The sequence below is a fragment of the Streptomyces sp. NPDC058691 genome (assembly GCF_042714775.1).
GTDB lineage: Bacteria > Actinomycetota > Actinomycetes > Streptomycetales > Streptomycetaceae > Actinacidiphila.
This window is the reverse complement of the sequence record NZ_JBHXSO010000011.1, coordinates 111,321-161,340: the sequence shown is the minus strand read 5'-3', so window position 1 is coordinate 161,340 and position 50,020 is coordinate 111,321. Positions and strand designations below refer to the sequence as shown.

Here is a 50,020-nt window from a genome sequence, read left to right as displayed (position 1 = left end):
GGGTATGACTGCGATCAGTGGATGATGCCGGTACGCAGCGCTACCGCGACCATGCCCGCACGGTCGCCCGTGCCGAGTTTGCGGGCGATGCGTGCCAGGTGGCTCTTCACCGTGAGCGCGGACAGGCCCATCGAGACGCCGATCGCCTTGTTCGACTGGCCCTCCGCGACCAGCCGGAGGACCTCGACCTCGCGGCCCGACAGTTCCCGGTAACCACCGCCGTGGCCGGGGGCGCCGGGGGGCCGGCGCTGCAGGCGCTGCCCCGCAGCGCCGATGGGGGCGCCGCCGGGGCGCCCGGGGATGCCGAGATTGGTACGCGTACCGGTGACGACGTAGCCCTTGACGCCGCCGGCGAGGGCGTTGCGCACCGCGCCGATGTCGTCGGCGGCGGAGAGGGCAAGGCCGTTGGGCCAGCCTGCGGCGCGGGTCTCTGCGAGCAGGGTCAGCCCGGAGCCGTCGGGGAGGTGAACGTCGGCGACGCAGATGTCTCGGGGGGTGCCGACCCGCGGCCTGGCCTCAGCGACGGAGGACGCCTCGATCACGTCGCGCACCCCGAGCGCCCACAGATGGCGGGTCACGGTGGAGCGAACGCGGGGGTCGGCGACAACCACCATTGCGGTCGGCTTGTTCGGGCGGTAGGCGACCAGGCTTGTGGGGTGCTCGAGAAGAACCGACACCGGGCCTCCTGGGACGTGGCTGGAAGGGTCACAGGTTCCTTCGGCAGCAACTTCGCCCGGCTTTAGAGAAAGATCACGGTTTGTTTAGTAACAATTCCGGCAATTCGGACGCCCTGTCGATCGTTGTCGATCGAAGGTGTGAAGATCGCGTACATCGCGTGTGAGCCCGTGTTGACGGCGGTAAAGCGCGAGGTCGGACGCCGGGGCGCGCCGGATCCCGTCAGCGGGCCTGCTGCGGACCGCGACGCTTCGGCAGCGGCACGACGGACTGCGCCCCGCCCAGCGGCGGGCGCGGCTCGGCCGGCGTCGGGGGCAGCCCGGCGCTCGTGCACATCAGGTCGCACCAGCCCGCCAGGTGCGCGGCGACGTCCGGCACGCCGCCGGCGAGGGCCACCGGCGTCCACGAGGCGCGGATCTCGATGCGGGTGGAGTCCTCGCGCTCGGCGAGCGCGCCGAAGTGGTGCGAGGAACTGCGCGACACCGTGCCGCCCGCCGCGTCGAAGGCCGCTCCGTGCGCCTCCAGGGCGCCGGTCAGCCACGACCAGCTCACCTCGGGCAGCAGGGGATCGCCCGCCATCTCCGGTTCCAGCTCCGCCCGGACCAGCGTCACCAGGCGGAAGGCGCCCTGCCATCCCTCCTGGCCGTCCGCGTCGTACAGCAGCACCAGGCGGCCGTCCGCCAGTTCCTCGCCCTCCACCACGACGGCCGCCTCCAGGGCGTACGCGTGCGGGGCCAGGCGTTTGGGCGGCGGTACGGGTTCGAGCTCGACCTCGTTCCGTACGCGAGCGCGCCGCAGCGCGTCGACCGCGTGCTGGAACGGGAGAGGGGCGTCGTTCCCGTCCGAGAGGTGCCCATGAGCCGCTGCCATGCCGGGAAGCGTAGGCCGAAGGGCGGCTTCTGTGAGGGACGACACCCGGTCGGGCGGGTCGCCCACTTGGCGCATGCGAAGATTTGGGCGTGAGTGCGCACCAGCAGACCGCTGCTTCCCCCTTCATCCTGGCGTGCCGGCGCCGTCACGTGCCGCACACCCCCGTGTGGTTCATGCGCCAGGCGGGCCGCTCCCTGCCCGAATACCTCAAGCTGCGCGAGGGCATCCCGATGCTCGAGTCCTGCATGCGGCCGGACCTCGTCACCGAGATCACGCTGCAGCCGGTGCGCCGCCACAAGGTCGACGCGGCCATCTATTTCAGCGACATCGTGGTGCCGCTCAAGGCGATCGGTCTCGACCTCGACATCAAGCCCGGCGTCGGCCCCGTCGTCGCCGAACCCATCCGCACGGCCGCCGACCTCGACCGGCTGCGTCCGCTGGAGCCCGACGACGTCAAGTACGTCACCGAGGCGATCGGCATGCTGACCGGCGAACTCGGCGCGACGCCGCTGATCGGCTTCGCCGGCGCGCCCTTCACGCTGGCCAGCTACCTGGTCGAGGGCGGCCCCTCGCGCAACCACGAGCGCACCAAGGCGCTGATGTACGGCGAGCCCGAGCTGTGGGCCCGGCTGCTGGACCGCCTCGCGGACATCACCGCCGCCTTCCTGAAGGTGCAGATCGAGGCCGGCGCGAGCGCGGTGCAGCTCTTCGACTCCTGGGTCGGCGCGCTGGCCCCCGAGGACTACCGGCGCTACGTCATGCCGGCCTCGGTGAAGGTCTTCGACGCCGTCGCCGGGTACGGCGTGCCCCGCATCCACTTCGGCGTCGGCACCGGCGAGCTGCTCGGGCTCATGGGTGAGGCCGGCGCGGACGTCGTCGGCGTCGACTGGCGGGTGCCCCTGGAGGAGGCGGCGCGGCGCGTCGGCCCCGACAAGGCGCTCCAGGGGAACCTGGACCCGGCGGTGCTCTTCGCCCCGACCGCGGCCGTGGAGAAGAAGGCGCGCGAAGTGCTGTACTCGGCCCAGGCCGCACCCGGCCACATCTTCAACCTCGGGCACGGTGTCCTGCCGTCGACGGACCCGGACGCGCTGACGCGGCTCGTGGAGTTCGTCCACCAGGAGACGGCGCGCTGAGGCCTCCGGCCGCTCCCGCTTCTTCCGCTCTTCCGTTCTTCCGCGCACGGTCCGTGCGGCACGGCTCCCGCCCGCCGCACGGACCCTGCGCGCGGTCCGTGCGGCACGGCTCCCGCCCGCCGCACGGACCCTGCGCGCGCCGGGTCAGGGGCGCGGCTGCTCGGGTGCGGTGGCGGGTGCCGTGACCGGTGCGGGTGCCGTGACCGGCGCGGGCGCGGCGGGGCCGCCGCGGCGGCGGCCCAGGAGCCGGAAGATCAGCACGCCGAGCAGGGCGAGGACGGCGAACGGCAGCGCGGCGGCGAGGGCGATCAGCAGCACGCGCAGGGTGACGAGCAGCGCGTGCCAGCCCCCGCCGAGCGCGTCGCCCACGGAGGCCCAGAAGCCGTCGGCCTTCTTCGGCGCCGCGGACGGGTCCGGCTCGGTGAGGACGAGGGTCACCGTCGCCATGCCGGTCCGCTCCTTGAGCGAGGCCTGCTGCGCCTCCAGCGCCTCCAGATCGGCCTGACGGGTGCTGAGTTCGCCCTCCAGCGTGACGACGTCGCTCAGCTTGGTCGCCCGGTCCATCAGCTCCCGCACCCGCACGACACTCGCCCGCTGCGACTTGATGCGGCTCTCCACGTCGACGACCTGGCTCGTCACGTCCTCCGCGTTGACCTTGCGCTCCAGCAGCCGGCCGAGGCCGGCGAGGTCGCCGAGCACCCGGTCGTAGCCCCCCGGAGGCACCCGCAGGGTGACGCGGGAGTGCTCGCGGCCCTCGTCGTCCAGGGATGTGCTCTCGTCGCCGACGTAGCCGCCCGCGGCCTCGACGAGGGTGCGGGACTCGGCGAGCGCGTCGGGGACGTCCTTGGCCTCGACGGTGAGCGTCGCCGTGCGGACGATGAAGGAGCGGTCGAGGACGGGTGTTCCCTTGCTCTTCTCGCCCGACGCACCGGCGGCATCGGAGGGCGCCTCGGCCTTGCCGTCCGCCTGGGCCTGCGCCGGTTCCGCCACGGACTTGTCGTCGGCGCTGCTGAGGCTGCCGCCGTCCGACCCGCTGCAGCCGGTGAGGGCGAGCACACCCGCCAGCGCGAGTGCCGCAAGTGCTCTGCGGGCGGCGGTCGTTGGTGCGTTCATGGGTTCCCCCTGGGTCCGGCGCGGATGTCGCAGGTTCGACGGCGCGGGCGCGACGGGGGTTTCGTGTCCGTGATCCCGAAGAGGTCACGGTTAGGGCTCGTTCCGGCGTCTGAGACAGTGGAGACATGAGCGAAACGCAGCCCCGGGCCGGACACGTGGTGGTCGTCGGCGGCGGGGTCTCCGGACTCTCCGCGGCGCACTTCCTGCTGGAGGGCGGTGCGGCACGCGTGACGGTGCTGGAGTCCTCCGGCCGGCTCGGCGGCAAGCTGTACGCGGACGAGATCGCCGGCGTCCCCGTCGACCTCGGCGCGGAGTCGCTGCTGGCCCGCCGCCCCGAAGCGGTGGACCTGGCCCGCGCCGTCGGCCTCGGCGACGATCTGGAACCGCCCGCGACGACGACCGCCGGACTCTGGACGCGCGGCAGGATGCGCCCCATGCCCAAGGGCGGGGTGATGGGCGTCCCCGGCGACATCGGCTCGCTCGCCGCCTCCGGCGTGCTCTCCGCGGCCGGGCTGGCGCGGCTGCCGCTGGACCACGTGCTGCCCCGCACGAAGGTGGGCGACGACGTCGCCGTCGGCACCTACGTCGCGGCCCGGCTCGGCCACGAGGTCGTCGACCGGCTCGTCGACCCGCTGCTGGGCGGGGTCTACGCGGGCAACGCGTACGAGATCTCGCTGCGCGCCGCCATTCCGCAGCTGTACGAGAGCGCGCGCTCGGGCCGCTCCCTCATCGAGGCCGTCCGCGAGACCCAGCGCCGTGCGTCCGCGGCGGCGGCCGCTGCGGCCGCGGACGTCAAGAAGGAGCCTGCGCCGGTCTTCGCCGGCATCCGCGGCGGCGTGGGACGGCTGCCGGTCGCGGTCGCCGAGGCCTGCCGCGCCGCCGGTGCCCGTATCGAGACCGACGCCCCCGTACGGCAGTTGCGGCGCACCCCCGACGGCTGGCAGGTCGGCTGGGACCACGACGGCGTCCGCGAGGTGCTGGACGCCGACGCGGTCGTACTGGCCGTGCCGGCGCCCGCCGCCGCCAAGCTGCTCGGCTCGGAGTCCCCGGGCGCCGCGGCCGAGCTGGCGGCGGTGGAGTACGCGAGCGTCGCCCTGGTGACGATGGCCTTCCGGCGCCGCGAGATCACGCACGCGCTGCCCGGCAGCGGCTTCCTCGTGCCGCCGGTCGACGGCCGCACCATCAAGGCGTCCACCTTCTCCAGCCAGAAGTGGCACTGGAGCGGGGCCGCCGACTCCGACGTCTACGTGCTGCGCACCTCGGTCGGGCGGTACGGCCAGGAGGCCGACCTCGCCTGGGACGACACCGATCTCGTCCGGCTCTCCCGGGAGGACCTCGGCGAGGCCGTCGGGCTCACCGCGGCGCCCGTCGCGGCCCGCGTCACCCGGTGGGACGGCGGACTCCCGCAGTACCCGGTCGGCCACCTGGCGCGGGTCGCCCGCGTGCGCGAGCAGGTCGCCAAGCTGCCCGGCCTCGCGGTGTGCGGCGCGGTGTACGAGGGCGTGGGCGTCCCCGCCTGCGTGGCGAGCGCGCGCGGTGCCGCCGGGCAGGTCCTCGGCACCCTGCGGCCGTCCGCGGAACCCGGCGCGGGACAATAGCCCCATGAGCGACTCGACTGCTTCCGACACACCGGCCAAGGCCCCCAACGCGGGCAAGAAGGCCAAGGACCTCAACGAGGTCATCCGCTACACCCTCTGGTCGGTGTTCCGGCTCCGCGACGTCCTTCCCGAGGACCGCGCAGGCTGGGCGGAGGAGGTCGAGGAGCTCTTCGAGCAGCTCGCCGCCAAGGACGTGACGGTCCGGGGCACCTACGACGTCTCCGGGCTGCGCGCCGACGCCGACGTCATGATCTGGTGGCACGCGGAGACCGCCGACGCCCTCCAGGACGCCTACAACCGCTTCCGCCGCACCCGCCTCGGCCGTCGTCTGGACCCGGTCTGGTCCAACATGGCCCTGCACCGCCCCGCGGAGTTCAACAAGAGCCACATCCCGGCCTTCCTGGCCGACGAGACGGCTCGTGACTACGTCTCCGTCTACCCCTTCGTCCGCTCCTACGACTGGTATCTGCTGCCGGACGAGGACCGCCGCCGCATGCTCGCCGACCACGGCAAGATGGCGCGGGGTTACCCGGACGTGCGGGCGAACACGGTGGCGTCCTTCTCGCTCGGCGACTACGAGTGGATCCTGGCCTTCGAGGCGGACGAACTGCACCGGATCGTGGACCTGATGCGTCATCTGCGGGCGTCCGAGGCGCGGATGCACGTCCGTGAGGAGGTCCCGTTCTACACGGGCCGCCGCCGCTCGGTGGCGGAACTGGTGGCGGGCCTGGCCTGACGGCGCCGGAGTCCGTGCGCAGGGGCGGCCGGGGCGCCGGCCGCCGCTGCGGCGTGATCAGGCCAGGGCGGCGCGGAGCTCGGGATCGGGGAGCGCCGACGGGCCTCGGACCGCGAGGGCGGTGAGCAGCTGGGCGTCGTCCGGGGCGGGGCTGCGCGGGACCGGGACGGCGCGCAGCAGGTCCTGGCCGGTGGGGGAGGCCCAGCGGGTGTAGGGGTGGATCTCGACGCGGGCGATGCCGAAACAGCCGGCGGTCAGCAGCAGCGGGAGCGCGAACCAGGGCGCGATCGGGGCGGTGCCGCCCGGGTCGCTCGCGGTCGCGGCGGCCAGCATGACGACGATGACCACCACGGCGGCGCGCACCTCGCGCATGCCGGAGGCGACGGACTCACGGGCCGCCGCGGGAACCGCGAGACCCGCCGTGGTGAGGCGGTCGGCCAGGGTGCCGAGGACGTCGGAGGCGGCGTGCGCGGCGCGGGTCGCGGGGATCTGCCGCTGGCCCTCGGGACCGATCGCGGCGATCAGGGCGCGCTCGATGGCGTTTCGCCCCTCGGGGTCGACGACGGTCGCCCAGCCGGTTCCCGCCAGGTGCAGACGCCGCTGGCGGCCCATCGTGACCATTGCCAGATCCGTCACCCGGCGCGGCCCGCCGGAGAGGTAGGCCATCTCGTACAGCCCGAGCCGGCCGTCGCCCTCGGCAGGCGCGCTCGACGGCAGTTGGGCCGCGGCGACCGCCGCCCTGCACAGGTGTGCGCAGGAGACGATCGCCGCGGCCCAGGCCACGCAGAGGAACAGCATCCACATGAGGGAGTTCTAGCCCAACCCCCGTGGGGTCCGCCCGGTGTTTCCCGGATCGGGCGGGCGGACCGGGGGCGTCATCCGCAGGTGCGGTTGCGGTTGATGCAGCTGACGACCTGGTTCATCAGGTTCGCCGGCATGAAGTTGGCGAAGTCCGCGTGGTCGGTCACCGGCTTGTGCTGCTGCTCGGGGAAGCTGTCGACCGCGTAGTTCGGACCCTGCGGCACCTGGTAGGTCAGGCGCATCTGGAGCTGGGGGACCGCCTTGGTGCCGGCCGGGCACTGGCCCGCGCCGTCGGGGAAGACGATGTGCGTGCGGTGGTTGGCGCTGTCGGTGTTCACGCCGTCCCAGCAGCTGGGGAAGTTCAGCGTGCGGACCACCTGGCTGCCCCGCGGGCACAGCGGGTACTTGTCGGTGAGCTGGCGGTTCTCGAAGCCCGTGCAGCTCCACGACGCCTTGGCGTTGGCGACGCCGTTCGTGAAGGACTTGGCGTCACCGGTGATGACCTTCAGGGTGGACGGCATGCCGACCACCTTGGCGGTCGGGTTGCCCTTGAAGGTCAGGCTGACCGACCGGGCCTGGAGGATGGTGCCGGTGTTGCCGTCGGCGTCGGGCGCGTCGTTGGCGGTGCGGGTGCGCAGCACCGGCCAGAAGTACGCCGACTTGTCGCCGCGGGCACAGGTGGTGCCGCCCGCCGCCAGCGTCTCGTTGGTCGAGAAGCCGTCGGTGGTCAGGTTGCCCACGTAGTCGTGGACGTGGTGCGCGCCATTGGAGACGCCGGGGGCCACGATGAAGTTGTCGGGGTTGTTGTGCTTGTTCTCGTTGCGTCCGCAGCGCGCGGTGAAGGCGCCGCGCGAGGCGCTTCGCTGGAAGGCCGCCCGCTGGGCGTTCGGCTGGACGGAGCGGATGTCCGCGAAGTCCGCCGCGACCGGCCCGTTGGTCTGCGTACCGCCGGCGGGGGCCGAGGCCGAGGCCGACGCCGAGGCGGAGGCCGACGGCGCGGCGGTCCCGCCGTTCTGGCCGCCGTTGTTCTGGTTCCCTCCGGTGTTCCCTGTGTCGGCCTTCGTGCTGTTCCACGGGCTGGGCTTCTGCCACCCGTTGGAGTGGCCGGAGGAGGGCCGCCAGTGGGCCGAGGCCGAGCCGGTGACCAGGGCGAAGGTGCCGCCGGAGCCGAGCAGTGCCAGCACGGCTATCAGCACGAGTTGTTTGGTGCTCAACCTGCGCCGGTGGTTCATCTGTTGTCGTGTGGGCATGGATAGCTCATTTCTACTGCGACGGCTGGGGTGAGGACGCCGCGGGAGGGAGGGAGTACGTGGGGGACGGGGTGACGATGAAGGTCGGTTCTCCGGGGGCAGGGGAGACCGGTATCGCGGCCGCGGGGTTGGTCGGGCTCGCGGTGGTGTCGACGGAGATCTGGTCGAAGTTCACCAGCCCGGTCTTCTCCAGGACGGTGATGTGATCGAGCACCGTCGTGTTCGCCTGGTCCGCGAGCTGGCGGACCAGTGAGTTCCGGGTGGTGGCACGAACCTGCGCCACGACCGAGAACACCTGGCCGTGGGCGAGCCTCAGGATGTTCGCGAACTTCTGGTCGAAGTCCTTTCCATTGGCCGCGGACAAAGTGGCCAGAAAGCCCATTTGCTGGGGAGTGGGCTGATTGGGCAGCGTGATGCCCAATTGGGGAGCGACCGTTCGGCACGTCGAGTCCAGGCCCGTGTGCCCGTCGATCAGATGTTGCCCCGCGCGTTTGACGGCGGAGGTCGTCCCCTTCTGCAGGGCCATTTGTCCGGCCGGGAACTCCCACAGGCCGGCCAGTCGCACCTTGGTGACGAAGGTGCGGTCCAGCTGGGTGAGTGGACCGTACTGCGTGGAGACCGTCTGGGCGGCGGCCGCGGTGACGGAGGGGCTGTTCAGCCCCGACATGACCGGGTAGGCCAGCGCGGCCAGGGTGACCACGAAAGCCCCGACCACAAGGCTCAGTCCGGTGGCGTAACGGGTGGATCGCATGGGACCGCACGTTAGTGCGTTTGACGCCGTCCAGGCGAGTTAACATCACGTATTCGCGAATCCCGGGAATCGCCGTGCTGTTCTTGGTACGTTGTCGTGTTTCCCGGTGAACGGCCTCCGCGGGCATTTGCGCCGCAGGTCGGAGGCCTGTTGAAAAAGATTATGGCAGCTTTGAACGGAGCGTGTCCCGCATACGTATGAATACGTGTGAGGGCTGTCGCGTGATCACGGTTCGGTGCCGCAACAGCCGCCGTTGCCAGCCGGTCAAAGGCGCCGGACCCGAGCGTTCCCGCCACCAGATGTGGAGTTGGCGCAGGGCCTCGGAGTCGGGCACGCCGGCCGGGCCGCCGGCCCCGTCGAGCAGATGGGCGGCGAAGTCGAGGGCGTCACGCCGGTAACCCCCGCCGAGCGGGCGGACGGTGGCGTAGCGCAGGAACGCGGGCCGGTAGACCGGGCCGAGGATCTCCGGCAGTTCGGGCGCGACCTTCGCCACGATGCCGGCGCGCTTGGCCGCCAGGGCGCGGCTCTGCACTCCGACCCGGACCCGGTCGAAGCCCTCGGGCACCGGGGTGCCGGCCACGAGCGCGGACAGCAGTGCCGTCTGGCGCAGGGCGAGCCGCTGCCGTGCGGCCGGCGCCGCCGGGGCGACAACCCCCGGCAGGGTGGGGGGTGCACCGGCCGCGGGCCGCGCCCCGGCCTCCACCACGCCCCGGACGGCGGCCAGTTCGGCCGCCAGTTCGTCCCCCGCGGGGAAGTCGTCGTCACGTTCCAGCAGTACGCCCGGCGGGCAGGCCCGCTCGTACAGCGCGGTCAGGATGTCCAGTACGGCCGCGGGCACGGGGTGGGCGTGGCTGTCGTGCCATACGCCGTCCTTCTCGTAGCCGCCCGCGACGTGGACGTAGGCGATGGCCCCGACGGGCAGCGCGTCCAGGGCGGCGATCGGGTCCTCGCCCCGGTTGACGTGGTTCGTGTGCAGGTTGGCCACGTCGATCAGCAGACGTACCCCGGTGCGCGCCACGAGTTCGGCGAGGAACGCGCCCTCGCTCATCTCCTCGTCCGGCCAGGCGACCAGTGCGGCGATGTTCTCCAGCGCGAGCGGCACGGGCAGCGCGTCCTGGGCGATGCGCACGTTCTCGCAGAGCACGTCCAGCGCGTCGCGGGTGCGCGGCACCGGCAGCAGGTGCCCGGCCTCCAGGGCGGCGGAGCCGGTCGGTTCGCCGCCGCCGCGCACGAAGGCGATGTGCTCGGTCACCAGCGGCGCCCCCAGCGCCTCCACGCGCTGCGCGAGCGCGGCCAGCCGTTCCGGGCCGGGCCGCTCGGCGCCCCCGAGGCCGAGCGACACCCCGTGCGGGACGACGGTGACGCCGCGCTCGCGCAGCCGTACCAGGGAGTCGGGGACATGGCCCGGACACACGTTCTCGGCGACCGCCTCGACCCAGTCGACGCGGCCGGCCTCCGCCAGCGCCTCGACGGTGTCCGCGATCTCCGGACGCCAGCCGATCCCCGTGCCCAGCATCGAGTGCTCCACCACCGGTCCCCCTTCCTCCTGCCGGGGTTGTGGCCCCGCGGAAGCGGCACGAACCGTGCCGGCCGGTGGTTCAGAGCTTGATTTGAGCTTCGCGCGCGGCGGCGGCCGCGGTCACCGCAGCGCCGGGTGGTCCGCCACGACCGTGCACGACCCCGGGGCGATCTCGGTGAATCCCGCGTCCCGCACGACGGGCAGCCCGCCGGAGACGAGCGACCGCCACTGCTCCGGCCGCGCGGTGCGCACGGCGAGCGCGAAGCCGGCCTCCCGCCACAGCTCCCGGTCGCCGGCGGACAGCGCGAGCCAGGCGAGCTGCGCGCCGTGCCCGGCCTGCGCCATGGCCTTGCCCGCGGACATCTCCACGTCCGGGTTGAGCCAGAGCACGGGCGTGCCCGGCTCGGGCTCCGCGGGCACCTCGGGGTCCTCCAGCTCGGTCCCGGAGACCTGGAGCCGGGCCAGATCCTTCGGCCAGCCGTCCAGCGGCACCGGCGGGAAGACCCGCACCTCGGCCGACTTGCCCGTCACCGTGATCCCCGGCAGCGCCTCCGCGCGCCGCCACTCGGCGCCGCGGGCCCGCCGCACCACCTTGCGGATGCGGGCGTCCTCCCAGCCGTGCACGGCCTCGGCCCACTCGCCGTCCTCCGCCGTGGCGCGCCCGTCGGAACGCAGGGCCAGGACCGCGCGGGCGGCGGTCTCCAGGGCGTCGGTGCGGGCGGGCGGTGCGTCCCGCTCGATGCGGACGACCAGCGGAAGAACGAACTGGGGACGGCTGTCACGAGGATCGGTGCTCACCGCAACAGTCTGCCATCCGGCCCGGACGGGCTTGGCGGAGGCGATCCTTCCGGGCCAGGATGTGCCCCGTGCGCAGCGACCTCTTTGCGACCGAGAACACGGCGCAGCCGGCCACCGAGCCCGGCATGACCCTGCAGAACGCCAAATCGATCAAGTACGCCGTCAACGGCGAGTGCTTCGCGCGACAGGGCGCGATGATCGCCTTCCGCGGGAACCTGCAGTTCGAGGTGAAGGGGCAGGGCGTCGGCAAGTTCCTCAAGCGCGCCCTCACCGGCGAGGGCCTGCCGTTGATGACGGTGCGCGGCCAGGGCGAGGCCTGGTTCGCGCACGAGGCCGCCAACTGCTTCGTCATCGACATCGACCCGGGCGACAGCCTCACCATCAACGGCCGCAATGTGCTGGTCTTCGACGCGACGCTCGCCTACGAGATAAAGGTCGTCAAGGGCGCGGGCATGGTCGGCGGCGGCCTGTTCAACAGCGTGTTCACCGGCCACGGCCGCCTGGGCGTGATGTGCGAGGGCAACCCGATCGTCATCCCCGTGACCCCGCAGGCGCCGGTCTACGTCGACACCGACGCCGTCGTCGGCTGGAGCGCGCAGCTGCAGACCTCGCTGCACCGCTCGCAGAGCTTCGGCTCGATGCTGCGCGGCGGCTCGGGCGAGGCGGTCCAGCTGATGCTCCAGGGCGAGGGATTCGTGATCGTGCGTCCCAGCGAGTCGCAGCCGCACCAGCCCGGCGCCCACTGACGTGCGGCTGGAGGCGGTCGGCCGCCGCTACGGAGCGCGCGGGCCGTGGGTGCTGAGGGACGTGGACCTGGAGCTGCCCGGACGGCAGCTGCTGCGCGTCGAGGGCGCCAACGGCAGCGGGAAGTCGACCTTCCTGCGCGTCCTGGCCGGCATCGACCGCCCCACCGCCGGGCACGTCACCGGGCGCCCGCGCACCGCGTACGTGCCCGAGCGCTTCCCGCCCGCGCTGCCCTTCGACGCGCGGGGCTACCTCGTCCACCTCGGGCGCGTGCACGGCCTCGGCAGCCGTACCGCGGCCGACCGCGCCGAGCGGTGGCTGGAGCGCTTCGGCATCGCCCAGTACGCCCGTACGCCGCTGCGGGAGCTGTCCAAGGGCACGTGCCAGAAGGTCGCCGTCGCCCAGGCGCTGCTGGCCGAGCCGGAACTGCTCGTCCTGGACGAGGCGTGGACGGGCCTGGACCAGCCGGCGCGCGACGTGCTGGACGACGCCGTGCGCGCCACCGTGGCGGCGGGCGGCACGGCCGTCTTCGTCGACCACGACCTCCGGCGGCTGGCCGGAGACACCACGGCGGCGCACCGCGTGGAGGACGCCCGGCTCGTGCCCGCGCCCGTGCCCCACGACGGGGACGCCGGGCCGCTGGTGGTCGTCGAGGCCTTCGGGGGCGGGGAACCGCCCGCGGGCCTGCACCATGGGACGACCGCCCCCGGCACGCTCCGGCTGACCGTCCCCGCCCGTGAATCCGACGCCGTCCTGCGGCGGTTGCTCGACGCGGACCCGCCCTGGCACATCCGGGCGGTCCGCCCGGCGGGCGGGCCACCGGAGGACTCATGACCGCGCTGCTGCGCTACCAGACCGCCCTGCTGCTGCGTTCGTACCGCTGGCTGCCGCCGCTCCTGCTCTACGCCGCCGTCCTCGCGATCGGCCTCACCGCGGGGCCGCAGCCGCTGCTGGACTCCCTCGGCTGGAGCGCGGCCGCGCTGCTCCCGGCCGCCGCGTGGCTGGTGCGCGTCTGCGTCACCGGCGAGCCTCCGGCGGCCCGCGCGTGCGCGGCTGCGGCCACGGGACCGGCGCGGGCGCATGCGGCGGCGGTGCTGGCCGCGCTGGTGTGCTCGGCAGTGACGGGCTTCGCGGGCACGGGCATCGTGCTGTGGGTCGCCGATCCGCACACCACTGACCACCTCAAGGCCGTCCCGGTGGGGCCGGCCGCGGTCTCGGGTGTGCTGACGGCCTTGGTGTCGGCGCTCCTGGGCACGGCGGTGGGCGCGCTCACCAATCCGCCCGTGCTGCTCCGTCCGGGCTGGGCGGTGCCCGTCACCACGGGCGCCGCGGTCCTGGTCCTCGTCGCCGCCGGTTCGCCCGCCAACGCCGCCGTCCGCGAACTGGTCGCGGCCTCGCACACCGGCCACGTCCCCTACCCGCTGCTCCCGCTCCTGGCCGCCGCGGTCGTCGCCGCGGGCGCCGCGGCGGTGGCGGGCCTGCTCAGCTCCCGCCGCGGATGACGGAGCGTCAGTTCTCCAGGGTCATGCGCACGCTCAGCGCCACCAGCACCCCGCCCGAGACGAATTCGAGCCGGCGGCGGACGGCGGCCCGGCCGAACACGGACCTCAGCCGGTCGACGAACCGGCCGTACGAGCCGTAGTACCCGACCTCGAAGATCGCCCACAGCGCCGCCAGCCCCGCCATCGTGGGCAGTTGGGGCGCTCCCGCGGGCACGAACTGAGGGAGGAAGGACATCGCGAAGACGGCCGCCTTGGGGTTGGCCAGGTTCATGCCGAGCCCGGCCCGGTACGCCGCCCACGGTGTCACGGCGGCGGCCCGCGGCTCCGGTTCCGCCTCGTCGCCCCCACGACCGCGGCGGGCCGCCCGCAGCGCCTGGACACCGGACCAGAGGAGCACCGCCGCGCCCACGATCCGCACGGCGTCGTACGCGGTCTGCGAGGCCGCCAGCAGCGCGGTGAGACCGAGGGCCGCAGAAAGGCCCCACAGGAACACGCCCGTCTCGTTGCCGAGCACGGTCATGAAGCCTGCGCGGCGGCTGCGCAGCGAGTGGCGGATGATCAGTACGGTGCTCGGTCCCGGGGCGGCTGCGATCAGCAGGCAGGCTCCCAGGAGGGGCAGCAGGAAGGTGGGCATCCCCACAGTGTGGGACAGCCGCCCGTGCCGGTACGGGACCTTTTCACGGGGCCGGCGCCGCCCGGGGTCCGGGCGGCGCCTCCTCGGGTCAGCCCTGCGCGGGCTGCATCCGCAGCGAGATCGAGTTGATGCAGTACCGCTGGTCGGTGGGCGTCGGGTACCCCTCGCCCTCGAAGACGTGGCCCAGGTGCGAGCCGCAGCGGGCGCAGCGCACCTCGGTGCGGACCATGCCCATCGAGCGGTCCTCGATCAGCTCCACGGCCTTGCTGTCCCGCGGGTCGTAGAAGGACGGCCAGCCGCAGTGGGACTCGAACTTGGTGTCGGAGGTGAAGAGCTCCGCGCCGCAGGCGCGGCAGGAGTAGACGCCCTCGGCCTTGGTGTCGGTGTACTCACCGGTGAACGCGGGCTCCGTCCCGGCCTTGCGGAGGACGGCGTACTCCTGCGGCGTCAGCTCCTCGCGCCACTGCTCCTCGGACTTGTCGACTTCGTACGCCATGGTGTCCTCTCCCTCGTGTCCCTCGTGCTCAGCTCTCCAGTCGGGCCAGGATCCGCGGACCGAGGTCCGTCACGTCTCCTGCGCCCATGGTGAGAACAAGGTCGCCGGGCCCCGCCATTCCGGCCACCAGCGCGGGCACGGCGTCCTTGTCGTGCTCCCCGGTGACGTCCGCGCCGTGGGCGGTCGCCGCGTCGATGATCAGGGCACTGGTGACGCCGGGGATCGGGTCCTCGCGGGCCGGGTAGATGTCCAGCACCACGGAGGCGTCGGCCAGCCCCAGGGCCTCGCCCATCTCGCGGCCGAGCTCCTGGGTGCGGCTGAACAGATGCGGCTGGAACACCACCAGGATGCGCCGGTCGCCCGCGGCCTCGCGCAGCGCCTCCAGGTCGGCGGTCATCTCCGTGGGGTGGTGCGCGTAGGAGTCGATCACCTGCACGCCGCCCGCGGTGCCCTTCAGCTGCAGGCGGCGCTTGACGCCGGTGTACGTGCCGAGCGCCTTGGCCAGGTCCTCCGCCGGGACGTCCAGCGCGATGCCGGCGGCCAGCGCGGCGACCGCGTTGTGCGCGTAGTGGCGGCCGGGGACGGAGACGGTGAAGGTGTGCTCCCGGCCGCCGAGGCACACGGTGACCTCGCTCGCCATGCCCTGCGGGGTGATCCGGGCGATCCTGAGGTCCGCGTCGGCGTCCTCGCCGACCTTGACCACGGTCAGGCCCTCGCGGCCGGCGACCCGGGCGGCGAGCTCGCGCGCCCCGGAGTGCTCGCCGACGACCAGGGTGCCGCCGGGGACGATCTTGCCGACGAAGGTCTCGAAGGACTCGTGGATCTCGTCCATCGAGGCGTAGTTCGCGTGGTGGTCCAGCTCCACGTTGAGCACGATCGCCACCTCGGGGTCGTACTTCTGGAAGCTGCGGTCGCTCTCGTCCGCCTCCGCCACGAAGATCTCGCCCGTGCCGTGGTGCGCGTTGGAACCCGGGGCGTCCAGGTCGCCGCCGATGGCGTACGAGGGGTCCAGACCCAGCGCCGACAGGCTCACCGCGAGCATGGAGGTGGTGGTGGTCTTGCCGTGCGTGCCGGCCACCGCGATCGGGCGCAGGCCCACCATGAGCGCGGCGAGCGCGTCGGAGCGGTGCACCACCGGGACGCCGCGCTCGCGCGCGGCCGCCAGCTCGGGGTTGTCGTCCCGGATCGCGCTGGAGACGACCACGCAGGTGGCGTCCGGCGCAAGGTGCTCCGCGGCGTGCCCGATGTGCACGGTCGCGCCGAGTGCCCGCAGCGCCTGCGCCGTCTCCGAGTCCCTGGCGTCACTGCCCGCGACGCTCGCGCCGCGCTGGGCCAGGATCTTCGCGATGCCCGACATCCCGGCGCCGCCGATCCCGATGAAGTGCGGTCGGTCCATGGCGGGGGGAAGGGTGGGGCTCATGCGCGCTGCTCCCTGCGTGCTCGGGCGGGTGCCGTGTGGTCGGGCCACCTCCGATTCTTCCATCCGCGCGGGGCGGGGGACGCCCGTCCCCCGCCCCCGCCGCTCAGTCCTCGGCGTTGTGGGCGAACAGCTTCAGGACCGGGACGCCGACCTTGTGGCGGGCCCGTGAGGTCCAGTCGCGGTGGAAGAACTCCTCGACCAGGTGCGGTGCGGTCAGGACGATCACCTCGTCGGCGTGGGTCTGCTCGACGACGGACTTCAGCAGCTCGATCGGGTGGCTCTCGACGACCTCCCCGACCGCCTCCGAGCCGTGGTCGCGCAGCGCCTTCAGGCTGTGGTTCAGCGCGCGTTCGGCAGGCAGCAGGGCGTCCTCGCCCTCGGGCCGGTCGTGCTCGTGGACCGCCTTGTCGAGTTCACCGAGGGCGACGTCGTCGATGGACCGCAGCAGCCGGTCCTGATCTCCGCGGGGTTGCATCAGTACGACGAAGGAGACGGGCTCGTCGCCGTGGAGGGTGGTGACCAGTTCCACGTCGGCGGGGACGAGTGGCTGCTCGATCATGAGTACGGTCGTGAACACGGACGCGTCCTTCTTTCTCGCGGCCCCTCGGGCCGGTGACGGGAACCATCCTGCCCTGTCCGCCTGGGGAGCACGCGGTGAGGTCTCCCCGAGGTCTCCCCGCACGGCGACAAGCCGATGGTGCATGGCGACGGATCGGCGCACGGCCCGCGCCGGATGCCCGGCACGCCGCCGTCCGTCATCCGCGCGTGTAGCGCGTGAACAGGAACCCGTCCTCCTCCAGAATCGACACAGGGGAGAGGCGGACGGGCTCCGCGACGCCGGGGCCGTTCATGATCCGCATCGCGTCCCCGGCGGTCAGCAGGGGGGCGATGGTCAGGCAGAACTCGTCGATCACCCCGGCCGCGGCGAACTGCGCCAGCAGCCGCGGGCCGCCCTCGGTGAGCATCCGCCGCAGTCCGAGCGCGGCGAGCTCCCGCTTGGCGCGGGCCGGTTCCACACCGGCCCCGTCGCCCGCGACGATCACCCGCGCCCCGGCCTTCTCCGCTTCCGCCACCCGGTCGGCAGGGGCATCGGCGCCGGTCAGCACCAGGGTCGGCACCAGCGGCGAGGTGAACAGCGGCAACGAGAAGTCCAGGTCCAGCCGGGCGCTCACCACGGCGATCACCGCGGCCGGCGGCTGCCCGGCAGCCGCGCGCCGGGCAGCGAACACCTCGCGGGCCCGGGCCGGGCGGTAGCCCTCCTGGCGAACCGTTTCCGCGCCGACCACCACCACGTCGGCCAGCGCCCGCAGCACCCCGAAGACGCGCATGTCGGCCTCCGACGACAGCGGCTGCGACCGCCCGTCGTGCCGCGCCGCGCCGTCCAGTGACGCCACCATGTTCGCCCTCAGCCACGGAAGCCCGTCTGCCCCGGCCGGGTACGCGTACGCGTCGGCCAGGGACTCCGGTGTGTCAAGGGCCCCGCCGAGCGGTGCGGCGGCGGTCCGACGGTCCTCGGACGGGGGGAAAAGGCGGCGCATGGCAGCAGTCTTCCACGCGCCCCCGGCGGCGTGGGGTGGACCACACGGGGCCGGGGGACCCCCTGCGAGGCACTACTGTGGAGAGCTGTGTCCTCGCCCTACGCCGCAGCGCCCGAAACCACGCCGATACCCGGTGGTGAACACCCCGTGTCGCTGAGCGGCCGTGAGCCGCAGGTGCCGGCCGGCCGGCTGGTGGCGGAGATGGTCCCGCCCCCCAGGTTCGACTCGGTGCGCTTCGAGAACTACATCCCGGACCCGGGGCAGCCCAGCCAGGCGGAGGCCGTGCGCGTGCTCGCCGGCTTCGCAGCGGCGACGGGCACGCCCGCGGGCCCCGGGCCCAAGCGCTGGTTCCGCCGTGCGGCGGCCCCGGCCGCGCCCGCCGGCCCCGGCGGGGTCTACCTCGACGGCGGCTACGGCGTCGGCAAGACGCATCTGCTCGCCTCGCTCTGGCACGCCACCGACGCGCCGCGCGAGCAGAAGGCCTTCGGCACCTTCGTGGAGCTGACCAACCTCGTCGGCGCCCTCGGTTTCCAGCAGGCCGTCCAGGCGCTCAGCGGGCACCGGCTGGTCTGCATCGACGAGTTCGAGCTCGACGACCCCGGCGACACCGTGCTGGTCTCCACGCTGCTCGGCAAGCTCGCCGACGCCGGCGTGCGACTCGCCGCCACTTCCAACACCCTGCCCGGCAAGCTCGGCGAGGGCCGTTTCGCCGCCGCGGACTTCCTGCGCGAGATCCAGGGCCTGTCGGCCCGCTTCCTGTCCCTGCGCATCGACGGGCAGGACTACCGCCACCGCGGTCTGCCCGAGGCCCCGGCCCCGTTCTCCGACGACGAGGTCACCGCCGCCGCCGGCCGCACCGCCGGTGCCTCGCTCGACGACTTCCCCACCCTGCTGGCGCATCTCGCCCGGGTCCACCCCAGCCGCTACGGCGCCCTCTGCGACGGCGTGGAGGCGGTCTTCCTGCGCGGCGTCGAACCCGTCCAGGACCAGGCGACCGCGCTGCGCCTGGTCGTCCTGGCCGACCGGCTCTACGACCGCGAGGTCTCTGTCATGGCCTCCGGCCGGCCCTTCGACCGCATCTTCAGCGAGGAGATGCTCGCCGGCGGCTATCGCAAGAAGTACTTCCGGGCGATCTCCCGGCTCACCGCCCTGGCCCGCGACGCGGCGCGCCTGGCGGACTGACGGACCTGGCGAACCCCGGTACGGGGAACGGCGCGGCGTCCGGCGGCCTGGATCGGGTGATCTCCGGTACGGGGAAGCGGGCGGCGAGAGCCTCGGGCCCCGTGGGCCGGGTGCCGCTCGGGTATGCGGCACGGCCCGCTTGCGTACCTCGCGCGTCGCCACACCCTGCGGTCCGTTCCGGGCGGCTCTCGTGGCGCATCGCCCCGGCCCGCGACGCCGCGCCCGGCCGGATCGGGTGAGCTCCGGTACGGGAATCCGTGCGAGCGGCGGGCACGGAGAGCGCGTGCGGCCGCCCGGGACGGGGAGAGGCCGATGCCCCCGAGGAGGGGCCGGTTCGGGCTGCCGTCGCCGGGCGGCACGTCATCGCGGCGTTCCGCGGCCGACCGCCGCCGGGCCTGGGTGCCCGGCGCCACGGGCTCCCGAGCGAACGGGCACTGGGCCTTCCGGCGGAGCGCACTTGGGCGCCGGGCCGCGTCCGTTGGCGGGCGTCACGGATCCGTCGGACCATCGGATAAACCATCTGATGCCTGGGAGGGCGCCGTGCCGAATCGACCGGCCGCAGCGAACGGACTGCGCTCGCTGCTCCGGGTCCCTCCGGCCGGCGGGCCCGTCCGGCTCCGCGCGTACGACACCCGCGCCACCCCTGGCGGCCCGGCCGGCAAGAGCCAGGCGCGGGAGGCCGTGCCCTATGCGCGGGACCGCCTGACCGCGTTGCAGGAACGCCTCTTCGCCCAGGCCACGGCGGGCGATCCGCGCTCCGTCCTCGTCGTCCTCCAGGGCAGCGACACCTCCGGCAAGGGCGGTGCCGTCCGCCACCTCGCCGGCCTGCTCAACCCGGCCGGCTGCCGCATCACCGCGTTCAAGGCGCCCACGGCCGAGGAGAAGTCGCACCCCTTCCTCTGGCGGATCAAGCGCGCCCTCCCGCACGCCGGGCAGATCGGCATCTTCGACCGCTCCCACTACGAGGACGTGCTCGCCGCCCGCGTCCGCGGCCTCGTCCCCCGGGAGGTCTGGGAGGAGCGCTTCGAGACCATCAACTCCTTCGAGGCCTCCCTCGCCGACGACGGCGTCAGCGTCGTCAAGATCTTCCTCCACATCGGCTACGCCGAGCAGCGCGCCCGCCTGCTCGCGCGCCTCGACAACCCGTGCAAGCGCTGGAAGTTCACCCCTGCCGACCTCGACGACCGCGCCCTGTGGCCCGCCTACCAGAAGGCGTACGAGGCCGTGCTGCACCGCTGTTCCACCGAGACCGCCCCCTGGTACGTCGTGCCCGCGGACCGCAAGTGGTACCGCGACTGGGCGGTGGGCCGGCTGCTCATGGAGCACCTGGAGCTCATCGACCCCAAGTGCCCGCCCGCGGCCTTCGACGTGGAGTACGCCCGCAAGCGGCTGCTCGGGGACTGAACGGGCGGCGGCCACCGCCCGGTTCAGGCCGGGGGCCGCTGTTCGCGCAGGACCGCGACACCGTGACCCGGCAGGGAGAGGAAGCGGGAGCCGGCGGGGACGGCGCAGGGCTGCCAGGAGGCGAGCACCTCGTAGCCGGGGGCCCCGCCCCGGGCGGCGTCGTGCAGGGGGACCTCGGCGGCCTCGGGGGAGAGGTTCACCGCGATGCGGAACGGGCCGCGCTCCAGGCACAGGGTGTGCTCGCCGGTGACCACCCGCACCGTGTCCAGCGCCGGGTCGGTCAGCGCCGGCTCGGCGTGCCGCAGGGCGATGAGACGGCGGTACCACGACAGCAGGGCGGCGTGCGGGGGACCGTCCGGCTCGGACCAGTCCAGGCAGGAGCGCAGCCGGGTCGCGGGGTCCTGCGGGTCCGGGATGTCCTCGGCGTTCCAGCCGTGCGAGGCGAACTCGCGGCGCCGGCCGCGGGTGATGGCGGCCGCCAGCTCGGGGTCACTGTGGTCGGTGAAGAACTGCCAGGGCGTGCGGGCGCCCCACTCCTCGCCCATGAAGAGCATGGGGGTGTACGGCGAGGTGAACACGAGCGCCGCGGCGGCCGCCAGCAGGCCCGCGGGCACGGTGGCGGCGAGCCGGTCGCCGGTGGCCCGGTTGCCGATCTGGTCGTGGGTCTGGGTGTACGCCAGGAAGCGGTACCCGGGCACGGTCGCGCGGTCGACGGGGCGGCCGTGCCGGCGGCCGCGGAAGCCGGAGTAGGTGCCGTCGTGGAAGAAGACGCCCTCCAGCACCTTGGCGAGGGCGGCGGCCGGCGCGACGGCGAAGTCCGCGTAGTAACCGGCGGATTCCCCGGTGACGGCCGCGTGCAGGCAGTGGTGGAAGTCGTCGTTCCACTGGGCGTGCACACCGAGGCCGCCCGCGTCGCGGGGGGTGGTGGTCAGCGGGTCGTTGCGGTCGGACTCGGCGATCAGGAACAGCGGCCGGCCCAGCGACGCCGACAGCCCGTCGACGGCCGTGGACAGCTCCTCCAGCAGGTGCACGGCGCGGGTGTCGACCAGCGCGTGCACGGCGTCGAGCCGTAGCCCGTCGAGGCGGTAGTCGCGCAGCCAGGACAGGGCGCTGCCGACGAGGAAGTCGCGGACCTCGTCGGAGCCCGGGGCGTCCAGGTTGACGGCGTCGCCCCAGGGGGTGTGGTGCCGGTCGGTGAAGTACGGTCCGAACCGCGGGAGGTAATTGCCGGACGGGCCGAGGTGGTTGTGGACGACGTCCAGCACCACTCCGAGCCCGTGGCCGTGTGCGGCGTCCACGAACCGCTTGAGGCCGTCCGGGCCCCCGTAGGGCTCGTGGACCGCCCACAGCGACACGCCCTCGTAGCCCCAGCCGTGGGTGCCGGGGAACGGGCACACCGGCATCAGCTCGATGTGCGTGATCCCCAACCCGGCCAGGTGCGGGAGGCGTTCGACCGCCGCGTCGAAGGTGCCGGCGGTGGTGAAGGTGCCCACGTGCAGCTCGTACAGGACCGCGCCCGGCAGCGGGCGGCCCGCCCAGTCGTGGGTCCAGTCGAAGACGCCGTGGTCGACGACCGCGCTCGCCCCGTCCGGGCCGTCCGGCTGGCGGCGGGAGCGGGGGTCGGGCAACGGCGGGCCCTCGTCGAGGGCGAACGCGTACCGCGAACCGTGCCCGGCGGGCACCTCGGCGCACCACCAGCCCTCGCGTCCGGGGTCGCGCTCCATGTCGTGAGCCCGTCCGTCGACCCGTACCTCCACCTCACCGGCGTCCGGTGCCCACACGTCGAAGCGCATGGGCACCATGCTGCCCGCCGGCCGGGGGATCACACCAGGTTGACGCGCTCCTGGGTGACCGGATAACCCGCCTTGGCGAAGTGCGCCGCCATCGGCAGGTTGGTCTGGTCGGTGGCGGCGGCTATCCGCTCCGCGCCGTGTCCGACCAGGTCGTGCGTGCACTCCACCAGCAGGTCGAAGGCGTAGCCGTGGCCGCGCTGCTCCGGCAGGACGCCGATGAAGCCGACGCAGAACGCGCCCGGATTGCGCCCGGGCACCTGGATGCCCGCGAGTTCGCCCTCGGGCGTGTACGCCAGCCGCCACCATTCGCGCGGCGACTGCAGCCAGTTGAGGAACTCCAGCTCCTCACGCGCCGCGGCGTCCGCCCCGTGCAGCCGCACGGCGCGGCGGGTGTGCGCGTCGAGGCTGCCGGCCCCGATGCGCTTGAGTACGTCGAGGATCACGGCGTCGTCCGGTTCCGGCCGGTACTCGAGCCGTCCGGTCCGCTCCGGCAGCCCGCACTCGGGCGTCCAGGTGTAGCGGTAGCGCTCGACGACCAGTTCCATGCCGGAGACGATCGCCGCGTCGATACGGGTCTGGGCGGCCTCCCGGACCTCCCGCCGCTCCCGCCAGCCGGGCGGCAGCAGCAGTTCGTACTCGGCCTTGAGCGGTGCCGTCCGCAGCAGTCGCACGGCCGCGTCGGCGTCGGTGAAGTCGAACCAGTCCAGGGCCAGCGGCTTGTCGTCGGTGGGACCGGCCCACCAGGCCGCGCGGGCGACGACCGTGCCGCCGCGCAGGGCCACCCAGGTCCAGTCGGGGCGGTACTCGCCGCCCTCGTCGGCCATGGCGTACGTGTGACCCATCAGGGACCGGCCGACCAGACCGGTGTCCTCGGGAACCAGGGAGTGGAAAAGATGCGTCTCACCCGCGACAAGCGGGCGGATGACCAGGTCGGTCATGACAGGAGAAGTCCTCACAGGAGAGTGGGGCGCTCCCGGTCAGACGGAGATCGCCCTGCGGACATCGGGGCGGGAGCGCTGAGTGGTGAACACGTACATGGCTTCCGCCTCCTTCCTCGGTCAAGGGCGTGCGAGCACCGTAGCCAGACCGACTCCCCGGCGTCCAATGCTTTTTGCGCGCGCGCCCGCCGGGCGCCGCGGCCGTCCTCCCGGTCAACGGCGCGCCGGTGCAGGGCTTCTGGACACTCCGGGGCGTTCGGCCCGACAATCACGCACGTGAGCCACGAGTTCCCGACCTATTCCGCGCCGCCGTCCGCGCCCGCGCCACGGCCCACCGAGGCGGAGCGCGAGCACGCCCTCGAGGTGCTGCGCGGGGGTGCCGTGGACGGACGGCTCTCGCACGACACCTTCCTGCACCGGGTGGAACTCGCCCTCACGGCCGGCCGCTCCGAAGAGCTGGACGCCCTCATCGCCGACCTCCCGCCCGCCGAGGGCCGGATGACGCGGCTGGGCCGGATGCTGGAGCGCGGCGTCGCCAAGATCTCCGCCCTCCAGGTCCGCATCCGCGACGCCTGGCAGGCCGAGAAGCTGCCCCCGTTGCTCTTCCCCGCCCCCGGGCCGATTCCGCTGCGCATAGGCCGGGACCTGTCCTGCGGCTTCCGCCTCAGCCACGCCTCCGCCTCCCGCATCCATGCCGAGCTGCGCCACGAGCACGGCATCTGGGTGCTGCGCGACCTCGGCTCCATGAACGGGACCTGGGTCAACGGGCGCCGGGTCATGGGCGCGGCCGTCGTGCGCCCCGGCGACCGGGTCACCTTCGGCGCCATGCACTTCCGCTTGGCGGCGCTCTGACGAGCGCGGCGCGGCCGCTGTCTCACCCCCCGATCAACGGCTCGTAGGGCCCGTGGTCGTCGTCGTCCACGTACGGCAGGAAGTCAGGCACCGTGCGTGCGGCGGTCGCCAGCAGCCGGGCCACCACCTCGTCCGCCGGCGGCGGCGTCAGCCCGAGGGCGGCGAGGACTTCCTGCCGGGCGCGGTCGAAGTCCGTCATGTCGGCGCGCACTTGGGCCTCCAGTTCGGGCAGCGGGAAGCCGGCGGCCGCGTCGCGCCACAGCGGGCACACGACCACCAGCTCCACCGCCTCCTCCAGACTCGCCCCGATGAGCGCCGCCTCGCCCTCGGAGTCCGCGTAGAGCACCGGCCGAGCGGGGTCGCCCTCCTTCCCCACCAGGAAGTACGTGCCTCCCGCGCCGTCCCCCGCTATCGGGTGCAGCGGATCGCCCGAGGGCAGGGTCAGTTCCTCCACCGGCGACCGCCGGCCGAGGTCGAAATCGCCCGGCCAGGCGAGGTACGCGACCACGGCCGGGTCGTTCTCGATGCGGGCGAGCAGGTCCTGCGGTGCGGCAGAGATGTGCGCCGAGTTCGATGCGTCCATGGGAAAAACGCTAGCCGCGGGGTCCGACAATCCGGTCCGCGCGGGCGCTCCGCCCTCAGTGGTCGACGTCGCGCACCAGCAGCCCCACGGGCAGCCGGTCCAGCAGCGCCTCCAACGGCAGCACGCCCTCGAACCGGCGGTCCGTCAGCACCTCCGTCCACACCCCCTCGGGCAGGACCAGTTCGGTGCCGCGCCAGCCGCCGGCCTCGGCCAGGCGCCGTGAGAGCCGGGTGACCACGGTCAGCGCCCGGCCGCCCCGGACGAAGGCGACGCAGTGCGCGCCGGCCGCGCCGCGGGCGTAGAGCGGCTCGTAGCCGGCCTCGGGGCCGGTGAACCACTGGGGCCGGGCGCGGCGCAGCCGCAGCGCGGCGACGGTGACGCGCCGCTTCTCGCTCGGCGGGCCGTCGGCCGCGCCGGGGTCGTAGGGCGCGCGGTTGGCGGGGTCGACGAGCAGCAGCTGCCGCTCCTCGTCGCCCTGGTACACATCCGGCACGCCCGGCATGGTCAGGTGCGCCAGGTGCGCGCCGAGGGCGTTGACGCGCTCCGGGGCCGCCAGCTCGTCCGCGATCCGCTCGGTGGCGAAGGCGGACGGGCCGCCGACCAGTTCCCTGGTGAAGTCCGTCAGTTCCTGCTCGTAGTCGGGCCGTTGGTCGGTCCACGCGGTGCGCAGACCCGCCTCGCGCTCGGACTTGAGCATGGTGGCGGCGACCAGGTCCGCGGCGGCCGGGTCGCAGAAGACCGCGGCGTACTGCCACGCCTGGTACTCCACATGCCGCTCGGGCAGCGGCATCCCGCGGCCGGTGAGGTACGCGCGCAGCTGCTCCGACGTCTCCGTCAGCCACCGCGCCCAGGGGCCGGGCAGCTCCGTGAGGGCGGCCAGGCGCGCGCGGACGTCGGCGCTGCGCTTGGTGTCGTGGGTGGAGCGCACGGTCCCGGTCAGCGGCCAGTCGGAGCGCAGCCGCTCGCAGAAGGCGTGGAACTCCTCGGGCGAGGTCGCCGGGCGGGCGGGGTCGCGGCCCACCTCGTTGAGGCACAGGAGCGGGTAGAAGCGGTAGAAGGCGGTGTCCTCGGCGGACTTGGCGCGCAACGCGGAGGAGACCTGGGCGAAGCGCACGGCGAAGTCGGCCGCGTCGTCCCCGATGTTCCCGCCGCCGTCCTCGCCAGTGGCTCCGCCACTGACCTCGCCGCTGACCTCGCCACCGTCCTGGGCGCCGCTCTCGTCGACGGCCGCGCCGCCGCCCTCGCGGCCGCCCACGAACCGTCCGAGCGCCAGGTCGCGGATCGTCTCGGCGGCCGGCAGCCCGGTGGCCTCGGCCGCGGCCTCCAGCAGCGCGACGTCCTCCTCGGGCGCCGGCTCGCCGGGCACGACGTACGGGCGGTAACGCGGCAGCCGCACCAGGGTCTCCCGGAGCGCCTCGCGCAGCACCCGCTCGTCCCCGCCGGTGGCCCGGACGGCGGCGCGGGTCAGCCGGTCCACCTCGGCGGCCAGGTCGTGGACGATGATCCGCAGCGCTGCTGCCCGCACGGTCGGCTCCCAGAGGCCGCCCCGGTCGGCGGCGGCGCCGGTGAACTCGCGGTAGAAGCCGGTGATCTCCTCGGCCCCGGCGGGGTCGGTGAACAGGCCGTCCAGGCGGTCGAGCGCGTCGTAGCCGGTGGTGCCTGCGCAGGCCCAGCCGGCCGGGAGGCGTTCGTCGCCGGTGAGGATCTTCTCCACGACCGTCCAGCGGCCGGCGGAGGCCTCGGCGAGCCGCCGCAGGTAGCCCGCCGGGTCGGCGAGGCCGTCGGGGTGGTCGATGCGCAGTCCGTCGGCCACGCCCTCGTCCAGCAGCCGCAGCAGCGTGGCGTGGGTGGCGGCGAAGACCTCGGGGTCCTCGACGCGGACGGCGATGAGCTCGGAGATGGTGAAGAAGCGCCGGTAGTTCAGTTCGGAGCGGGCCTGCCGCCACCACGCCAGCCGGTACCACTGGGCGTCCAGCAGGCGCCGCAGCGGCAGTTCCTCACTGCCCGGCCGCAGCGGGAAGGCGTGGTCGTGGTAGCGCAGCACGCGCTCACCGGCGTCCCGGTCGCGCTCCACGCGCAGGTCGCCGAGCACGTCCTCCAGGGGCGCGCCGAGCACCGGCAGCAGCAGCCGGTCGCCCTGGGCGGCCCAGTCGATGTCGAACCAGCGCGCGTACGGGGACCCCGGGCCCTCCCGGAGCACGTCCCACAGCGGCCGGGCCAGATACTCCGGCGCGGGCAACGCCATGTGATTGGGCACGACGTCCAGCACCAGGCCGAGGCCGTGCGACCGGGCGGTGCGGGCCAGCGACCGCAGACCCTTCTCGCCGCCCAGCTCCTCGCGCACCTGGGTGTGGTCCACGACGTCGTAGCCATGGGTGGAGCCGGGGACGGACTGCAGCACGGGGGAGAGGTGGAGGTGGGAGACACCGAGCGCGGCCAGATGGGGGACGACGGCCTCGGCGGCGGCGAAGGGGAAGTCCGGCTGGAGCTGCAGCCGGTAGGTGGCCGTCGGCACGGCGGGGGCGACAGCGGTCGGCGGGGTCGCGGCGCTTTCTGTCATAGCTTTCTGACTACCCCGCCGGCCGGTGTGCCCATCACACCGGGACGCCGGTTACGCCGGGCGTTGCAGCACCACCATGCTCCGGTCGGCCAGCCGCAGCCGGTCGCCCTGGGTGACCTTGCGCCCGGTCCCCGCCGGCACGCCCTCCGGCCGCTGGGTGTCCACGACGACCTGCCACTCCTTGCCGTGGTTGACCGGCACCACGAAGTCCAGGGGTTCGTGCCAGGCGTTGCACATCAGCAGGAAGGAGTCGTCGGCGATGCGCTCCCCGCGGTCGCCGGGCTCGGAGATCGCGCTGCCGTTGAGGAAGACCACCAAGGCGTTGGCCTGGGCCTCCCAGTCGTCCTGGGTCATCTCCTCACCCTCAGGGGTGAACCAGGCGATGTCCGAGAGCTCGTCGTGCGTGCCCTCCATCGGCCGCCCGTGGAAGAAGCGGCGGCGCCGGAAGACCGGGTGGTCGCGGCGGAGCCACACCATCTGCCGGGTGAACTCGTGCAGCTGCTCGGCCCTCGTGTCGCCCTCCTTGGGCCAGGGCACCCAGGCCAGCTCGTTGTCCTGGCAGTAGGCGTTGTTGTTGCCCTGCTGGCTGCGGCCGAACTCGTCGCCGTGGGAGACCATCGGCACACCCTGGGAGAGCATCAGGGTGGCGATGAAGTTGCGCATCTGGCGCTCGCGCAGGGCGAGCACGTCCTCGTCCTCGGTGTCGCCCTCGGCGCCGCAGTTCCAGGAGCGGTTGTGGCTCTCGCCGTCCCTGTTGTTCTCGCCGTTGGCCTCGTTGTGCTTCTCGTTGTACGACACCAGGTCGCGCAGGGTGAAGCCGTCGTGGCAGGTCACGAAGTTGATGGAGGCGAGCGGGCGGCGGCCGTCGTCCTGGTAGAGGTCCGACGAGCCGGTCAGCCGGGAGCCGAACTCGGCGAGCGTGGCGGGCTCCCCGCGCCACAGGTCGCGCACCGTGTCACGGAACTTGCCGTTCCACTCCGTCCACAGCGGGGGGAAGTTGCCCACCTGGTAGCCGCCCTCGCCGACGTCCCAGGGCTCGGCGATCAGCTTCACCTGGCTGACCACCGGGTCCTGCTGCACCAGGTCGAAGAACGACGACAGCCGGTCGACCTCGTGGAACTGCCGGGCGAGCGTCGCGGCGAGGTCGAAGCGGAAGCCGTCGACGTGCATCTCGGTGACCCAGTAGCGCAGCGAGTCCATGATCAACTGGAGCACGTGGGGGCTGCGCATCAGCAGCGAGTTGCCGGTGCCGGTGGTGTCCATGTAGTAGCGCGGGTCGTCGGCGAGCCGGTAGTACGAGGCGTTGTCGATGCCACGGAAGCACAGCGTCGGCCCCAGGTGGCTGCCCTCGGCGGTGTGGTTGTAGACCACGTCGAGGATCACCTCGATGCCGGCCTTGTGCAGCGCGCGCACCGCGGTCTTGAACTCCAGTACCTGCTGTCCGCGGTCGCCCATCGAGGAGTACGCGTTGTGCGGGGCGAAGAAGCCGAGGGTGTTGTAGCCCCAGTAATTGTGCAGTCCCTCGTCGACCAGACGGTGGTCGTGGACGAACTGGTGCACCGGCATCAGTTCCAGCGTGGTGACGCCGAGCTCCACCAGGTGGGAGATGACCGCCGGATGGGCGAGCGCCGCATAGGTGCCGCGGATCTCCTCCGGCAGCTCCGGATGGAGCATCGTCAGGCCGCGCACATGGGCCTCGTAGATGACGGTGCGGTGGTAGTCGATGCGCGGGCTGCGGTCGTCGGTCCAGTCGAAGTAGGGGTTCACCACCACGGAGGACATCGTGTGCGGCGCCGAGTCCAGGTCGTTGCGGGACTCCGGCTGCCCGAACCGGTAGCCGTACACCGCCTCGTCCCAGTCGATCGTGCCGCTTATCGCCTTCGCGTACGGGTCCAGGAGCAGCTTCGCCGAGTTGCAGCGGTGCCCCTGGGTGGGCTCATGGGGCCCGTGGACCCGGAAGCCGTACCGCTGACCGGGCATGATGCCCGGAACGTAGGCGTGGCGGACGAAGGCGTCGGCTTCACGCAGCTCGACGGCGGTCTCCGAACCGTCGTCGTGCAGCAGACACAGCTCGATCCGCTCCGCCGCCTCCGAGAAGACCGCGAAATTGGTGCCGGCGCCGTCGTACGTGGCGCCGAGGGGATATGCCTGACCCGGCCAGACCTGCATGTCGTCGACTCTTCCACTTCACTGCCGGGCGCCGGTAGGCCGCACCCCCGGTCACAACGTGCCGAAAGGGCATCGTCACGTACCCGCACCCGCGATGGCACGCGATTGACAGGATCTTCCCCGGTACGGGTGTCCCAATTCCCCTGCCTGCCGCAAGAATCCGTCCGCTGTGGGCAACCTGGGTCGTCTTGGCGTCATCTGAACAGGTGACAGTACGGCACAGGAGGTACATACGTGACAGATCAGGGGGAAAGCCGCGCCACGGGGAAATCGGGGGCGGCCGGACGCGGCGTCAGGCGCGTCTTATGGGGCGCCGGCGTCGCCGTCGCCGCCACCGCGGTGATGGCCGCCATCACCCTGCCGCGTGCCGCGTCCGCGGGCGACGACCACTCCACGACGGCCGGTTCCGCCGCCCCGTCCGGAGCGCCCGGGCAGCACGGCACAGGCACAGGTACAGGCAATGGCAGCGGCGCCGGCCCCGGCGCCGTGACGGAGATTCAGGCGCCCCAGGGCGGACAGCACACCGGACGAGGGCCCCTGACCAAGGCCGAGGTCGACCGTGCGAAGTTCATAGCCCTGCAGCGCGACGGCCTGCGCAGCGCGCAGGACGTGGACGGCGGGCGCGGGCCGGAGTACCTCGACACCGACCTCGCGGACCCGGCGGACGACGCCGCGCAGACCGATGAGGACCGCCGGGTCGAGGTGCTGTTCTACGACTACGGCCACGACCGGCTGGTGAAGAAGACCGTCAACCTCACCAGCGGCACCGTCGAGCACACCGACACCGCCTCCGGCCTGCAGCCGCCTCCCTCCGGGGACGAGACCGCCGAGGCGGCCGCGCTGCTCATCGAGGACCCGCTCGGCGAGGGACTGCGGACCGACTTCGCCGCGGCCGCCAAGGGAACCCCACTCACCTCGCCCGGTCAGCTGCGGCTGCGCGGCATCTCCTTCAACACCGCGGAACAGTCCGCACCGGCCGCCTTGCGCAAATGCGGCGAGCACCGGTGCGTACGCCTGTTCACACAGGTGAAGGACGGGCCGTGGATCGACACGACCCGGTTCGTCGTCGACCTCAGCGACCGCACCGTCGGCCGGATCCACTAAGAGCGGAGAGCCAGCAACCATGCGCACCGCACACGTGCGCCGGGCCGTCGGTACGGCCTCGGCGCTCCTGCTCCTGCCCGCGCTCGTCGTGGGGGCGGCGCCTGCCGCGGCCGCCCCCCAGGCGGCCGCCGCCTGCGGCACGGCCACCGCCATCAGCAAGAAGCTCTCCAATGGGACCACCTGGACCATGTGCTGGCGCATCAGCGGCACCAAGGGACTGGTCCTGGAGAAGATCGCCTACAAGCCGCGCAAGGAACCGCGGCCGATCAAGGTGCTGGACTCCGCGGCGCTCGCCCAGGTCAACGTGCCCTACGACTCGGGCCTGACCGAGTACAACGACCTGTCGGACATCGGCTTCGGCAACACGGCCGTCGACATCGGCCCCGAGGAGTGCCCCGGGGGCACCATCGGCTCCGCCTACGTCCCGCAGCAGGAACGCACCGTCAAGGCGCTGTGCACCACGACCGCGCCGCACGGCTACGCCTACCGCGGCGACGTCTACGACGACCAGGGCCACGCCAAGAAGTACACCAAGCAGGGCAGCGACCTGGTGGTGTTCTCCGTCTCGCAGCTCGGCTGGTACGAGTACGTCACCCAGTGGAACTTCTCCGACGACGGGACCCTCACCGCCAAGGTGGGGGCGACCGGCGACCTGTCGCCGTCCGACTACAGCGGCGAGGGCACCGGCTGGCCCATCGGCAAGGGCGGCCACGACCACGCCACCAGCCATTACCACTCCGTCTTCTGGCGGCTGGACTTCGCCGCGGACGGCTCCGCCCGCCCCAAGGTCGAGCAGTACGACACCAAGAAGGCCGGCCGGGGCAGCGGCTCCGCCGTCCTGAAGACCACCCGCACCCCGGTCACCAAGGAGCTGGCCGCCACCTCCGCGCTGCGCCGCTGGTGGCGCGTGGCCTCCACGGCCGGTGTGAACGCCGACCGGCATCCGCGCTCCTGGGAGCTGGTCCAGCAGCACTCCGACCACTACGACGCCCACGCCTACACCTCCAAGGACGTGTACGTCACCCAGTACCGCGCCTGCGAGGAACTGGCCAGCGGCAACAGCGACCCGGCCTGCGCCGGCCGGGGCACCTCGGTGGACCGGTGGACGGACGGCGAGACCCTCACCCACCCCGTGGTGTGGGTCAACGTCGGCTTCCACCACATCCCCCGCGACGAGGACCAGGCGCCCATGCCGATCCACTGGCAGGGCTTCCAGCTCGTGCCCCGGGACGTCACCGCGATGAGCCCGCTCACCCCGGACGACCTCTCCGGCCACAACGGCCGGGCGCACTGAGGGCTTTGGCAGGTGAAACGAGTAAGCATGTGGTGAAGTAGCGTCGTTACGGCTGCACCGCCCCCCGCCCCGCAGTACCCTTCCTTGATCGTGTACGGGGGCGGGAAGGCGGGTGCAGTCGTGATGTCGGGAGGTCTGGTGCTCCCTGGTGGTGGTGATCAGGGGGACCAGGGCGGCATCGGCGAGGGGAACGGCACCGGAACCGCCTCCCTGGCACTGCCGCTGGAGATCGGAGCGGAACTGGACTGGGGCGCCGACGAGTGGGCCGAGGTGCGCACCCGCGCCCGCCGCGCCGGGCGGGCCTACGTGTGGCTCAATCTGGTCGAGCAGCGGCTCCGTGCCGTGGTGAACGCCGTCCTGCGCCCCATCTACGAGCCTGTGCACGGCGAGGAGTGGGTGGTCGCCGCCGCGGGCCCCGCCGGGCACGAATGGGTCCAGCGGGCCGCCGCCGTCCGCGAGGTCAGCCGCCGCAAGGGCTTCCTGCTCGACCCCGCGGACGACAACATCCTCAGCTTCCTGACGCTGCCGCAGCTGCGCGAACTGGTCGTCCAGCACTGGCCGTGCTTCGAGCCCTACCTCGACGACCGTCGTGAACTCGAACTCGCCCTGGACGAGCTGGAGGTGGCCCGGCACGTCGTCTCCCGCAACCGCGCGCTGTCCCGGACCGTGCTGGACCAGGCCGAGCGGGCCGCCGCCCGGCTGCTCGACGTGCTCGGCTCCGGCCCCGGCTACCCGTCCGCCGAACGCCTGCCCGTCGACGCCGTCGAGGAACTCGTCGCCGACCGCTACGCCGATGTCGTCGGCGTCTACCCGGACCGGGTGCGACTGCAGCGGCAGCTGCCGGCCGAGGACCTGTTCGGGGGCGCCCGGCGGCTGGACGCCGTCGGGATCGGGCTCAACCTGCTCGTGCAGAACTACTCCGGCAAGCGGCTGGTGCGGCTGGCGGAGTCCGGCTGCCGGATGCGGCTGCTCTTCCTGAACCCGGCCAGCAGCGCGGTCCGGCGCCGCGAGCGCGAACTCGGCCTCGGGCGGGGGGAGCTGAGCCGTGCCGTCGAGATGAACATCATGCACATGCGCCGGGTGCGGGCACGGCTGCGCGACCCCGCCGCCTTCGAGATCCGGGTCTTCGACGAGACCCCCCGCTTCACCGCCTACCTGGTGGACGGCGACACCGCGAACGGTGTCGCGGTCGTCCAGTCGTACCTGCGCAAGGCCCGGGGCATGGAGTCCCCCGTGATCATCCTGCGCGGCGGGCCCCGTGACCTCGTGCAGACCAAGGACGGCGAGGCCGCCGAGGCGGAGCAAGGACTCTTCGGCATCTACCGCGAGGAGTTCGAGGGCGTGTGGGCGGACTCCCGGCCGGTGTCCTGACGCCGGCGGCCGCCCGGCGGCGGGACTGTCAGTGGCGCACGGGATGATGGCAGAGCACACGGGGGAACCGCGGGAAGGACGTACGCCAATGGCCATGGGATGGCACCGGGAACTGCTGGTCGGCTTCGACCTGGAGACGACGGGCACGGATCCGCTCGGAGCGAGGATCGTCACGGCGGCCGTCACCGAGGTCAGGGACGGGGAGCCGATACGCCACCTGGGCTGGCTCGTCGACCCCGGCGTCCCCATCCCCGCGGAGGCCACCGCGGTGCACGGCATCAGCAGCGAGCAGGCGGCCGCGCAGGGCCGGCCGGCGGTCGAGGCGGTGGACGAGATCGCCGACGCCCTCGTCGCCCACTGGGCGGCCGGTGTCCCCGTCGTCGTCTACAACGCGCCCTTCGACCTCAGTCTGCTCGCGGCGGAGCTGCGCAGGCATCAGCTGCCGTCCCTGGAGGACCGGCTGGGCGGCGAGGTCGGCCCCGTCATCGACCCGCTCGTCATGGACCGCACGCTCGACCGCTACCGCAAGGGCAAGCGGAATCTGGAGGCCGCCTGCCGCGAGTACGGCGTCACCCTCGACGACGCGCACGAGGCGAGCGCGGACGCGCTGGCCGCCGTCCGGGTCGCCTGCGCCATCGCCGAGCGCTACCCGCGGGCGGCCGGCGGCCTGCGGGAACTGCACCGGTCCCAGATCGGCTGGTACGCCGACTGGGCCGAGGGCTACCAGCGCTGGCTGGTCCGCCAGGGCGGGGCCCCCGAGATCGAGATCGACACGCGGTGGCCGCTGCGCGAACCGGTGTGACGGGACGTCAGGTGGCGGGCGCCGGCGCCGACGTCGGCGTCGGCTAGAACGCGTGCCAGCGCACCGTCGGGTCGTCGTCGCGCAGGGACGCGACGCGGCGCCGGAACTCGGCGAGAGCCGCCGGGTTGCCGGGCGCGTGCTGGGCGACCCAGGCGCAACTGGCGGTCTCACGGGCGCCGCGCAGGACGGCGCAGCCCTCCCAGTCGCGGACGTCCCAGCCGTAGGCGGCGGTGAACGCGTCGTAGGCTGCCGGATCGAGGCCGTAGCGGTCCCGGCTGAGCGCCATGACGACGAGGTCGTGCTCGCGCAGATCGCTGGAAACGGTCTCCAGATCGACCAGCACGGGTCCCTGCGGGCCGACATGGACGTTGCGCGGCAGCGCGTCGCCGTGGATCGGCCCCGGCGCGATGTGCGGTGTCAGGGCGGCGGCCGCGGCGGCGAACCCGTCGCGCCGCTCGCGCAGATACGCGGCGTCGGCCGGGTCGACCGCCGTGCCCGCGAGGCGCAGCCAGCGCTCCACCCCGTCCAGCAGATCCCGGCGGGGCAGGGTGAAGTCCGGTTCCGGCAGGGCGTGCACGAGCCGCAGCAGCGCGGCCAGGTCGGCGGGCTCCGCGGGACGCACGGTCTCCGGCAGGCGCTCCCAGTACGTCACCGGGTGGCCGTCCACGAGCCGGGCCTCCGGCTCCGCCGCCCGCACCGCGGGCACCCCGTGCCCGGCGAGCCATGTCGCCGTGCGCAGTTCGCGGGCCGCCCGCTCCAGGAGTTCGGGCCCCCGGCCGACCTTCGCGACGGCCGTGCCGTCGGCGAGTTCGAAGACCGCGTTCTCCCCGAGCGCGATCAGCTTCGCCTCGTGGTGCCCGTCCGCCGCGAGTACGGACCGCGCGAGCTCTTCGGTGAACGCCATACGGCGATGATCGCAGATCGGTACGGTGCGCCCGTGGCCGAGGCGGGGCCCCGGCCGAGTGGCGCGGCGCCTTGGGGTCGCACGTCACCGTGTCCGGCCCCGGCCCCGGCTCGGTACCGCACCGCTCGATCCGGGGCGCCGAACCGCTGCGCGCGCGTCCGCCCTGCGGTGTGGCGCGTGCCGTGCGGTCAGGCCCGGGTGCGGCGGATGGCTTCCCGGGAGACCGCTCGCGCGTTGCCGGTGGGCGCCGGTGGCTTGGGGGCGTTGCGGGCACGGGTGGTGGATGGTCAGGCCTGCGTGCGGATGACCGGGATCGGGCCGCCGCGTGTGTATGCCTCGCGTTGGCGGTGGGCGCCGGTGCCGTGGGGCGGGAAGCCGTCGGCGGCGTGCAGGGATGTGGAGGTCGGCGTTGCGGGCATGGGTGGTGGTCGTCAGGCCCGGGTGCGGGTGACGGCCTCGCGGATGACCGCGATCGGGCCGCCGCGTGTGTATGCCTCGCGTTGGCGGTGGGCGCCGGTGCCCTGGGAGGTCAGCCGGTCGACGCCGGCGCGCACGGTGTACAGGTCGCCGGAGTCCTTCAGGGCGCCCTCGACGTGGGAGACCAGTGCCTCGATCACGTCGTGCGCGCCCGCCGGGCGGTGCGTGAGCGGGTGCAGGAGGGCGCCGTCCAGCCCGGAGTGGCTGGCCCGCCAGGACGCCAGGCGGAGCACGTCCACGCCGGGTCCGGGGGCCGGACGGCCGTCCGCCCAGTCGCGGGCGGCGGTTTCGACCAGGCCGCGTACCAGCGCGGCCAGCACCACGGAGTCCTGGTAGTCCGGGCACACGTCGCAGATCCGCACCTCCACCGTCGGGAACTTCGCCGACAGGCGGACGTCGAAGTAGACCATGCCCTGGTCCAGCAGGATGCCGGAGGCCAGCAGTCGCGAGACCGCCCGGTGGTAGTCCGCCGCGGACCCGAATGCCGCGGTCGGGCCGGCGGTCGGCCACCGGCCGAAGACCTGGTAGCGGTAGCTGGAGTAACCCGTGTCGGTGCCCTGCCACATCGGTGAGTTCGCGCTCAGGGCCAGCAGCGGCGGCAGCCAGGGCCGGATGCGGTCGATGACCGCGACGCCCTCCTCGTCGGACGCGACGCCCACGTGGACGTGGCAGCCGCAGGTCAGCGTCTCCAGCACGGTGAGGCCGAACATCTGTGCCATCCGGCGGTAGCGGCCCCGCGGCGTCAGGCTCGGGGAGACCGGCAGCGGCGAGGTGCCCAGCGCCGCGATGTCCACGCCCTGGGACGCGGCGAGCCGCGCCGCCCGCCGGCGCCAGGTGCGCAGTTCCCCGCGCAGCTGGTCCAGCGTGACGCACGGTGACGTGTTGAGCTCGATCTGTTGCTGCTGCAGCTCCATCACGAGCTCGTGGGCCCACTGGGCGCCGCTCAGCACGGCGTCGGCGACGGCCCGCGGCTCTGCGGTCCGCGCGTCCACCAGGAGGAGTTCTTCCTCGACCCCGACGGTGCGTGCCACGACTCTTCGATACCCGCTGAGGGCGAGCGGTACCCGTGGGGGTGGGTTCAGACCCCGTCCCCGCCGTCCGTCAGATGCCCCATGGCGCGCCGGCACAGGTCCGCCGACGTCTCCCCGTCGGTGGACGTCACGCTGCAGAACAGCCGGCCGCCGAAGCCGATGACGATGACGAGCGGGGCACCGGACAGACTCGTGTGTGCCGCGCCGTGCACCGCGTACAGCCGCAGCGGTCCGTACTCCTCCGGGATCGGCAGCCGGGCGTTGCTGACGGAGACGTCGAAGCGGGGCCCGCGCTCCTCGCCGCGGCGCAGCAGCGCGCCGATCGCGCGGTGCGGGACGGCGGAGGTCAGCCGGAAGACGCGGACCAGGGGCCGCAGCGCGTCCGGGGTCAGCCGGGAGTGGATGTCGGCCCGCGCGTCCCTGGCCGCGGTCCACAGGTCGTCCCCGCCGTCCGCGGAGATCACGAAACTGGCCGCGTACAGGCCGACCGCCTCGCCCGGCGGCGGGTCCAGCACCCGGCGCAGGTCGGCCGCCACCGCGATGCGCGCGGAGCGGCCCGGCGTGGCCGCCCGTGCGAACGCCGCGCACAGCGCGGACTGCAACGTCGTCCCCTCGGCCCGGCACCGCTTGAGCAGCAGCGCGGTCTCCTCCCGGTCGACCGTCCACGGGAGGAACGCCAGCGGCCCGCCGCGCGGCCGCGGCACGGGCACCGTCCCGCCCAGCGCGCGGGCGGTCCTCAGCAGGTCGGCGGGGTTGACCCGCGGGCCGGGGACGAGATGGTCGGCGGGCGGGGCCAGCACGGGAGCGGTGTCCGTCACCGGCGCCGCGGCCAGACGCGTGAGGAGGTCGCGCACGACCACGCCCGCCGAGACCGCGTCCGCGACGAGGTGGTGGAAGACGGCGACCAGGTCGAACGCCTCGCCCGCGTCCACCAGGACGAAGCGCGCCAGCGGCCCCGCGGCCGTGTCGAAGGGGCGCTGCAGCTCCTCCTCCACGACCCGGGTCCAGTCGCCGGGCTCTCCGGTCCCGGTGGCCCGCACCACGCGTACCGGCGGGTCCGCGGCGCCCGCCGTGGTCAGCCGTGCCTGCCACCACCCGGGGTCCGCCACCCGCACCCCCAGCAGCGGGTGCCGCTCCCGCGCGAAGGCGACGGCCTCCCGCACCCGCCCGGCGGTCGTGCGGCCCGTCACGCGGGCCACGGCGGCGATGTTGACCGGGAGGCGTTCGCCCGCCGCCCAGATCGCGCGTTCGTACGGCGACAGTCGACGGCGCATGACGGGGGCCACCTTCCTCGGGGTGTGCATGCCGGGTCCGGGTCAGCCCGTGAGGGAGGCGCGGAGGCCTTCGGCGAGCGGGGTGGTGGGACCGAAGGGCAGGGTCTCGCTGGGGGCGCAGGTCCACGCGGGATGGCGGGCCTCGGCCACCTTGTCGGGGTTGAGCATGGAGGAGCGGCCCGCCAGGCGCGCGGCGGCCGCGGCCAGCGGCGCGGGGATGTGGACGACGCGGGGGGCGCGCCGGCGCAGGACGGCGGCGACCGCGCCGCCGATGTCGTCCCAGCGGTGCTCGGTGCCGTCGCAGACGTGGTGCGTGCCGGGGGCCGTCGCGGGGTCGGCCGCGGCGATGAGCGCGCGGCACAGGTCGTCGACGTGGACGAGGCAGTAGTGCCGCGGCCCGGGCCGTCCGACGGCCGGGAGCAGTCCGGAGCGCACCGCGCCCACCAGCCGGGGCAGGAACTCCCGGTCGCCCGGGCCGTAGACGATGGGCGGCCGGACGGTGACGGCGTTCACCTGGTCCGCCGCCTCGCCGAGCGCCAGTTCGCCGCCGAGCTTGCTGCGCCCGTACAGGGAGACGGGCGCGGGCGGTTCCTCGGCGCGCCGCCTGCGTCCCGGACCGGAGGCGGCCAGCGAGGAGCAGTAGACCAGCCGCGGCGGCACGGGGAGTCCGGCGACGGCGTCGCGCAGCCGCCGGGTGCCGTCGGTGTTGACGGCGGTGTAGGCACGCGGGTCGGCCGACTTGGTGACCCCCGCGAGGTGGATGACCCGGTCGACGTCGCGCAGCGCGTCGGTGAGCCCCTCGCCGGTGAGCAGGTCTCCGGGGGCGAGCCGGGCGCCGGGCACGCGGCGGCCGTCGCGCACGAGGGCGGTGATCTGCTCGCCGCGTTCGGCGAGATGGCGGACGAGGTGACCTCCGACGAATCCGGTCGCGCCGGTGACCAGATATCTCATCGGGGGCCGCCGTCGCGCACGTACAGCCGGTGGGTGCGGAAGTGGACGCCGCCCATGGCCTGGGCGTGCCGGTTGGAGCCGCGGTTGTCCTCCAGGATCCAGGACAGGTCGGTCTCGGTGTAGCCGAGCCGGTGCGCGGCGCGCTGCGCGTCCGCGAGCAGCACGGCCACCAGCCCGCGGCTGCGGTGCTCCTTGCGCACGCCCGAAGTGCCGCCCCGCACGCGCGTGATGCGGCCCATGCCGAGGGTGACGCGCAGCAGCCCCACCGGCAGCCCCCAGGTGGTGAGCCGGCCCCGTGCGGCGCGCAGCGCCTGGTTGACGTCGGGCAGCCACATCGTGAAGGCGGCGGGCTCGCCGTCCACCTCGGCGATCCGCACCAGTTCGGGCTTGAGTACGGACTTCAACTGGGCCGCCATGTGCCGGAACTCGTCGTCCGTCAGCGGGACGGAGGCGTAGTTCTCGGCCCAGGCGTCGTTGTAGATGTCCTTGATGACGGCCATCTCCTCGTCCCAGCGGCCCGGGTCCAGCGGCCGCACCCGGACGGCCGGGTCGGACAGGGTGCGCTCGGCGACCCGCCGGATACCGGCCGGCGGCTCGCCGTCGGGCGGCATCGGCACCAGCCAGGACAGCAGGTCCTTGGCCTTGCCGAAGCCGCAGTCGGCCAGCAGCCGTGCGTAGTAGGGCGGGTTGTACGGGATGCCCACGCTGGGCGGACCGTCGAAGCCCTCCACGAGCACCCCGCACTCGTCATTGACGGAGAAGCTGAGCGGGCCGAGCATCCGGGTCAGGCCCCGCTCGCCCAGCCAGGCGGCGGCCGCGTCGAACAGCGCGGCGGCGGCCTCGGTGTCGTCGGCGCATTCGAAGAGGCCGAAATGGCCGCAGGTGAAGTCGTGCCGCTCCTGGTAGCGCGGCTCGGAGATCACCGCGATCCGGCCGACGACGGCCTTGCCGCGCCGGGCCAGCAGCAGCCGGATCTCGGCGGTGGCGAAGGTGGGATTGCGGCGCGGGTCGAGGAAGGCGCGCATCTCCCGCTCCAGGGGGGCGACCCAGTGCGGGTCGCCGCGGTAGAGCGCGTACGGCAGGCGGATGAAGGCGGTGGTGTCGGCCCTGCCGTCGACGGGGGTGACGGTGACGGGTGCGGGTGCGGGGGCGACTCGCGCGGCGGTGGCGGCGGCGCTCACCGGGTGGCCGCCTGACGGGGCAGCGCGGGCAGCAGGCCGACCCGGCGGCCGGCCGCGTCGAAGGCGTCGAGGATACGCCCGAGATGGCCGTCGGAGTGCGTGGCCTGCACGGTCACCCGGATGACACAGCGCCCCTCGGGCACGGCCGGGGCGCCGACGGCGTTGGTGAACACGCCCTCGTCGAGCAGGGCCTGCCACATCCGGGCGCAGTCGGCGGCGTCGCCGATCAGGACGGGCACGACGGGTGTGACCGAGTCCCCGGTGTCGTAGCCGAGGGCGCGGAGCCCCGCGCGGAGCCGGTCGGCGAGCGCGAGGACGCGGACGCGGCGCCAGGGTTCGGCCTCGGCGATGTCGAACGCGGCCAGCCCCGCGGCCAGCGCGGCCGGCGGCATCGAGGCGGAGAACAGTACCGAACGGGCGCTGTAGCGCAGGTAGTCGATGACGTGGGCGGGTCCGGCGAGGAAGCCTCCCGTGGAGCCGAAGCACTTCGACAGCGTCCCGGTGAACAGGTCCACCCGGTCCAGCAGCCCGAAGTGCTCGGCGACGCCGCGGCCGCCGGGGCCGAGCAGCCCGATGTCGTGCGCGCCGTCGACGATCAGGCGCGCGCGGTGCCGCGAGGCGAGCGCGGTGAGTTCGGGCAGCCGGCACAGGTCGCCGTCCATGGAGAACATGCCGTCGGTGACGATGACCTTGCCCGCGGCCGGGTCGACGGCCGCGGCCTGCTCCAGCAGGGTGTCCAGGTGCCCGGTGTCGGAGTGCGGGTATAGGGCGCGGCGGGCGGCGCCCAGCCGGATGCCGTCGACGAGCGAGGCGTGGTTGGCCATGTCGCTGAAGACGATGTCGCCCTTGCCGAGGAGGGCGGCGATGGCGAGGTTGGCCTGGAAGCCGGTGGTGACGACGGCGGCCGCCTCGGTGCCGAGGAAGTCGGCGACGCGGCGTTCGAGTTCGCCGTGCAGCGGCAGGGTGCCGTTCAGGGTGCGGGCCCCGGAGCAGGAGGCGCCGTAGCGGGTCAGCGCCTGCGCGGCGGCCGCGGTGACCCGCGGATCGGTGGACAGGCCCAGGTAGTCGTTGCAGCCGGCCATCACCACCGGGCGGCCCTCGACCAGGGCCTCGCCGTCGGCCGAGGCGTGCATCGGCCGGTAGAAGGGCCGGATGCCGGTCGTCTCCATGGCCCGGACGAACGTCGACGAGGACAGGTCCTTGTCGAACACGTCGGTGGCGTCCTGGATGTCGGTCATTGGCTCGGTCTCCCTTGACTGAGGGGCGAGTGGATGGGAAGCCGGGCGATGTCGGCCATGCTGGGGCCGGCATGGCGCTCCGGCGGCGCCGCGGCGCGGGCTCCGGGCAGCGCGTGGGCGAAGCCCCGCGCGAAGGCGACCGCCTGAGTCCGGGCCAGGTGGGACCCGAGGCAGTAGTGCAGTCCGGCGCCGAAGGCGAGCAGCCGCTGTGCGGGCCGGTCGGGGTCGAAGGCGTGCGGTTGGGGGAAGAACAGCGGGTCGCGGTGGGCGGCGCCGATCAGGGCGTGGACGACCTGCCCGGCGGGCAGTTCGCGGCCCGCGAGTTCGGTGCCGGCCGCGGCGACCCGGGTCACGACGCGCCCCGGCGGGTCCCAGCGCAGTACCTCGTCGGTGAGCCGCTCGGCGAATCCGGCGTCCTGGCGGATCCTTTCGGCAAGCAGCGGCTGGGTGGTCAGCGCCAGGGCGACCGCGGCCAGCAGGGCCGCCGTGGTCGGCACCCCCGCGGAGAACAGCGTGAGCAGCAGATAGCGCGCCCCGTGCGGGTCCTCGGCCGCCCACTGCGACAGCAGGTCGCCCGTGGGGCGCCGGTGGCGCTCGGTCAGGACGCGGTCGTAGCAGGCCAGCAGTGCGACGGCGGCGGCGTCCGCGCGCCGCACCACGCTGGGGGGCGCGGCCAGTTCCTCCACGCGCACCATCGCCATGCTCTCGGCGGCCAGCCACGCCCGGTCGACCTCGGGCGGCAGCCCGGTGAGCTCCGCCAGCACGGCGGTGGGCAGCGGGCGGCACACTTCGGCGACGATGTCGGCGCTGCCCTGTCGCCGCACGGTCGCGGCGAACCGGTCGACGGAGGCGGCGACGAGCGGCTCCACGAGGTTCTCCGCGGCCTCGCGCATCGCGCGCGGGGCCAGCGCGGAGTTCAACGGGCGGCGGCGCGCGGTGTGTTCGGGCGGGTCCTGCTGCAGCGGGGTCTCGCACAGCCCCACCGTGCTCGGGCTGCTGCGCCACCCGGGGCGGTGTGCGTCCCGCCAGCGGGCGCCGAGGGTGCGCCAGGCCCGGTCGGCGAGCACCTGCCGGCAGTCCTCGTGGCCGGTGACCAGAAGGGCGCCCCACGGGGTCGGCACGAGCGGGCCGGTCGCGGCCAACGCATCGTAGACATCAGCGAGTTCGTCCGGGTCCACCGCCTTGCGCCACCGCCGTACGAGACCCGCCGCGGAGCGTGCGTGGGGGGCGGGTGAGAGTGGGGGCGAGGTCACATGGATCATGGAGGGGATGCGGACTCCGGCTCGGGGGCGGGGCGCGCCGGGGCGGGCACGCCCGAAGGCGGGGCAATGGGCACGTGCCCAGCAGAGTGCTCCGCCGGATGGGTCCGGATCCAGCCGGGTCGACACATTTCACCCACCCGTGAACGTAATTGGCGCTTGTGCAGGCCGGTCCGCTACGGTCGCCCGTTCACTTCGATCAGTCTCTGCGGTACTTCCACGCGACCCACGTCTCTAGAACACTCACTGTTCATATTTTCATCACTTGTGAACGCCTCCGACGACACGCGTCACCTCTTGAATCACCCAGGAACTACGCCCGTAGACGGCGTAATCGAGGGAGGGGCGCAGCAAATGTCAACCGCATCGGCGGGAGTGGAGCCGGTGAGACCGGAGCCGGAGAGCGCACCACCGCGCATGAAGAATTCGGCGCGCGGTACCGGCGACCGGGTCTTCCGCTGGTCTCTGACGGCGGCCGGCACGACCGTTCTCGCGATCATGGCCGCGGTCGGCGTCTTCCTGCTCCTGAAGGCCGGGTCCGCGCTCAAGGTCGCCGGCTTTTCGTTCCTCACCACGGCCGCCTGGCAGCCCGACGTCCACCACTTCGGCATCGCGGCGGTCCTCCCCGGAACGCTGCTGATCGCCGCCGTCGCCGTGTTCTTCTCGGTGCCGCTGGCCCTCGGCACCGCGCTGTTCATCACCGAGGTCGCGCCGCGCCGGCTGCGCCGCACGCTGATCGCGATGGTCGACCTGATGGCCGCCGTCCCGTCCGTGGTCTACGGCCTGTGGGGCCTGTTCTTCCTCCAAGGCCACGTCATCGGGTTCTCCCGATGGCTGTCCGACTGGTTCGGCTGGATCCCCTTCCTGCACGTGGACGGCACGCAGCCGGGTGAACCGCTCGCCTCCAGCAGCGTGTACACCGCCTCGTCCTTCATCGCCGGGCTCGTGGTCGCGCTGATGGTGGCGCCGATCCAGTGCTCCGTGATGCGCGAGGTCTTCGCCCAGGCCCCGCCCGGTGAACGGGAAGGCGCCTACGCGCTCGGCGCCACGCGCTGGGGCGTGATCCGCGCCGTCGTGCTGCCGTACGGCCGCGGCGGCATCATCGGCGGCACCATGCTCGGACTCGGCCGGGCGCTCGGCGAGACCATCGCGGTCTACATGATCATCTCGCCGGTCTTCACCATCCAGTGGCACGTCCTGCAGACCGGCGCCAACTCGGTCTCGTCGCTGATCGCGCTCCACTACGGCGACTCCTCCGAGTTCGGCATGTCGGCGCTGATGGCGGCCGGCCTGGCGCTGTTCGTCCTCACGCTGGTGGTCAACTTCACCGCCTCCTCCTTCGTGGCCCGTTCCCGTTCCGGCTCGCAGAGCGAGGCATGACATGACCGTCGTCGAAGAGACCCCCGCGCACGCCGTGAAGGGCGCCGCGGAGGACGCCGTCCCCGGGACGTCCGCGACCTCCGCGGCCGCCACGGCGCCCACGACGTCCCTGCCCACGGAGGACCCCGCCGCGGCCGAACTCGACCGGCCCCGCCGGATCGGCGGCGCCGACCGCAACGCGCTGCTGGCCCTCGCCGGTGCCGCCGCGTCAGGCCTGTGCCTGGCGGTCCTGCTGTTCGGCGAACTCGCGCCGCTGTCCGGCGCGTTGGGCTTCACCGTGACCGCGTACCTTGCGTTCCTGGCCGGCTACGCCATCCTCACCGGCCTCGAGGACGACGGTCCCGCGGTCCGCGACCGGGTGATGACGGTCGTGCTCTGGACCGCCGCCGTCGTGCTGTTCTCCGCGCTCGTCCTCGTCGTCGGCTTCACACTGTGGCGCGGCCGCACGGCCCTGCCGCACGGCAACTTCTTCAGCCAGGACATGCAGGCCGCCGGCCCCCTGGACCCGCTGAGCGTGGGCGGCATCGCGCACGCCATGCTCGGCACCCTGATCATGATCAGCATCGCGCTGGCGATCACCGTGCCGCTCGGCCTGGCCTGCGCGGTCTACCTCAACCAGGTCCCCGGCCGCTACTCCCGCTTCGTGCGGACCATCGTCGAGGCCATGACGGCGCTCCCGTCGATCGTGGCCGGCCTGATGGTCTACGCGACCTGGATCCTCATCCTCGGCATGGAGAAGTCGGGCCTGGCGGCGGCCTTCGCCATCAGCGTGATGATGCTGCCGATCGTGATCCGCGCCTCCGACGTCGTGCTGCGGCTGGTCCCCGGCACGCTGACCGAGGCCTCCGAGGCCCTGGGCGCGCCGCGCTGGCGCACCGTGCTGCACGTCGTACTGCCCACCGCGCGCTCGGGCCTCGCCACCGCCGTCATCCTCGGCACCGCCCGCGGTGTCGGCGAGACCTCGCCGGTGCTGCTCACCTCGGGCTTCACCGCGGCCCTCAACGCCGACCCGCTGCACGGCCCGATGATCTCCCTGCCGCTGGCCGTCTTCAACTTCGTCAAGTCCCCGGAACCCGCCATGATCGCCCGAGGCTTCGGCGCGGCTGCCGTGCTGATGGCCCTGGTCCTGGTGCTCTTCGCGATCGCCCGTGTGCTCGGCGGCCGCGGACCGGGTCAGCAGACCAAGCGCCAGGCGCGTCGCGCCGAGCGGGCCTCCCGCCGCGACACAGAGCGCTTCGAACAGCTCCACGCCCCCGCCCTTTCCGTGCTCGGCGCCGCCACCGCCACCGCTCCTGGAGACAACGACTGATGCGCAATCCCCTCACCGGACGGCACACGGCCGTCCGGGCCAGATGGCGCGCTCTGAGCGCGCTCGCCGCGCTGTTCGGAGTGCTGGCCGCCGTGGTCCTGCCGGCCGCGCAGCCCGCCGTCGCCGACTCCGGCTACACCCCGATCGCCGGCGCCGGTTCCACCTGGGCCGAGAACGCGGTCGACGAGTGGCGCCGCGGCGTCAACCAGTACGGCATGCGGGTCAGTTACTCCGGTACGGGCAGCTCCGACGGCCGTCGCCAGTTCCTCAACGGGCAGGTCGACTTCGCCGTCTCCGACATCCCGTTCCAGACCAAGCCCACCGACGGCTCGGCGGCCGAGAACCCGGCCAAGGGCACCTACGCGTACATGCCGATCGTGGCCGGCGGCACCGTCTTCATGTACCACCTCACGATCAACGGCAAGCGGGTCACCAACCTGCGGCTGTCGGGTGACGTGGTCACCAAGATCTTCACCCGTGCCGTCAGCTACTGGGACGACAAGGTCATCGCCGCGGACAACCCCGGCGTAGCGCTGCCGCACCGCGCGATCATCCCCGTCGTGCGCTCCGACGGCTCCGGCTCCACCGCGCAGTTCACGATGTGGATGGCCAACCAGCACAAGGCGCTGTGGCAGGCCTACTGCGGGAAGGTCGGACGCTCCGGCGCCTGCGGCCAGACCTCGTACTTCCCGACCGTCTCCGGCATGATCGCCCAGTCCGGCGACCTCGGCGTGGCGGGCTACGTCGCCCAGGGCTACGGCGAGGGCGCGATCGGCTACGTCAACTACTCGTACGCGCTCAACGCGCACTTCCCGGTCGCCAAGGTCCTCAACCACGCGGGCTACTACACCGAGCCCACGGCGCAGAACGTCGCGGTGTCGCTGCTGAAGGCGCGGATCAACACCGACAAGAACTCCCCGGACTACCTCACCCAGCAGCTCGAGGGCGTCTACAACGACAGCGACCAGCGCAACTACCCGCTGTCCAGCTACTCGTACATGATCCTGCCGCTCAAGGAACAGGGCACCTTCACCAAGGCCAAGGGCAAGACGCTGGGCGCCTTCTCCTACTACTTCATGTGCCAGGGCCAGCAGCAGGCGCCCGAACTCGGCTACTCGCCACTGCCGATCAACCTGGTGCAGGCCGGCTTCGACCAGATCCGCCGCATCCCCGGGGTCAAGACGCAGTCCATCAACATCAAGAACTGCAACAACCCGACCTTCAGCGCGGACGGCCACAACCGCCTCGCCGAGTCCGCCCCGTTCCCGAAGGCCTGTGACAAGAAGGGCGCAGCGCCCTGCACCACCGGCAGCGGCGGCGCCAAGGGCGGCACCAGCACCTCCTCCTCCGGCGGTTCGAGCAGCTCCGGCGGCAGCACCACGGGCGGCACCACCACCGGCGGCACCGGCACCGACGGCGCCACGGGCGGCACCGGCGCCTCCGGCGGCAACGGCAGCAGCCCCTCCGTCGACCCCGACACCGGCCAGACCGTCGCCGCCGACGGCGGTGCCACGGGCGGCACCGGCACCTCCGGCGGCGCCACCGGCACCATCGCCCTGGCGCAGCCGGTCAGCGTCGCGGCCCAGAGCGGCTGGGGCGGCGCGCAGACACTGATGCTGCTGGCCGTGATCACCCTGCTCGGCCTGGTGCTGCTCCCCGCCGCCGTCTCCCAGCTGCTGCGAAGGAGATCCCGATGAAGCGCCCGATGAACCGGGGGACCCGCGTCCGGCGGCTCCTCGCACGCCTGGCCGCCGGCGCGGCCGTCGGCGCCCTGCTGGGCGGGCTGGTCGCGCAGGCGGCGCAGCCCGCCGTCGCGGCGGACCCCGAGAACTCGTCCGTCAGCGTCTCCGGACGCGGCGAGTTCAAGGACATGAAGTTCACGGTCAGCCAGACCAAGCACCTCACCAGCCAGGCCGTCACGGTCTCCTGGAAGGGCGGCACGCCGACCACGTTCGCCGGCACGCAGTTCAACACCGACTTCGTGCAGATCATGCAGTGCTGGGGCGACGACGACGGTTCCGTCCCCGGCAACCCGGGCCCGCCGCGCACCCAGTGCCAGTACGGCGCCTCGCCGACCACCGGCCGCAGCACCTGGCCGGGCAACGACCTCGACGACAGCCGCAAGGTCTTCTACAGCGCCGACCCCACCAACTACGGCCAGGACAGCCAGTACGGCGCCGCCAACCCCAACGCCCCGGGCGAGGTGCCCTTCAAGGCGGTCGACGGCACGATGGTGACCAGCAACCTGCAGAACAACCGGCTGTACAACTACAACACCACCAACGAGGTCGACTTCGCCCGCACCAGCGCGGACGGCTCCGGCAAGGAGTTCTTCGAGGTCCAGACCGCGTTCGAGGCCCCGCACCTGGGCTGCGGCATGCCCGTCACCAGGAACGGGCACGCCACGCCCCGCTCCTGCTGGCTGGTCATCGTCCCGCAGGGCCACCTCGACCTGGACGGCAAGCCGTACGCCGACCACACCCAGGTCAACGCCGGCTCGCCGGTCTCCTCCACCAACTGGAAGAACCGCGTCGCCATCAAGCTCGACTTCAACAAGGTCGGCGCCACCTGCGCGCTGGGCGCCAAGGAGCGCCCGACCAGCGGCAGCGAGCTCGCCGCGGACGCCATCACCAGCTGGCAGACCGCGCTCTGCGCGAGCGGTTCGGTCTACGGCTACACCGAGCTCGGCGAGCCCGACGCCCGGGCCCGCCTGGAGAACAACGGTGACAGCGGCCTGGTCTTCACCACCCGGCCGCTGAACGCCACCGAGGACGCGTCGTATGCGCCGGTCGCCCTCTCCGGCGTGGTCATCGGCTTCACCATCGAACGCCGGGCCAAGGCCGGAGCCCCGGAATCGGTGCGCAAACTGACCGGCACGAAGGTGGAGTCCATCGACCTCACCCCGCGCCTGGTGGCCAAGCTGCTCACCGAGTCGTATCGCAACTCCACGTGGGGTTCGGTGGGTTCGACGACGACGGCCGAGGGCTACGAGTGGGCCGCGAAGAACCCGGCCGGCCTGGTCAGCGACCCCGAGTTCCTCAAGTACAACCCGGAGTTCGCGCAGCTGTCGGTCTCCGAGACCCCGGCCACCGACACGGACCTGATCACCGCCCTCGGCCACTCCGACTCCGCCCGCGCGGTGTGGAAGTGGATCGCCTCCGACCGGGACGCCCGGCGGTTCCTGGCCGGCATCCCCGACAACTGGGGCATGACGGTCAACCCGAACTACAGCACCAACGCCGACCTGAACACCGCGGGCGCCTTCGACCCGAACGTCGACGACTACCCGAAGAGCGACCCCTGGTGCACGGTCCCCCCGGGGGCCGACACCAAGCAGGAACAGTGCATGACCGACTTCCACCCCTACGTGGACGACATGCACTCCGGCGCCCTGCACACCCGCCGCGCGGACACCCTGTGGAAGTCCACCTGGGACCCGCTGGCCAGCCCGCCGGCCTACAAGAGCCCCGGTCCGCAGACCGTCGGTTCGCGCTTCGTGCTGACCATCACCGACGCCGCCTCGGCGGACCGGTACAGTCTGCAGACCGCGCGGCTGCTGAACGCCGCCGGTGAGTTCGCCGCGCCGACCGGCAAGGCCCTGACCGCGGCCGCCGCGAGCGCTTCCGACAGTTCCGTTCCCGAGGTCGACCCGGCCGCGGCCAAGGCCAAGGACGCCTATCCGCTGGCCGAGCTCGTCCACGCCGCCGTGCGCCCCGCGGCGCTGGACGCCAGCGCGCGCAAGGACTACGCCAAGCTGCTCCGGTTCGCCGCCGGCTCCGGCCAGACCACCGGCACGGGTCCGGGCGAACTCCCGCCCGGCTACGCCCCGCTGCCCTCCGGTCTGCGTACCAAGGCCGACAAGGCGGCCGACAAGCTGGAGTCCTTCAAGCCCGCCCACCCCGCGGGCGAGGACGAGAACGCGACGGGCGGCGACACCGGCGGCACGGGCACCACGGGCGGCACCGGCGACACGTCGGGCGGCCTGCCCAGCGGCACCGCCGACCCGTCCGCCCCGGCGTCCGCGAGCCCCGCGCCGAGCACCAAGCCGTCCTTCGACGGCGGCGACGCGGTCCAGGTCACCGCCAACGGCACCACCCCCGCCGATCCGTCCAACGCCCTGCGCTGGGCCGTCCCCGTCGGTGCGGCGCTCGGCGCCGTGGCCGCGGTGGGTGCGCCCTTCGCGGGCGGGGCGAAGCCCCGACTGCCGTTGCGCGTCCCGCTTCCCGGCGGCCGAGCGCTGACGCTGCTGCCGGAGGAGGCGGTCCTGCGGGACATGTTCGGGCGGCTTCGCCGCCGCGTCGGACTGTGACCCGCACGGGCGGCTGAGCCGCCCCCACGAACGGCCGCCCGCCCCGAAAGGCAGTCGGGGCGGACGGCTGGCACCACCCTGCCAGATCTTTGGCAACCACCGGTTTCACCGTTCATGAGCAGGAGATCCTTCATGCGCTCTACGCGCCTTACGGCGGTGGCCCTCGTGTCCGCCGTCGTGGCCGGCGGCCTGGCTCTCGCGAGCCCGGCCCAGGCCGACCCGGACGCCGGTGCCTTCCGCCAGCTGGTCGGCGTTGGCTCCGACACCACGCAGGACGTGCTCAACGCGCTGGCGGGCGACACCGTCAACGGCGTGAGCTATGCGACCAAGGGGGTGTCCTCGGGCGACGTCCGCCTCGCGTCCTACGACGCGATCGGCTCCGCCACGATCAGCACCCGCGAGCACGGCGTGTCCTTCACGCGCCCCAACGGCTCCGGCCCCGGCCGCGCCGCGCTGAGCGCGTCGCTGACCGGTACCACCTTCCCCAACGGGCAGGGTGTCGCCATCAAGGGCCAGGTGGACTTCGCCCGTTCCTCGGGTGGCCCCAGCGTCAGCGGCACCGCCCTGACCTACATCCCGATGGCCCGTGACGCGGTGGGCGTCGCCGCCCGCGGTTCCGCGCTGCAGAACCTGACGGTCGACCAGCTGCACGACATCTACAACGGTTCGCTGACGGTGGTGAACGGCCAGGCCGTCACCCCCTTCATCCCGCAGGCGGGCTCCGGCACCCGGAAGTTCTTCCTGGCCGCGATCGGCCTCAACGACAACGACGTGTCGAAGGTCGCCACCGTCCAGGAGAACCAGGCCAACGACGCCCTCAAGGCGGACGGCGCCCTGGTTCCGTTCTCCGTGGCCAGCTGGATCGCGCAGAACAACGGCATCGCGCCCGACCACAGCTCCACCGCGGTCGCCGCCGGTGCCTTCCTGGCCAACATCCAGCTGCCCGGGGACACCGGCACCACGTCCCCGATCACGAAGGTCAACGGCAAGCTCGCCCCGGTCGGCGGCTACTACGACAACGCGACCTTCGGCCGCGATGTCTACAACGTCGTCCCGACCCGGTCGATCGACCCGACC

The 50,020-nt window shown here is 73.3% G+C and carries 43 protein-coding genes (1 of these 43 running past the window's edge); 18 read left to right on the top strand and 25 right to left on the bottom strand.

Annotated elements, in window-relative coordinates; all coding sequences use genetic code 11:
* Positions 1 to 14: 14 nt before the first annotated feature.
* Both ACFWVC_RS10900 and ACFWVC_RS10895 read right to left on the bottom strand, forming a co-directional pair.
* Positions 15 to 677, bottom strand: a complete 663-nt coding sequence (locus tag ACFWVC_RS10900) for a LuxR C-terminal-related transcriptional regulator (protein WP_384281948.1) — start codon at positions 675 to 677, stop codon at positions 15 to 17.
* A gap of 220 nt (positions 678 to 897) precedes the next feature.
* Positions 898 to 1,545, bottom strand: coding sequence for a DUF3000 domain-containing protein (locus ACFWVC_RS10895; protein ID WP_384281944.1), 648 nt, complete (start codon positions 1,543 to 1,545; stop codon positions 898 to 900).
* 89 nt (positions 1,546 to 1,634) lie between these two features.
* Here ACFWVC_RS10895 and hemE point away from each other — a divergent pair, with 89 nt between their 5' ends.
* Positions 1,635 to 2,678 (top strand): uroporphyrinogen decarboxylase, encoded by a 1,044-nt coding sequence (gene hemE, locus ACFWVC_RS10890; RefSeq protein WP_384281940.1) that lies wholly within the window; start codon positions 1,635 to 1,637, stop codon positions 2,676 to 2,678.
* Positions 2,679 to 2,822: 144 nt separating this feature from the next.
* On the opposite strand, the gene ACFWVC_RS10885 is transcribed toward hemE, so the two are convergent.
* Positions 2,823 to 3,791 (bottom strand): DUF4349 domain-containing protein, encoded by a 969-nt coding sequence (locus ACFWVC_RS10885; RefSeq protein WP_384281936.1) that lies wholly within the window; start codon positions 3,789 to 3,791, stop codon positions 2,823 to 2,825.
* Positions 3,792 to 3,916: 125 nt separating this feature from the next.
* Between ACFWVC_RS10885 and hemG the strand changes: the two genes are divergently transcribed.
* Positions 3,917 to 5,389, top strand: a complete 1,473-nt coding sequence (gene hemG, locus ACFWVC_RS10880) for a protoporphyrinogen oxidase (protein WP_384281930.1) — start codon at positions 3,917 to 3,919, stop codon at positions 5,387 to 5,389.
* Between the two features lie 4 nt (positions 5,390 to 5,393).
* Positions 5,394 to 6,125 carry a hydrogen peroxide-dependent heme synthase gene (gene hemQ / locus ACFWVC_RS10875; protein ID WP_384281926.1) on the top strand — a complete coding sequence of 244 codons (732 nt, stop codon included), beginning with the start codon at positions 5,394 to 5,396 and terminating at the stop codon, positions 6,123 to 6,125.
* Between the two features lie 57 nt (positions 6,126 to 6,182).
* Here hemQ and ACFWVC_RS10870 read toward each other — a convergent pair whose 3' ends face one another.
* The 5 genes from ACFWVC_RS10870 to ACFWVC_RS10850 all read right to left on the bottom strand — a co-directional run bounded on the left by ACFWVC_RS10870 (position 6,183) and on the right by ACFWVC_RS10850 (position 11,244).
* Positions 6,183 to 6,929: a TIGR04222 domain-containing membrane protein gene (locus ACFWVC_RS10870; RefSeq protein WP_384281921.1), complete on the bottom strand. Its 747-nt coding sequence runs from the start codon at positions 6,927 to 6,929 to the stop codon at positions 6,183 to 6,185.
* 71 nt (positions 6,930 to 7,000) lie between these two features.
* Positions 7,001 to 8,176, bottom strand: coding sequence for a DUF1996 domain-containing protein (locus ACFWVC_RS10865; RefSeq protein WP_384281917.1), 1,176 nt, complete (start codon positions 8,174 to 8,176; stop codon positions 7,001 to 7,003).
* 13 nt (positions 8,177 to 8,189) lie between these two features.
* Positions 8,190 to 8,927: a DUF4142 domain-containing protein gene (locus ACFWVC_RS10860; protein WP_384281914.1), complete on the bottom strand. Its 738-nt coding sequence runs from the start codon at positions 8,925 to 8,927 to the stop codon at positions 8,190 to 8,192.
* A 160-nt stretch (positions 8,928 to 9,087) separates the two neighbouring features.
* Complete coding sequence (locus tag ACFWVC_RS10855) at positions 9,088 to 10,443, bottom strand: DUF692 domain-containing protein (protein WP_384281979.1); 1,356 nt, start codon at positions 10,441 to 10,443, stop codon at positions 9,088 to 9,090.
* Positions 10,444 to 10,566: 123 nt separating this feature from the next.
* Positions 10,567 to 11,244 carry a peptidyl-tRNA hydrolase gene (locus tag ACFWVC_RS10850; RefSeq protein WP_384281910.1) on the bottom strand — a complete coding sequence of 226 codons (678 nt, stop codon included), beginning with the start codon at positions 11,242 to 11,244 and terminating at the stop codon, positions 10,567 to 10,569.
* 68 nt (positions 11,245 to 11,312) lie between these two features.
* Between ACFWVC_RS10850 and ACFWVC_RS10845 the strand changes: the two genes are divergently transcribed.
* The 3 genes from ACFWVC_RS10845 to ACFWVC_RS10835 are packed head-to-tail and all read left to right on the top strand — an operon-like array spanning position 11,313 to position 13,490.
* The gene (locus ACFWVC_RS10845) at positions 11,313 to 11,990 is read left to right on the top strand and encodes an AIM24 family protein (RefSeq protein ID WP_384281907.1); all 678 of its coding nucleotides are present in this window, start codon (positions 11,313 to 11,315) and stop codon (positions 11,988 to 11,990) included.
* Between the two features lies 1 nt (position 11,991).
* A complete protein-coding gene (locus ACFWVC_RS10840) occupies positions 11,992 to 12,822 on the top strand; it encodes an ATP-binding cassette domain-containing protein (protein ID WP_384281902.1) in 831 nt (276 codons plus the stop codon).
* Positions 12,819 to 13,490: an ABC transporter gene (locus ACFWVC_RS10835; RefSeq protein WP_384281894.1), complete on the top strand. Its 672-nt coding sequence runs from the start codon at positions 12,819 to 12,821 to the stop codon at positions 13,488 to 13,490. Before ACFWVC_RS10840 ends, ACFWVC_RS10835 begins: the two co-directional genes overlap by 4 nt.
* A 7-nt stretch (positions 13,491 to 13,497) precedes the next feature.
* Here the strand turns inward: ACFWVC_RS10835 and ACFWVC_RS10830 are convergent, their stop codons facing one another.
* From ACFWVC_RS10830 to ACFWVC_RS10810, 5 genes are all read right to left on the bottom strand, one after another.
* Positions 13,498 to 14,124 (bottom strand): LysE family translocator, encoded by a 627-nt coding sequence (locus ACFWVC_RS10830; protein WP_384281890.1) that lies wholly within the window; start codon positions 14,122 to 14,124, stop codon positions 13,498 to 13,500.
* 88 nt (positions 14,125 to 14,212) lie between these two features.
* A complete protein-coding gene (gene msrB / locus ACFWVC_RS10825; RefSeq protein WP_384281886.1) occupies positions 14,213 to 14,620 on the bottom strand; it encodes a peptide-methionine (R)-S-oxide reductase MsrB in 408 nt (135 codons plus the stop codon).
* A gap of 28 nt (positions 14,621 to 14,648) precedes the next feature.
* Entirely contained in the window at positions 14,649 to 16,040 is a 1,392-nt protein-coding gene (murC, locus tag ACFWVC_RS10820; protein WP_384281883.1) for a UDP-N-acetylmuramate--L-alanine ligase, read from the bottom strand.
* A 103-nt stretch (positions 16,041 to 16,143) separates the two neighbouring features.
* The gene (locus ACFWVC_RS10815) at positions 16,144 to 16,617 is read right to left on the bottom strand and encodes an indole-3-glycerol phosphate synthase (RefSeq protein WP_384281880.1); all 474 of its coding nucleotides are present in this window, start codon (positions 16,615 to 16,617) and stop codon (positions 16,144 to 16,146) included.
* A gap of 178 nt (positions 16,618 to 16,795) precedes the next feature.
* Positions 16,796 to 17,578, bottom strand: coding sequence for a pyrimidine reductase family protein (locus ACFWVC_RS10810; RefSeq protein ID WP_384281877.1), 783 nt, complete (start codon positions 17,576 to 17,578; stop codon positions 16,796 to 16,798).
* A gap of 87 nt (positions 17,579 to 17,665) precedes the next feature.
* Here ACFWVC_RS10810 and zapE point away from each other — a divergent pair, with 87 nt between their 5' ends.
* A complete protein-coding gene (gene zapE / locus ACFWVC_RS10805; protein WP_384281874.1) occupies positions 17,666 to 18,760 on the top strand; it encodes a cell division protein ZapE in 1,095 nt (364 codons plus the stop codon).
* Positions 18,761 to 19,300: 540 nt separating this feature from the next.
* Positions 19,301 to 20,164 (top strand): PPK2 family polyphosphate kinase, encoded by an 864-nt coding sequence (locus ACFWVC_RS10800; RefSeq protein ID WP_384281871.1) that lies wholly within the window; start codon positions 19,301 to 19,303, stop codon positions 20,162 to 20,164.
* 23 nt (positions 20,165 to 20,187) lie between these two features.
* Here the strand turns inward: ACFWVC_RS10800 and treZ are convergent, their stop codons facing one another.
* Both treZ and ACFWVC_RS10790 read right to left on the bottom strand, forming a co-directional pair.
* A complete protein-coding gene (gene treZ, locus ACFWVC_RS10795; RefSeq protein WP_384281867.1) occupies positions 20,188 to 21,957 on the bottom strand; it encodes a malto-oligosyltrehalose trehalohydrolase in 1,770 nt (589 codons plus the stop codon).
* A gap of 29 nt (positions 21,958 to 21,986) precedes the next feature.
* On the bottom strand, positions 21,987 to 22,895 hold the full coding sequence (locus ACFWVC_RS10790; RefSeq protein ID WP_384281864.1) for a GNAT family N-acetyltransferase: 909 nt from the start codon (positions 22,893 to 22,895) through the stop codon (positions 21,987 to 21,989).
* 276 nt (positions 22,896 to 23,171) lie between these two features.
* On the opposite strand from ACFWVC_RS10790, the gene ACFWVC_RS10785 reads away from it, so the two are divergent.
* Positions 23,172 to 23,747, top strand: a complete 576-nt coding sequence (locus tag ACFWVC_RS10785) for an FHA domain-containing protein (RefSeq protein ID WP_384281862.1) — start codon at positions 23,172 to 23,174, stop codon at positions 23,745 to 23,747.
* Between the two features lie 22 nt (positions 23,748 to 23,769).
* Here the strand turns inward: ACFWVC_RS10785 and ACFWVC_RS10780 are convergent, their stop codons facing one another.
* The 3 genes from ACFWVC_RS10780 to glgX are packed head-to-tail and all read right to left on the bottom strand — an operon-like array spanning position 23,770 to position 29,059.
* Positions 23,770 to 24,330 (bottom strand): hypothetical protein, encoded by a 561-nt coding sequence (locus tag ACFWVC_RS10780; RefSeq protein ID WP_384281859.1) that lies wholly within the window; start codon positions 24,328 to 24,330, stop codon positions 23,770 to 23,772.
* Between the two features lie 55 nt (positions 24,331 to 24,385).
* Complete coding sequence (treY, locus tag ACFWVC_RS10775; protein ID WP_384281856.1) at positions 24,386 to 26,890, bottom strand: malto-oligosyltrehalose synthase; 2,505 nt, start codon at positions 26,888 to 26,890, stop codon at positions 24,386 to 24,388.
* Positions 26,891 to 26,941: 51 nt separating this feature from the next.
* On the bottom strand, positions 26,942 to 29,059 hold the full coding sequence (gene glgX, locus ACFWVC_RS10770; protein WP_384281853.1) for a glycogen debranching protein GlgX: 2,118 nt from the start codon (positions 29,057 to 29,059) through the stop codon (positions 26,942 to 26,944).
* A 342-nt stretch (positions 29,060 to 29,401) separates the two neighbouring features.
* Between glgX and ACFWVC_RS10765 the strand changes: the two genes are divergently transcribed.
* The 4 genes from ACFWVC_RS10765 to ACFWVC_RS10750 all read left to right on the top strand — a co-directional run bounded on the left by ACFWVC_RS10765 (position 29,402) and on the right by ACFWVC_RS10750 (position 33,630).
* Complete coding sequence (locus ACFWVC_RS10765) at positions 29,402 to 30,163, top strand: Tat pathway signal sequence domain protein (RefSeq protein ID WP_384281851.1); 762 nt, start codon at positions 29,402 to 29,404, stop codon at positions 30,161 to 30,163.
* Positions 30,164 to 30,182: 19 nt separating this feature from the next.
* Positions 30,183 to 31,457 carry a copper amine oxidase gene (locus ACFWVC_RS10760; protein WP_384281848.1) on the top strand — a complete coding sequence of 425 codons (1,275 nt, stop codon included), beginning with the start codon at positions 30,183 to 30,185 and terminating at the stop codon, positions 31,455 to 31,457.
* A gap of 123 nt (positions 31,458 to 31,580) precedes the next feature.
* Complete coding sequence (locus ACFWVC_RS10755; protein ID WP_384281846.1) at positions 31,581 to 32,828, top strand: SAV2148 family HEPN domain-containing protein; 1,248 nt, start codon at positions 31,581 to 31,583, stop codon at positions 32,826 to 32,828.
* Positions 32,829 to 32,922: 94 nt separating this feature from the next.
* Complete coding sequence (locus ACFWVC_RS10750) at positions 32,923 to 33,630, top strand: 3'-5' exonuclease (protein WP_384281976.1); 708 nt, start codon at positions 32,923 to 32,925, stop codon at positions 33,628 to 33,630.
* 43 nt (positions 33,631 to 33,673) lie between these two features.
* Here the strand turns inward: ACFWVC_RS10750 and ACFWVC_RS10745 are convergent, their stop codons facing one another.
* The 7 genes from ACFWVC_RS10745 to ACFWVC_RS10715 form a co-directional block, all read right to left on the bottom strand.
* A complete protein-coding gene (locus ACFWVC_RS10745) occupies positions 33,674 to 34,534 on the bottom strand; it encodes a phosphotransferase enzyme family protein (protein WP_384281844.1) in 861 nt (286 codons plus the stop codon).
* A gap of 431 nt (positions 34,535 to 34,965) precedes the next feature.
* A complete protein-coding gene (locus tag ACFWVC_RS10740) occupies positions 34,966 to 36,042 on the bottom strand; it encodes a glutamate--cysteine ligase (RefSeq protein ID WP_384281841.1) in 1,077 nt (358 codons plus the stop codon).
* Between the two features lie 47 nt (positions 36,043 to 36,089).
* On the bottom strand, positions 36,090 to 37,316 hold the full coding sequence (locus ACFWVC_RS10735) for a condensation domain-containing protein (RefSeq protein ID WP_384281838.1): 1,227 nt from the start codon (positions 37,314 to 37,316) through the stop codon (positions 36,090 to 36,092).
* A 42-nt stretch (positions 37,317 to 37,358) separates the two neighbouring features.
* A complete protein-coding gene (locus ACFWVC_RS10730; protein WP_384281836.1) occupies positions 37,359 to 38,267 on the bottom strand; it encodes an NAD-dependent epimerase/dehydratase family protein in 909 nt (302 codons plus the stop codon).
* The gene (locus tag ACFWVC_RS10725) at positions 38,264 to 39,448 is read right to left on the bottom strand and encodes a hypothetical protein (RefSeq protein WP_384281833.1); all 1,185 of its coding nucleotides are present in this window, start codon (positions 39,446 to 39,448) and stop codon (positions 38,264 to 38,266) included. The genes ACFWVC_RS10730 and ACFWVC_RS10725 overlap by 4 nt, the downstream gene beginning before the upstream one ends.
* Positions 39,445 to 40,686, bottom strand: coding sequence for an aminotransferase class I/II-fold pyridoxal phosphate-dependent enzyme (locus tag ACFWVC_RS10720; protein ID WP_384281831.1), 1,242 nt, complete (start codon positions 40,684 to 40,686; stop codon positions 39,445 to 39,447). Before ACFWVC_RS10720 ends, ACFWVC_RS10725 begins: the two co-directional genes overlap by 4 nt.
* Positions 40,683 to 41,939, bottom strand: a complete 1,257-nt coding sequence (locus ACFWVC_RS10715) for a cytochrome P450 (protein WP_384281828.1) — start codon at positions 41,937 to 41,939, stop codon at positions 40,683 to 40,685. Before ACFWVC_RS10715 ends, ACFWVC_RS10720 begins: the two co-directional genes overlap by 4 nt.
* A 360-nt stretch (positions 41,940 to 42,299) precedes the next feature.
* On the opposite strand from ACFWVC_RS10715, the gene pstC reads away from it, so the two are divergent.
* The 5 genes from pstC to ACFWVC_RS10690 form a co-directional block, all read left to right on the top strand.
* A complete protein-coding gene (gene pstC, locus ACFWVC_RS10710; RefSeq protein WP_384281826.1) occupies positions 42,300 to 43,325 on the top strand; it encodes a phosphate ABC transporter permease subunit PstC in 1,026 nt (341 codons plus the stop codon).
* A gap of 1 nt (position 43,326) precedes the next feature.
* Entirely contained in the window at positions 43,327 to 44,634 is a 1,308-nt protein-coding gene (pstA, locus tag ACFWVC_RS10705; protein ID WP_384281823.1) for a phosphate ABC transporter permease PstA, read from the top strand.
* Positions 44,634 to 46,331, top strand: coding sequence for a phosphate ABC transporter substrate-binding protein PstS (locus ACFWVC_RS10700; RefSeq protein WP_384281821.1), 1,698 nt, complete (start codon positions 44,634 to 44,636; stop codon positions 46,329 to 46,331). The genes pstA and ACFWVC_RS10700 overlap by 1 nt, the downstream gene beginning before the upstream one ends.
* Positions 46,328 to 48,943 carry a hypothetical protein gene (locus tag ACFWVC_RS10695; protein ID WP_384281818.1) on the top strand — a complete coding sequence of 872 codons (2,616 nt, stop codon included), beginning with the start codon at positions 46,328 to 46,330 and terminating at the stop codon, positions 48,941 to 48,943. Before ACFWVC_RS10700 ends, ACFWVC_RS10695 begins: the two co-directional genes overlap by 4 nt.
* Positions 48,944 to 49,075: 132 nt before the next feature.
* On the top strand, positions 49,076 to 50,020 hold the start of the coding sequence (locus ACFWVC_RS10690; protein WP_384281816.1) for an Ig-like domain repeat protein. Its footprint extends 1,023 nt past the window's final position; the window shows 945 of its 1,968 coding nt (coding positions 1–945); the start codon lies at positions 49,076 to 49,078; its stop codon lies beyond the right edge, outside the window.

Bases quoted from the DNA above. Each gene is read 5' to 3' on its own strand.
- ACFWVC_RS10790 (WP_384281864.1), bottom strand. From the start codon at position 22,895: ATGACCGACCTGGTCATCCGCCCGCTTGTCGCGGGTGAGACGCATCTT.
- ACFWVC_RS10865 (WP_384281917.1), bottom strand. From the start codon at position 8,176: ATGCCCACACGACAACAGATGAACCACCGGCGCAGGTTGAGCACCAAA.
- ACFWVC_RS10760 (WP_384281848.1), top strand. From the start codon at position 30,183: ATGCGCACCGCACACGTGCGCCGGGCCGTCGGTACGGCCTCGGCGCTC.
- ACFWVC_RS10695 (WP_384281818.1), top strand. From the start codon at position 46,328: ATGAAGCGCCCGATGAACCGGGGGACCCGCGTCCGGCGGCTCCTCGCA.
- ACFWVC_RS10895 (WP_384281944.1), bottom strand. From the start codon at position 1,545: ATGGCAGCGGCTCATGGGCACCTCTCGGACGGGAACGACGCCCCTCTC.
- ACFWVC_RS10885 (WP_384281936.1), bottom strand. From the start codon at position 3,791: ATGAACGCACCAACGACCGCCGCCCGCAGAGCACTTGCGGCACTCGCG.
- ACFWVC_RS10830 (WP_384281890.1), bottom strand. From the start codon at position 14,124: ATGCCCACCTTCCTGCTGCCCCTCCTGGGAGCCTGCCTGCTGATCGCA.
- ACFWVC_RS10700 (WP_384281821.1), top strand. From the start codon at position 44,634: ATGCGCAATCCCCTCACCGGACGGCACACGGCCGTCCGGGCCAGATGG.
- murC (WP_384281883.1), bottom strand. From the start codon at position 16,040: ATGAGCCCCACCCTTCCCCCCGCCATGGACCGACCGCACTTCATCGGG.
- ACFWVC_RS10855 (WP_384281979.1), bottom strand. From the start codon at position 10,443: ATGCTGGGCACGGGGATCGGCTGGCGTCCGGAGATCGCGGACACCGTC.
- ACFWVC_RS10765 (WP_384281851.1), top strand. From the start codon at position 29,402: ATGGCCGCCATCACCCTGCCGCGTGCCGCGTCCGCGGGCGACGACCAC.
- pstA (WP_384281823.1), top strand. From the start codon at position 43,327: ATGACCGTCGTCGAAGAGACCCCCGCGCACGCCGTGAAGGGCGCCGCG.
- ACFWVC_RS10735 (WP_384281838.1), bottom strand. From the start codon at position 37,316: ATGCGCCGTCGACTGTCGCCGTACGAACGCGCGATCTGGGCGGCGGGC.
- ACFWVC_RS10750 (WP_384281976.1), top strand. From the start codon at position 32,923: ATGGGATGGCACCGGGAACTGCTGGTCGGCTTCGACCTGGAGACGACG.
- msrB (WP_384281886.1), bottom strand. From the start codon at position 14,620: ATGGCGTACGAAGTCGACAAGTCCGAGGAGCAGTGGCGCGAGGAGCTG.
- ACFWVC_RS10835 (WP_384281894.1), top strand. From the start codon at position 12,819: ATGACCGCGCTGCTGCGCTACCAGACCGCCCTGCTGCTGCGTTCGTAC.
- ACFWVC_RS10870 (WP_384281921.1), bottom strand. From the start codon at position 6,929: ATGTGGATGCTGTTCCTCTGCGTGGCCTGGGCCGCGGCGATCGTCTCC.
- ACFWVC_RS10860 (WP_384281914.1), bottom strand. From the start codon at position 8,927: ATGCGATCCACCCGTTACGCCACCGGACTGAGCCTTGTGGTCGGGGCT.
- ACFWVC_RS10810 (WP_384281877.1), bottom strand. From the start codon at position 17,578: ATGCGCCGCCTTTTCCCCCCGTCCGAGGACCGTCGGACCGCCGCCGCA.
- hemQ (WP_384281926.1), top strand. From the start codon at position 5,394: ATGAGCGACTCGACTGCTTCCGACACACCGGCCAAGGCCCCCAACGCG.
- ACFWVC_RS10745 (WP_384281844.1), bottom strand. From the start codon at position 34,534: ATGGCGTTCACCGAAGAGCTCGCGCGGTCCGTACTCGCGGCGGACGGG.
- hemG (WP_384281930.1), top strand. From the start codon at position 3,917: ATGAGCGAAACGCAGCCCCGGGCCGGACACGTGGTGGTCGTCGGCGGC.
- ACFWVC_RS10720 (WP_384281831.1), bottom strand. From the start codon at position 40,686: ATGACCGACATCCAGGACGCCACCGACGTGTTCGACAAGGACCTGTCC.
- ACFWVC_RS10755 (WP_384281846.1), top strand. From the start codon at position 31,581: ATGTCGGGAGGTCTGGTGCTCCCTGGTGGTGGTGATCAGGGGGACCAG.
- ACFWVC_RS10730 (WP_384281836.1), bottom strand. From the start codon at position 38,267: ATGAGATATCTGGTCACCGGCGCGACCGGATTCGTCGGAGGTCACCTC.
- glgX (WP_384281853.1), bottom strand. From the start codon at position 29,059: ATGCAGGTCTGGCCGGGTCAGGCATATCCCCTCGGCGCCACGTACGAC.
- ACFWVC_RS10780 (WP_384281859.1), bottom strand. From the start codon at position 24,330: ATGGACGCATCGAACTCGGCGCACATCTCTGCCGCACCGCAGGACCTG.
- treZ (WP_384281867.1), bottom strand. From the start codon at position 21,957: ATGCGCTTCGACGTGTGGGCACCGGACGCCGGTGAGGTGGAGGTACGG.
- treY (WP_384281856.1), bottom strand. From the start codon at position 26,890: ATGACAGAAAGCGCCGCGACCCCGCCGACCGCTGTCGCCCCCGCCGTG.
- pstC (WP_384281826.1), top strand. From the start codon at position 42,300: ATGTCAACCGCATCGGCGGGAGTGGAGCCGGTGAGACCGGAGCCGGAG.